Origin of the sequence: Actinomadura sp. 6N118 (assembly GCF_044326415.1) — a bacterium.
Taxonomy (GTDB): Bacteria; Actinomycetota; Actinomycetes; order Streptosporangiales; family Streptosporangiaceae; genus Spirillospora.
In genome coordinates, this window is record NZ_JBIRAZ010000025.1 from 1 (window position 1) to 56,665 (window position 56,665).

Annotated in this window: 52 protein-coding genes (1 of these 52 cut by a window edge); 17 read left to right on the plus strand and 35 right to left on the minus strand. The window is 70.4% G+C overall.

Annotated features, from left to right (window positions below; translation table 11 throughout):
* Window positions 1-714: 714 nt before the first annotated feature.
* Both ACH34W_RS44465 and ACH34W_RS44470 read right to left on the minus strand, forming a co-directional pair.
* Window positions 715-1,752: a DUF4037 domain-containing protein gene (locus ACH34W_RS44465; RefSeq protein WP_395967270.1), complete on the minus strand. Its 1,038-nt coding sequence runs from the start codon at window positions 1,750-1,752 to the stop codon at window positions 715-717.
* A gap of 184 nt (window positions 1,753-1,936) precedes the next feature.
* Window positions 1,937-2,473 carry an NIPSNAP family protein gene (locus tag ACH34W_RS44470; protein ID WP_395967271.1) on the minus strand — a complete coding sequence of 179 codons (537 nt, stop codon included), beginning with the start codon at window positions 2,471-2,473 and terminating at the stop codon, window positions 1,937-1,939.
* 72 nt (window positions 2,474-2,545) lie between these two features.
* Between ACH34W_RS44470 and ACH34W_RS44475 the strand changes: the two genes are divergently transcribed.
* Entirely contained in the window at window positions 2,546-3,505 is a 960-nt protein-coding gene (locus ACH34W_RS44475; RefSeq protein WP_395967272.1) for a helix-turn-helix domain-containing protein, read from the plus strand.
* An 813-nt stretch (window positions 3,506-4,318) separates the two neighbouring features.
* On the opposite strand, the gene ACH34W_RS44480 is transcribed toward ACH34W_RS44475, so the two are convergent.
* The 6 genes from ACH34W_RS44480 to ACH34W_RS44505 all read right to left on the minus strand — a co-directional run bounded on the left by ACH34W_RS44480 (window position 4,319) and on the right by ACH34W_RS44505 (window position 11,370).
* Window positions 4,319-5,779 (minus strand): MFS transporter, encoded by a 1,461-nt coding sequence (locus ACH34W_RS44480; protein ID WP_395967273.1) that lies wholly within the window; start codon window positions 5,777-5,779, stop codon window positions 4,319-4,321.
* A gap of 142 nt (window positions 5,780-5,921) precedes the next feature.
* On the minus strand, window positions 5,922-6,896 hold the full coding sequence (locus ACH34W_RS44485) for an NAD-dependent epimerase/dehydratase family protein (RefSeq protein ID WP_395967274.1): 975 nt from the start codon (window positions 6,894-6,896) through the stop codon (window positions 5,922-5,924).
* A complete protein-coding gene (locus tag ACH34W_RS44490) occupies window positions 6,893-8,413 on the minus strand; it encodes a class I adenylate-forming enzyme family protein (RefSeq protein ID WP_395967275.1) in 1,521 nt (506 codons plus the stop codon). The genes ACH34W_RS44485 and ACH34W_RS44490 overlap by 4 nt, the downstream gene beginning before the upstream one ends.
* Complete coding sequence (locus ACH34W_RS44495) at window positions 8,410-9,579, minus strand: cytochrome P450 (protein WP_395967276.1); 1,170 nt, start codon at window positions 9,577-9,579, stop codon at window positions 8,410-8,412. The genes ACH34W_RS44490 and ACH34W_RS44495 overlap by 4 nt, the downstream gene beginning before the upstream one ends.
* Before the next feature lie 16 nt (window positions 9,580-9,595).
* Window positions 9,596-10,348, minus strand: coding sequence for a glycosyltransferase family 2 protein (locus tag ACH34W_RS44500; protein ID WP_395967277.1), 753 nt, complete (start codon window positions 10,346-10,348; stop codon window positions 9,596-9,598).
* Window positions 10,349-10,362: 14 nt separating this feature from the next.
* Window positions 10,363-11,370 (minus strand): 3-oxoacyl-ACP synthase III family protein, encoded by a 1,008-nt coding sequence (locus ACH34W_RS44505; protein ID WP_395967278.1) that lies wholly within the window; start codon window positions 11,368-11,370, stop codon window positions 10,363-10,365.
* 234 nt (window positions 11,371-11,604) lie between these two features.
* On the opposite strand from ACH34W_RS44505, the gene ACH34W_RS44510 reads away from it, so the two are divergent.
* Window positions 11,605-12,873, plus strand: coding sequence for a cytochrome P450 (locus ACH34W_RS44510; protein ID WP_395967279.1), 1,269 nt, complete (start codon window positions 11,605-11,607; stop codon window positions 12,871-12,873).
* Here ACH34W_RS44510 and ACH34W_RS44515 read toward each other — a convergent pair.
* The gene (locus tag ACH34W_RS44515; protein WP_395967280.1) at window positions 12,870-13,967 is read right to left on the minus strand and encodes a hypothetical protein; all 1,098 of its coding nucleotides are present in this window, start codon (window positions 13,965-13,967) and stop codon (window positions 12,870-12,872) included. The genes ACH34W_RS44510 and ACH34W_RS44515 overlap by 4 nt on opposite strands.
* Before the next feature lie 119 nt (window positions 13,968-14,086).
* Here ACH34W_RS44515 and ACH34W_RS44520 point away from each other — a divergent pair, with 119 nt between their 5' ends.
* The 4 genes from ACH34W_RS44520 (at window position 14,087) to ACH34W_RS44535 (ending at window position 18,653) form a co-directional block, all read left to right on the plus strand.
* Window positions 14,087-15,247, plus strand: a complete 1,161-nt coding sequence (locus ACH34W_RS44520) for a steroid 3-ketoacyl-CoA thiolase (RefSeq protein ID WP_395967281.1) — start codon at window positions 14,087-14,089, stop codon at window positions 15,245-15,247.
* A complete protein-coding gene (locus tag ACH34W_RS44525) occupies window positions 15,244-16,239 on the plus strand; it encodes an MBL fold metallo-hydrolase (RefSeq protein WP_395967282.1) in 996 nt (331 codons plus the stop codon). Before ACH34W_RS44520 ends, ACH34W_RS44525 begins: the two co-directional genes overlap by 4 nt.
* 215 nt (window positions 16,240-16,454) lie before the next feature.
* Entirely contained in the window at window positions 16,455-17,345 is an 891-nt protein-coding gene (locus ACH34W_RS44530; protein ID WP_395967419.1) for an SDR family NAD(P)-dependent oxidoreductase, read from the plus strand.
* Window positions 17,346-17,417: 72 nt separating this feature from the next.
* The gene (locus ACH34W_RS44535; RefSeq protein WP_395967283.1) at window positions 17,418-18,653 is read left to right on the plus strand and encodes a cytochrome P450; all 1,236 of its coding nucleotides are present in this window, start codon (window positions 17,418-17,420) and stop codon (window positions 18,651-18,653) included.
* 86 nt (window positions 18,654-18,739) lie between these two features.
* Here ACH34W_RS44535 and ACH34W_RS44540 read toward each other — a convergent pair whose 3' ends face one another.
* The 3 genes from ACH34W_RS44540 to ACH34W_RS44550 form a co-directional block, all read right to left on the minus strand.
* On the minus strand, window positions 18,740-19,993 hold the full coding sequence (locus ACH34W_RS44540) for a cytochrome P450 (RefSeq protein ID WP_395967284.1): 1,254 nt from the start codon (window positions 19,991-19,993) through the stop codon (window positions 18,740-18,742).
* Between the two features lie 176 nt (window positions 19,994-20,169).
* Complete coding sequence (locus ACH34W_RS44545; protein WP_395967285.1) at window positions 20,170-21,261, minus strand: zinc-binding dehydrogenase; 1,092 nt, start codon at window positions 21,259-21,261, stop codon at window positions 20,170-20,172.
* 109 nt (window positions 21,262-21,370) lie between these two features.
* Window positions 21,371-21,838, minus strand: coding sequence for an SRPBCC family protein (locus ACH34W_RS44550; protein ID WP_395967286.1), 468 nt, complete (start codon window positions 21,836-21,838; stop codon window positions 21,371-21,373).
* Between the two features lie 154 nt (window positions 21,839-21,992).
* Here ACH34W_RS44550 and ACH34W_RS44555 point away from each other — a divergent pair, with 154 nt between their 5' ends.
* From ACH34W_RS44555 to ACH34W_RS44565, 3 genes are all read left to right on the plus strand, one after another.
* On the plus strand, window positions 21,993-23,285 hold the full coding sequence (locus ACH34W_RS44555; RefSeq protein ID WP_395967287.1) for a glycosyltransferase family 4 protein: 1,293 nt from the start codon (window positions 21,993-21,995) through the stop codon (window positions 23,283-23,285).
* 110 nt (window positions 23,286-23,395) lie between these two features.
* A complete protein-coding gene (locus tag ACH34W_RS44560; protein WP_395967420.1) occupies window positions 23,396-24,154 on the plus strand; it encodes a class I SAM-dependent methyltransferase in 759 nt (252 codons plus the stop codon).
* A complete protein-coding gene (locus ACH34W_RS44565; protein ID WP_395967288.1) occupies window positions 24,144-25,283 on the plus strand; it encodes a prenyltransferase in 1,140 nt (379 codons plus the stop codon). Before ACH34W_RS44560 ends, ACH34W_RS44565 begins: the two co-directional genes overlap by 11 nt.
* A 78-nt stretch (window positions 25,284-25,361) precedes the next feature.
* Here ACH34W_RS44565 and ACH34W_RS44570 read toward each other — a convergent pair whose 3' ends face one another.
* The gene (locus tag ACH34W_RS44570; protein WP_395967289.1) at window positions 25,362-26,066 is read right to left on the minus strand and encodes a class I SAM-dependent methyltransferase; all 705 of its coding nucleotides are present in this window, start codon (window positions 26,064-26,066) and stop codon (window positions 25,362-25,364) included.
* A 387-nt stretch (window positions 26,067-26,453) separates the two neighbouring features.
* Between ACH34W_RS44570 and ACH34W_RS44575 the strand changes: the two genes are divergently transcribed.
* The 4 genes from ACH34W_RS44575 (at window position 26,454) to ACH34W_RS44590 (ending at window position 30,147) form a co-directional block, all read left to right on the plus strand.
* The gene (locus ACH34W_RS44575; RefSeq protein ID WP_395967290.1) at window positions 26,454-26,648 is read left to right on the plus strand and encodes a ferredoxin; all 195 of its coding nucleotides are present in this window, start codon (window positions 26,454-26,456) and stop codon (window positions 26,646-26,648) included.
* A gap of 105 nt (window positions 26,649-26,753) precedes the next feature.
* Window positions 26,754-27,839, plus strand: coding sequence for a Zn-dependent alcohol dehydrogenase (locus ACH34W_RS44580; protein WP_395967291.1), 1,086 nt, complete (start codon window positions 26,754-26,756; stop codon window positions 27,837-27,839).
* A 98-nt stretch (window positions 27,840-27,937) separates the two neighbouring features.
* The gene (locus ACH34W_RS44585) at window positions 27,938-29,818 is read left to right on the plus strand and encodes an endonuclease/exonuclease/phosphatase family protein (protein ID WP_395967292.1); all 1,881 of its coding nucleotides are present in this window, start codon (window positions 27,938-27,940) and stop codon (window positions 29,816-29,818) included.
* 140 nt (window positions 29,819-29,958) lie between these two features.
* Complete coding sequence (locus ACH34W_RS44590; protein ID WP_395967293.1) at window positions 29,959-30,147, plus strand: hypothetical protein; 189 nt, start codon at window positions 29,959-29,961, stop codon at window positions 30,145-30,147.
* A 141-nt stretch (window positions 30,148-30,288) separates the two neighbouring features.
* On the opposite strand, the gene ACH34W_RS44595 is transcribed toward ACH34W_RS44590, so the two are convergent.
* From ACH34W_RS44595 to ACH34W_RS44605, 3 genes are all read right to left on the minus strand, one after another.
* Window positions 30,289-31,242 (minus strand): D-cysteine desulfhydrase family protein, encoded by a 954-nt coding sequence (locus ACH34W_RS44595; RefSeq protein WP_395967294.1) that lies wholly within the window; start codon window positions 31,240-31,242, stop codon window positions 30,289-30,291.
* Window positions 31,239-33,395 carry a hypothetical protein gene (locus ACH34W_RS44600; protein ID WP_395967295.1) on the minus strand — a complete coding sequence of 719 codons (2,157 nt, stop codon included), beginning with the start codon at window positions 33,393-33,395 and terminating at the stop codon, window positions 31,239-31,241. The genes ACH34W_RS44595 and ACH34W_RS44600 overlap by 4 nt, the downstream gene beginning before the upstream one ends.
* 938 nt (window positions 33,396-34,333) lie before the next feature.
* Window positions 34,334-34,897: a DUF1707 domain-containing protein gene (locus tag ACH34W_RS44605; RefSeq protein ID WP_395967296.1), complete on the minus strand. Its 564-nt coding sequence runs from the start codon at window positions 34,895-34,897 to the stop codon at window positions 34,334-34,336.
* A 195-nt stretch (window positions 34,898-35,092) separates the two neighbouring features.
* Between ACH34W_RS44605 and ACH34W_RS44610 the strand changes: the two genes are divergently transcribed.
* A complete protein-coding gene (locus tag ACH34W_RS44610; protein ID WP_395967297.1) occupies window positions 35,093-35,680 on the plus strand; it encodes a Uma2 family endonuclease in 588 nt (195 codons plus the stop codon).
* Here ACH34W_RS44610 and ACH34W_RS44615 read toward each other — a convergent pair.
* Window positions 35,581-36,171, minus strand: a complete 591-nt coding sequence (locus ACH34W_RS44615; RefSeq protein WP_395967298.1) for a hypothetical protein — start codon at window positions 36,169-36,171, stop codon at window positions 35,581-35,583. The two genes, ACH34W_RS44610 and ACH34W_RS44615, sit on opposite strands and share 100 nt — an antisense overlap.
* Window positions 36,172-36,373: 202 nt before the next feature.
* Here ACH34W_RS44615 and ACH34W_RS44620 point away from each other — a divergent pair, with 202 nt between their 5' ends.
* Complete coding sequence (locus ACH34W_RS44620; RefSeq protein WP_395967421.1) at window positions 36,374-37,321, plus strand: NADP-dependent oxidoreductase; 948 nt, start codon at window positions 36,374-36,376, stop codon at window positions 37,319-37,321.
* A gap of 10 nt (window positions 37,322-37,331) precedes the next feature.
* A complete protein-coding gene (locus ACH34W_RS44625) occupies window positions 37,332-38,006 on the plus strand; it encodes a cupin domain-containing protein (RefSeq protein ID WP_395967299.1) in 675 nt (224 codons plus the stop codon).
* Between the two features lie 17 nt (window positions 38,007-38,023).
* Here the strand turns inward: ACH34W_RS44625 and ACH34W_RS44630 are convergent, their stop codons facing one another.
* Window positions 38,024-38,857, minus strand: a complete 834-nt coding sequence (locus ACH34W_RS44630; RefSeq protein WP_395967300.1) for a TIGR03619 family F420-dependent LLM class oxidoreductase — start codon at window positions 38,855-38,857, stop codon at window positions 38,024-38,026.
* Window positions 38,858-38,939: 82 nt separating this feature from the next.
* Here ACH34W_RS44630 and ACH34W_RS44635 point away from each other — a divergent pair, with 82 nt between their 5' ends.
* Complete coding sequence (locus ACH34W_RS44635; RefSeq protein WP_395967301.1) at window positions 38,940-39,416, plus strand: MarR family winged helix-turn-helix transcriptional regulator; 477 nt, start codon at window positions 38,940-38,942, stop codon at window positions 39,414-39,416.
* Window positions 39,417-39,462: 46 nt separating this feature from the next.
* Here ACH34W_RS44635 and ACH34W_RS44640 read toward each other — a convergent pair whose 3' ends face one another.
* The 17 genes from ACH34W_RS44640 to ACH34W_RS44720 form a co-directional block, all read right to left on the minus strand.
* A complete protein-coding gene (locus tag ACH34W_RS44640; RefSeq protein WP_395967302.1) occupies window positions 39,463-40,488 on the minus strand; it encodes a sugar phosphate isomerase/epimerase family protein in 1,026 nt (341 codons plus the stop codon).
* Entirely contained in the window at window positions 40,485-41,633 is a 1,149-nt protein-coding gene (locus ACH34W_RS44645; protein ID WP_395967303.1) for a Gfo/Idh/MocA family protein, read from the minus strand. The genes ACH34W_RS44640 and ACH34W_RS44645 overlap by 4 nt, the downstream gene beginning before the upstream one ends.
* A gap of 61 nt (window positions 41,634-41,694) precedes the next feature.
* Window positions 41,695-42,750 (minus strand): ABC transporter substrate-binding protein, encoded by a 1,056-nt coding sequence (locus ACH34W_RS44650; protein ID WP_395967304.1) that lies wholly within the window; start codon window positions 42,748-42,750, stop codon window positions 41,695-41,697.
* A 66-nt stretch (window positions 42,751-42,816) separates the two neighbouring features.
* On the minus strand, window positions 42,817-43,821 hold the full coding sequence (locus ACH34W_RS44655; protein WP_395967305.1) for an ABC transporter permease: 1,005 nt from the start codon (window positions 43,819-43,821) through the stop codon (window positions 42,817-42,819).
* Window positions 43,818-45,335: a sugar ABC transporter ATP-binding protein gene (locus tag ACH34W_RS44660; protein WP_395967306.1), complete on the minus strand. Its 1,518-nt coding sequence runs from the start codon at window positions 45,333-45,335 to the stop codon at window positions 43,818-43,820. Before ACH34W_RS44660 ends, ACH34W_RS44655 begins: the two co-directional genes overlap by 4 nt.
* A 114-nt stretch (window positions 45,336-45,449) precedes the next feature.
* Entirely contained in the window at window positions 45,450-46,631 is a 1,182-nt protein-coding gene (locus tag ACH34W_RS44665) for an ROK family protein (RefSeq protein ID WP_395967307.1), read from the minus strand.
* Between the two features lie 199 nt (window positions 46,632-46,830).
* Window positions 46,831-47,445, minus strand: coding sequence for a GTP-binding protein (locus tag ACH34W_RS44670; protein WP_395967308.1), 615 nt, complete (start codon window positions 47,443-47,445; stop codon window positions 46,831-46,833).
* The gene (locus tag ACH34W_RS44675; protein ID WP_395967309.1) at window positions 47,426-47,935 is read right to left on the minus strand and encodes a DUF742 domain-containing protein; all 510 of its coding nucleotides are present in this window, start codon (window positions 47,933-47,935) and stop codon (window positions 47,426-47,428) included. The genes ACH34W_RS44670 and ACH34W_RS44675 overlap by 20 nt, the downstream gene beginning before the upstream one ends.
* A 13-nt stretch (window positions 47,936-47,948) precedes the next feature.
* The gene (locus ACH34W_RS44680) at window positions 47,949-48,392 is read right to left on the minus strand and encodes a roadblock/LC7 domain-containing protein (RefSeq protein ID WP_395967310.1); all 444 of its coding nucleotides are present in this window, start codon (window positions 48,390-48,392) and stop codon (window positions 47,949-47,951) included.
* Complete coding sequence (locus tag ACH34W_RS44685; RefSeq protein WP_395967311.1) at window positions 48,389-51,010, minus strand: nitrate- and nitrite sensing domain-containing protein; 2,622 nt, start codon at window positions 51,008-51,010, stop codon at window positions 48,389-48,391. The genes ACH34W_RS44680 and ACH34W_RS44685 overlap by 4 nt, the downstream gene beginning before the upstream one ends.
* Before the next feature lie 146 nt (window positions 51,011-51,156).
* Complete coding sequence (locus ACH34W_RS44690; protein WP_395967312.1) at window positions 51,157-51,771, minus strand: GTP-binding protein; 615 nt, start codon at window positions 51,769-51,771, stop codon at window positions 51,157-51,159.
* On the minus strand, window positions 51,752-52,132 hold the full coding sequence (locus tag ACH34W_RS44695) for a DUF742 domain-containing protein (protein ID WP_395967313.1): 381 nt from the start codon (window positions 52,130-52,132) through the stop codon (window positions 51,752-51,754). The genes ACH34W_RS44690 and ACH34W_RS44695 overlap by 20 nt, the downstream gene beginning before the upstream one ends.
* Before the next feature lie 6 nt (window positions 52,133-52,138).
* Window positions 52,139-52,594, minus strand: coding sequence for a roadblock/LC7 domain-containing protein (locus tag ACH34W_RS44700; RefSeq protein WP_395967314.1), 456 nt, complete (start codon window positions 52,592-52,594; stop codon window positions 52,139-52,141).
* Window positions 52,591-55,395 (minus strand): nitrate- and nitrite sensing domain-containing protein, encoded by a 2,805-nt coding sequence (locus tag ACH34W_RS44705; protein ID WP_395967315.1) that lies wholly within the window; start codon window positions 55,393-55,395, stop codon window positions 52,591-52,593. The genes ACH34W_RS44700 and ACH34W_RS44705 overlap by 4 nt, the downstream gene beginning before the upstream one ends.
* Before the next feature lie 131 nt (window positions 55,396-55,526).
* On the minus strand, window positions 55,527-55,904 hold the full coding sequence (locus ACH34W_RS44710; protein WP_395967316.1) for a DUF742 domain-containing protein: 378 nt from the start codon (window positions 55,902-55,904) through the stop codon (window positions 55,527-55,529).
* Window positions 55,904-56,290 carry a roadblock/LC7 domain-containing protein gene (locus ACH34W_RS44715; RefSeq protein ID WP_395967422.1) on the minus strand — a complete coding sequence of 129 codons (387 nt, stop codon included), beginning with the start codon at window positions 56,288-56,290 and terminating at the stop codon, window positions 55,904-55,906. Before ACH34W_RS44715 ends, ACH34W_RS44710 begins: the two co-directional genes overlap by 1 nt.
* Window positions 56,291-56,304: 14 nt before the next feature.
* Window positions 56,305-56,665: the 3' end of a nitrate- and nitrite sensing domain-containing protein gene (locus tag ACH34W_RS44720; RefSeq protein ID WP_395967317.1), read on the minus strand. It continues 2,147 nt past the right edge of the window; 361 of the gene's 2,508 nt are visible here — the last part of the coding sequence; its start codon lies off the right edge, out of view; the stop codon is at window positions 56,305-56,307.

Here is a 56,665-nt window from a genome sequence, read left to right on the forward strand (position 1 = left end):
TATCCACACCTCCAGTGATCTCACCTGCGCCATCACCATGCGATGTAATAGATGTCATCGTCGTCCTGTCTGCTTGACCGGCTCGGGACGGCACTCACCGGCCAGGCGACGGACAAGACATTGATGGGACCCTGGTGAGGTCAGGCTCCCATGAGGTCACCCCGCCTCCGCGGTGAACGCACCAAGTGACCCCCGCCCCGGGGCCGACAGATCAGCAACAAGACCCAAGGTCAGCCACGTTGAGGGTCAGACCCCGGAGCGGGAGCCACCCACACATACTCTCAATGTCACGTTGGTTGCGGTCGCCGATCAGGGAAGCTGAAAAGGTGAAGGCGGCGCGGTGGCTCGCCTCTCAATTCGCCTCGGCGACAGGAGAACCTCAGCTTGTCGCGACCTAGCCCTTAGCAGCTGGCCCCAGCGCCGCACCCACCCCGCTTCGCGACATTCTGTAAGCGCAACCAACGGGCGACCGGCCAGATTCGAGACCATGCCAAAGCCAGGGCTCAGCACACAGCTCGCCGAAACTCTCAGCGCGAAGCCCCTACCCCCGCTTCACATCGCTGACAAAAACCCCAGCCCGCAGCGACCGCAACTTAATCTGTGGCGCACATTTGTGACTGCTTAGGCGCGATTGAGAAAATTCTCAGTCCAGAACACCCAAGCCGAGCTTGTCTGAAGGTCGGGAAGAGCCCCGGCGGCCGTTGGTAGCGGCGGTCATGACGCTGTGACGGCATTGGCCATCAGGCGGTAGGCGGTCTGGAGGGCCGGTCGCCGGGCGGGGTCGATCAGGACGTCCATGTTGTCGACCCACTGCTCCAGGCAGCCCACTCCAGACGGAAGGCGGGCGACCTCCGGGTCGGTGATCTCGGCGAGAAGCTCCGACATCACGCGCTCGTCGATTGCGCGATAAGGGCGGTTCCAGAACGGGCCGGTCGCTGATGGCGGCGCGGAGAATCGTTCACGCTGCAAGTCAAGAAGGGCCTCGGCAGCGGCCACCAGGTGGTTCTCGCGGTCGCGCCAGTCGGACGCGGTGGCGGCCTCGGTCAGCGGGAGCTTGTCAGCGATCGGAAGTGTCTTGAAAACGGTCCCGCGCCACTTTGCGTACGGCGGCCAGCGTCGGGAGAGGGCGAACGCGAGCGACATGAGGTCGCCTGTCAGGCGCGCACTGATGAGACGTGAGCCCAACTCGTCGCCCCGCTCGGCGGTGCGACCGATCATCGGCATCCACCGGGATACACGACTCCATGCTGCGGCGAGTACGTAGCGTTCGATGTCAGGCGGATACCAGCGGAGCAACTCGCGGGCGGCGGCCAGGGCGCTCGTGTCGTCGTGGAAGACCGGGCCCGCAGTGACCTCCAGGATGCTCTGGCCTGGCATCACCAGCCAGTCGAGGACCGAGAGGCCGCACGTGGGATCGACGCCCAGGCGGCTTTCAGCGAAGTCGCCGACCGTGGCGACCTCGACCTTGTGCGTCCTCGTGTCGTCCCACGTCACCGGAAAGCGCACGGGGTGCTCGCCGTAGCGTTCGGGCAGCTCGCGTTCAAGGAGGTCACGGACTCCGGTGACCTCGTCGGCTTCTTCCACCAACAACGTCAGCCGGCAGCCCCAGTCGTGGTCGCGGCTCAGCGTGTCGTCCAGTCCCATCACGTCCGAACCGGACCCTAGCCGGGCCGCCGCGTGCCGGAGGCCAGGCGGCAGGAGCGGCTTCACAGCGTCGGTGTAGAACTTCTCGGCCAGATGTGCACCCTGCATGGCCTCAGCTGATCACGTACGCGGGGTACGTGAGAATGCATCGGCGCGGCCGAACCTCTCTACACCGGACGCGAGAAGCTGCCGTTCCGGCTCGATGCTCTCGCGACGGCGCGGTTGGTGTGGATGACCGCCGGGCGGATCAAGCCGGAGCCCTCACTGGTTCTGACCGCGAGCAACGGGCTTTCTAGCTGATCCGGGAACGGGCGGTCGGGGCCAAGCGGAGGATGTTGGGGGCCGGCTGCGGGTCGGGGTCGCGGCGCAGCACCACGGTGATCGGGTCGGTGCGCACGGGCAGCTGCGGGAAGTCGTTCTCGACGTCCAGGGGCGTCAGCACGGCCAGCGCTGTGTCGTCGGTTACCGGGCCGGCGGTCAGCTCGGCGGTCACGAAGCCGCTTGGGGCGTCGGGGACGGACCAGTGTGCGGGGTGGAGCAGGCGGGCGTTGGTGGAGTCGACCATGGTGGCGTTGGCCTGCGGGCCGTGCTCTGCCCAGACGGGGCCGAAGTAGAACGCCGTCAGGGCCTTCTTGCGGGTGGGCATGTCACGGAAGCCGCGCAGCCAGACGAAGCGGTCGGGGTCGTCGAGGTCCCGGAAGGTGCCGAGGATGGTCATGCCCGTCGCTTCCTGGGTTTCGACGAGCTCGCGTTCGAACAGCTCGATGAGCTCGTCGCGGCGGCCGGGGCGAAGGGTGTACTGGCGCAGCTCTATCACAGTGAGGTCCACGGGTTGAGGATCCCGCCGGGCAGGGACGTTCACGAGTGGCAGGATTGCCCATCTTCATGGAAAAGTTGCCACGTGGGGATCTCCGTGGCGCTGGCCGTGACCGACAACGTGCCTGACTTCGAGGTCGGCATCGCCTGCGAGGTGTTCGGGACCTACCGCGATGACCTCGCCGATCCTTGGTACGACTTCCGGCTGTGCGTCGCCGACGTCGGCAGAACGCGTACCCAGAACGGGATGCGGCCCGACACGCCGCACGACCTGTGTGCGCTCGCGGGCGCAGACACGGTCGTGGTCCCAGCTCTGTCGAACGGCTATCCGATCACGGGTCCTGGACCCGATCCTCGCCTGGTCGAGGCGCTCCGCCTCGTTGGGGCGGACGGCGCCCGGATCGTCTCGTTGTGCACGGGCGCGTTTGCCCTGGCGGAGGCCGGGTTGCTGGACGGGCGCGCGGCCACCACGCACTGGATGTACACGGATGTGCTGGCTGAACGGTTTCCACAGGTCCGCGTGGAGCCCAGCGTGTTGTACGTGGACGAGGGCGACATCCTCACCAGTGCCGGACGTAGCGCCGCTCTTGATCTGTGCCTGCATGTCGTACGGACGGACTTCGGCTCGCGGGCCGCGAACGAGCTGGCGCGGCGGATGGTCACGCCGCCGCACCGGTCGGGCGGCCAGGCGCAGTTCGTGGCGGCGCCGATGCCGACGGCGCCGGCGGACGGCCTGGCCGAGCTGCTCGACTGGGCGGCGGAACGGCTGGACCACCGGCTCACCATCGACGATCTGGCCCGGCAGGCGGGGGTGAGCACGCGTTCGCTGATCCGGCGTTTTCACGCGACGACCGGGATGACTCCGATGCGCTGGCTGCAAGGCCGGCGCCTCACGCTGGCGCGCGAGCTGCTCGAGACGACGGACCTGCCGGTCGAGGAGGTCGGGCGCCGCTCCGGCATGGGCGACGCGGCCAACCTGCGGCATCACTTCATCCGTGCCGTCGGCGTCACCCCGACCGCCTACCGGCGAACGTTCCGGGGGTGAGCCCAGGCGGAGACCGCCTGGGCTCACACGGGTCAGAAGTGCCGGACATCGGTGGGGTGCAACGACCCGCACACCCGGCCGTCGTCCAGGATGACCCAGGCGTTCGTGACGAGTCCTGAGTACCTGCCGCGCCCGGCGATGGCGTGTCGGCCGGTGAACTCCTTCTTGGCGCCGCCGTTGATGCGCCATTCCCAGTGTTGAAGTTCTCTCCCCTTGAAGAGGGGAGATTCCTACCTACCTTGCGGTGGCGGGTTTGACGCCACGTGGTGCGCGTCTGACGACTGCCCTCCCGGCAACCGGGACGAGCGCGTGGCCCGTCCGATACAAAGAAGTACCACACCCACGTACTCCGGTACCTGCGGACGGACAGTTCTGGTCCGGGTCCTGCTTCGCCGCCTCCTGCGGCGGGGCACCCCTCGCCGTGGCCCGCCAATACATCGAACAACAACGACCCACCTGACCCGCACCCGGCCAGGTGCGGGCACGCTCGCGCCCCGCTAAAAGGCGCTCCCGCGGGCCGTCACCCCTGGCCGAAGGCTGGAGCACTGGCCCGCACTTAGGTAGACGGCCACCAGCCTGACGTTGCAGCCGGTGCGGAAGGCGAAGGACGGCGTGCGTTGCGGGATCAGCCGGTAGCCGTTCTTCCGCCCCTCTCGCCTTGCCGGGCCCGACCATGCCCAGGCCGCCCAGCAGCGCGACGGTGGCCCCAGGGGACCCACCGGCAAGAGCCGATAGGCCTGGAACCCACCCACTGGCGAGCCCCAACGCACAGAGCCCGCCTCCCGGAGGAGACGGGCCCTGACGGAAGCGGGGTCAGTGATCCATGCGTGCCTGCTTGGGGAGGAAGAACCCGATCACGATGGCGAGCAGGGCCAGCCCGGCGGCGATCAGGGTGACCTGCTCGGCTCCGGCCAGCGCGTTGGCCGCGGGGTCGCCGGGGACGGTGAACCGGTTGAAGAAGACGGTGCCGAGGACGGCGACGCCCAGGGCGGCGGCCAGCTGCTGGATGGACTCCAGCGAGCCGGCGGCCGAGCCGACCTCGTGGTCGGCGATGTCGCCCATGATGATCCCGAACAGCGGGACGAAGATCATGCCCATCCCGATCCCGAAGACCAGCAGCGGCGCGGCCAGGTGCCACCCGCCGAGCTCGACGCCTGCCGTCCGGAAGACCAGGAGGACGCCGCCCATGCCCGCGGTCATCACGACGAGCCCGAGGTGCAGGATCTTGCGGCCCAGCGCGGGAGCCAGCATGCCGCCGCCGGCCGAGCCGATGAACGCGCCCACCGCCATGGTGGCCATCGCGACGCTGGCGCCGATCGGGCTGTAGTGCAGGCCGAGCTGCAGCAGGAAGCCGAGCGCCAAGCCGAAACCGATGATCGCGATGAAGAAGGCGATGACGAACACGACGCCGGAGGTGTACGAGCGGCGGGCGAAGACACTGAGCTGGACGAGCGGGGTCTTGCCCGCCGCGCCCCGGCGCAGCTGGTGGGCCACGAACCCGGCGAGGACGACGACCGAACCGGCGAGGATCGCCCAGATCCAAGTGGGCCAGCCCTGCTCGCGCCCCTGCACCAGCGGGTAGACCAGCAGCCCCATGCCGGTCGCACCGATCAGCGCCCCGGTCACGTCCAGCCCGCCGGACCGGTCACCGCGGGAGGAGGGCAGCGCCTTGAGGCCGGCGACGATGGCGAACGCGCCGAGCGGGAGGTTGATCGCGAAGATCATGCGCCAGTCGGTGCCGAACAGGTCGGCTTTGATCAGCAGGCCGGCCACGATCGGGCCGAGAATGCTGGCCAGGCCGATCGCCGGGCCCATCACACCCCACGCCTTGGCCTGGTCCGGCCCGGGGAACAGGTCCCGGATCAGCCCGAAGCTCTGCGGGATCATGACCGCGCCGAACAGCCCCTGGGCGACCCGCGCGGCGATCAGCGTCTCGGGTGAGAACGCCAGCGCGCACAGGAGGGACGCCGCCACGAACCCGATGGCCCCGATGATGAGCATCCGCTTCCGGCCGAACATGTCCCCCAGCCGCCCACCGGTCAGCAGCCCCGCCGCCAGCGCCAGCGTGTAGCTCGCCGCGATCCACTGGAGCGCCGCGTACGACCCGCCGATGTCGGCCTGGATCACCGGCAGCGCCACGTTCACGATGCTGGCGTCCAGCAGGTTCAGGAGCGTCGCGGTCAGGATCGCGAACAGTCCGAGCCAACGCCGGGGAACGGGACGCGCCTCGGCCGGCGCGGCGGTCGCCGCCGGGGCCTCGAGTGTGGTGGTCATCGCACTTCTCCCTCTTCCGTCAGGGGAACGGATCGCTTCGTTCTGCTTCTACTGTAGCAGAACGGAACGCTTCATTCCACAAACGTGGACAGGATTTCCCAGAGCTTCTCCAACACCAGCAAGAGGGGCCTGAGCAGGCCGGTCACCAGTCGGCGGCGCCAGCGAAGGACGTGGCCTTGGGGTCGTAGCCGAGGGCGTCGCGGGCAGCGGTGATGTCGAGCGTGCGCTCCACCGCGAGATGGCTGACGGCGTAGCGGGTGAGGCGTGGGGGGTTCGGGCGGCGGGCCACGAGGAAGGCGCCTTCGACGGCCGTGGCGATCGGGCGGACGGCTCGGGCGGGCAGGAAGATCGGACGTGCGTGGACGCCGCGTTCGGCGAGGATCTCGCGGAGCGCGTCGCGGAGGGTGATCGGCTCGGCGTCGGTCACGTTGTAGACGCCGGTGCCGGTCGGGCCGCAGGCGGCGAGGAGGCAGGCGTCGACGAGGTTGCCGATCGAGGTGAGGCTGACCAGGTTCCCGCCGCGGCCTGTGGCGGGCAGGACCGGGCCGCGTACGGAGGACAGGACGCGGGGCAGGAGTGTGGTGTCGCCAGGGCCGTAGACCGCGTGCGGGCGCAGGATGATCGCCTCGCGGCGGGGGCGGGCGCGCCGCCAGGGGGCCGGGCCGTGGCCGCGCATGACCGAGAGGACGGCCCGTTCCGCCGCCATCTTGGAGCCGCCGTACGCGTTGAGGTAACGGGAGACAGGTGCCTCGTCCTCGGTGGCCATCACGGTCGGGCGGTACGGGTCGTACACGCTGGCCGTGCTCACGTGCACGAAACGGGCGCCAGGGAAGGTCCGCAGGGCGTTGCGGGTGCCGTCGAGGTTGGTGGCGAAGAACCCGGCGGCCGGTCCCCAGTCGGTGACGGTCCCCGCGCAGTGGATGACCGCGTCGACCTCGGGCGCGTCCGCGAGCGGGCCGGAGGTGAGGTCCCAGGAACGGTAGGCGGCGCCGCCCAGGTGGCCGGGGGCGACCTCGGGGCGGCGGCCGAAGGCCAGCGTCTCGATGCCGTTGTCCGTCAGCGCCCTGCACACCGCGCCTCCGACGAAACCGGAGGCCCCCGTCACCGCGATCTTCATGCGTTCCCCCCTTGCGCCAGCTCCCGCAGCCGATCCCGGTCGAGCTTGCGTCCTCGGCCGGACCGTGGCAAATCGGGCAGCACGATGATCCGGTCCGGCAGCGCGTCGTGATCGATCACGTCCGGGAGCAGCCGGTGGAGGCGTTCGGCCAGGTGAGCGGGGGCATCCGGGGCGCCGACCACCGCGAGGACGACCTCCTCGTCGCCGGTCTCCGGATCGGGCAGGCCGACGATGGCCGCGTCGGCCACCCCGTCCAGCGCCGCGATGGCGGGCTCGTACAACCCTGGATAGAGATTGAACTTGCCGCGGATCAGCATGTCCTTCTTGCGTCCGACCAGCACGAGGCGGCCCTGCTCGTCGAGGCGCGCCAAGTCCCCTGTGGGCAGCTCCTTCAGCGGCTCGTCGCCCAGGTAGCCGCTACAGAGGTTGGGCCCCGACAGCAACAACTCTCCGTCATGAGCAATCGAGATCCCGACCCCGGGTAGCGGGTCGCCTAGAAGATCCCCGTCGGCGGCTGTCTCGATGTGCGTTAGCTTCTCCCCCGCCGACGCGATCGCGACCGGCAGGATCTCGGTCATCGCGTACACCGACAGGACCTCCGCAGCGGGTACTGCCGCGACCGCGCGGCGCAGCACTCCGGCGGGCGCGGGGGCGGCCCCCAGGAGCACGTACCGCAGCGACTCGGGGAGCTCGGGCTCCTCGTCCAGCACCTCCGCCAGGTGGACGGGGACGCAGAAGGTGTGCGTGGCGCCTCGTTCACGGAGCTGCCGGGCGAAGTCGGCGGGTGAGCAGAAGAGCGGCGGCATCGACCACCTCGCGCCTGAGATCAGCGTCGGCAGGCCGAGCATGAGCTGGTCGGTGTGGACCACGTCGCCCGGGCCCAGAGGCAGCCGGGCGCGGAAGAGGTCCAGCGCCGCGGCCAGCGAGGACTGCGTGTGCACGACCGCTCGCGGATTGGCGGTCGTGCCTGACGTGAAGATCACCGCCGCCGGGGCGTCCGGGTCGCCTGAGAGCTCGGCCGCGGGCGCGTCCCCTCGTACGAGTGCGTCGAACGAGAGCGCCCCGCGTGGCACGCCCGGTAGGCGGCGGCCCACGTAGAGGTGCCGCATCGGGAGGTCGGCAAGTTTCGGCAGGAGCAGCCCCCGCCTCTTCGCGTATGCCCGGACGACACGGAGCCTGCTCGCCGCGTATAGCAGGGACTCCGCCGCCGACCAGCGCGGACGCGCCAGCCTCAGCCTCGCCTCGAACATCTCGGAGCCCGCGCCCGGATCGGCGAAGACCACGACGCCTCCCGCCGCGACGACGCCGAGCGCCAGCACGAGCGACTCGGGTGACGGCCGCACCGAGAACAACATCCCGTCGCCCGGCTCCAGCCCGTTCGCCAGCAGCCCGTGCCGGACGGCGAGCACCTGCCGCCGCAGCTCGCCGTACGTGAGCTCCGCGCCGTTCCCCGCCACCAGCGCGACGGCCTGAGGCGTGCGATCCGCCTGGTCCAGCAGTTGCCGTACGAGCGTCACGCCGCCTCCCCTGACCGGGCTCCCGCAGAACGAACAACACAGCGGCGGTACGTCGGGATGAGCACGCCCCGCGCCGCCTCCCGCCGCGTGATCTCCAGCGGCGCGGCGGCCAGGATCGTCCGGGCCACCGCCCGTGTCTCGGCCATGGCCAGCGGATAGCCGAGGCAGAAATGCGGCCCGGCGCCGAACCACAGACGCCGCAGCTCGGGAGGATGCCGGCGGTCGAGGTCGAACGGGCCGTACGCGCGGCAGCAGTTGTGCGTGGCGATCAACACCCGGTCTCCGGGCTTCACTGCCACATCGCCGACCTGGACGGACGCGTGCACACTCCGCAACATCACCGGCGTCGGCGTGGTCACGCGCATGGCCTCGTCGATCGCCCGGTCGAGGAGCTCGGGATCGGCGGCGACGCGTGCCAGCGAGCCCGAGTCGTGCAGGAGCGCGATCAAGCGCGGCACGAGCGTGGCCACGGTCTCGGTGCCGGTGAGGAAGAACGCCCCGGCGGCTCCGCGCGCCTCGGACTCCGACAGGCCGAGCGTGCGCATCCGGCCCATCACCGTGCTCTCGTCCCCGGCCGCGAACGCCTTGGCGGCGATGTCCCCGAGCGGGTCGAGCACCGCCCGCGCCCGTTCGATCTGCGCAGGCGAGAAGCGCCGGGTCCGCAACGAGACCATGGAGACGATCTCTTCCCCCTGCTCGAAGAGATCCCGGTAGTCCTGCTCCGACTCCGCCTCCAGCCCGATGACGTCGCCGATGACCGTGCCCGCCATGACGCGCATGGTGTCGACGAGATCGACCGCGTCGCCCCGCGCGAGCCGTTCGGTCAGGCGCGCGAGCGGGTCGGCGAGGATCCGGGCGCACAGGCCGTCGACGTACGACGGCGTGAACAGCTCGGCGAGGCGCCGTCGCAGCGCCCGATGGCCCTCGCCCTCCATGTTGAGCAGGACGGACGGCCCGAGGATCGGCGTCCACAGGTCGCCCGGCGAGCCGGGCCCGTCCTTGCGGAACGTCTCGCCGTCCATGAGGACCTCGCGGGCAAGCCGCGCGTCGTTCACCACGACTCCCAGCCGCGGCACCCGGACGACCGGACCGCGCCGGGCCAGCCCGCGCAGCAGCGGGTAGGCGAACGGATGGGCGGTGAGGTAGAGCCTCCGCTCCCAGTTCATCGGGATGTCCGCCCCCTCATCGAATGTCCACGACGTCGGGCTTGTAACGGTGGTCGGCGTACCAGCCCAGCGTCCCGACCAGCCCGTACGCGCGCAGCCGCCGCACCGACCCGTACACCGTCATGTCCTTGCGCAGCCCGTAGGCCGTCGTCAGCTTGCGCACCTGGTTGACCAGTGCGCGGTCCTCGTGCACGTCCTCGATCCTGGTGCGCGGGAAGCCCCCGGCCCGCTCGTAGAGCTCGCCGCTGATCGCGACGTTGCAGCCGGGCATCATCACGTACGGCCCGAGGTAGAGCGGGTCCTGATTGCCGGGACGGAACCGCCCGAACGTCGCAGCCAGCCCGACCACCGCCGGAAGCAGCCGCCGCTCCCACAACTTCAACTCGAACTCGTCGGTGCGAGGCCGCAGCGGGCCGCTCACCATCTCCAGCCCTTCATCGAACGCGCGCTTCACCGCCGCGATCCAGCCGTGGTCGGGCAGGCAGTCGGCGTCGGTGCGGGCGACGTGCGTCGCACCGGCGGCGAGGGCGTGCCGGATGCCGGTGTCGGCCGCCGCGCCGGTCCCCTTCTGCTGCTCGTGGACGATCCGGAGGTCGAGCTTGGGGTGCTCGTCGCCGAACGCCCGGACGACCTCCACCGTGCCGTCCGTGCTGCCGTTGTCGACGACGACGAGGGTGAAGTCGGCGTCGGTCTGCTCGCCGAGGCGCCGCAGCGTGGCGCCGATCGAGCGTTCCTCGTCGTATGCGGGGATGACCACCCAGAGATCCATGACCACAGCTCCGATCACAGCTCTGCGAAGGTGACGCCGAGGCTGACGCCGCCTGCCAGCCCGACGAGCGCCACCCGGTCGCCCGGCCCGCACCGGCCCTCTTCTACTGCCGTGGCGAGCTGCAGCGGAAGCGTCACGGACGCGACGTTGCCGTGCTCCGGCAGCGTCACCACCAGCTTCTCCGCCGGGATCCCGAGGATGGTCCGGAGCACGTCCAGATAGGGCTGCGTCACCTGGTGCACGGCAACGACGGCGAAGTCGTCCCAGGTCAGGCCGGTCTTCTCCAGCGCCGTCATGAAGATCTCCGGGCCGTTGGCGATGAACGCGTCCTTGAGGCGCCGGCCGTCCCCGCTGAAGTAGGAGAACTCGGGGTCGCGCGGATGCATCGACCCGCCCCCCGGGAGCGTGCCGATGTCCCAGGCCGCGGAGACGGCGGCGAAGTCGCGGTAGAAGATCCCTCCGTCCGGCGCGGCCTCGACCAGCATCGCGGCGCCGCCGTCCGACAGCGTGTAACCCGCGAACGCGTCCACGAACTGTGCCCTGTCCCGTACCTTCCAGCGGATCGCCCGCGACGGCGTCTCCCCGCTGCAGACCAGCACCCGTTCGTGCTGGCCGGTACGGATGAGGGCCTCGGCGATCTGCAGCGCGTTCAGGAAGCTGTTGCAGGCGTTCTTCACATCGAAGACCGGGCAGGTCGCGCCGAGCTTGGCCGCGACGATGTGCGCCGTGGCGGGCTCGATCAGGTCCTGCGACGCCGAGCCGAAGATCAGCAGATCGAGGTCGCTCGGCGCCGTTCCCCGGTCGGCGAGCAGCTTGCGCGCGGCCTCGACCGCGAGATCGGACGCCTGCTGGTCGGCGCGCATCACGTGCCGGGTCCGGATCCCCGTCATCCGCTCGACGATCGTGGGCAGCGGCCGGAAGCCGTGGCCGGCGCTCTCCGCCGCGACGCGGGCCTCCACCTCGGCACTGGTGACGGTGCGTTCCGGCAGGTAGGCCGTGACGCCGGCGATACGGGCTCTCATGGGCTGATGTCCCCCAGTGTGAAGAGAGGCAGGTGTGAAGAAAGGCTGGTGTGAAGATAGGCATTTTCCGTGATGTCGGGATTCAGCCTCACCGATCACGCCCCCGCCGACGAGGGAGACCCTACGGAACCCGAGGGGGTATTGCGGCCCATTTGAGGGTGAGTACCACCACTCAGACCAATTGAGTGATACCTCCCATGCAGCCGCCCTCGCCACTACCTGCACAATCGTCCTGTGACCAGCACGAAGATCAACAAAAGGCCAGGGACCGGCAAGGCCGCCGACCGGTATGAAGCGCGCCTGTTGTGGACCGGCAACCGGGGGCTCTACGCACTCCTCCAGGCGGCCCGGCAGACGGGTCCGATCGCACGCGTGCCACGGCTCGGCTGGGTGGTGACCGATCCCGTCCTGGCCCGCCGCGTGCTGAACGACCATGCGCATTTCGGCATGGCGGGCGAGGGCGGCGTCGGCCACCTGTGGACCCAGTTGTTCGGCCCCGAGATGGCGCAGTTCTTCGGCGGGGCCCGGCACGCGGAGCTGCGGACCCGCGCCCGCGATCTCTTCACCGAGGACAGCGCCCGCACGCTGGTCGAACGTTCCCAGGGCGCCCACTACCGGGCGATGGGCGCCCGGCTCGCCGCAGGCGAGACCGTGGACGTCGCCGACGCGACCCGCGTCCTGGCCGGGCGGCTGGTCGCCGACCTGCTCGGGTTGCCAGGCGAGCGCCATGCAAACGGGTCCCATACGAACGGCTCCCATACGAACGGCTCCCATCCAAACGACGGCAGCACGGACGACTCGTACCGCCGGGTCTTCGCCGCCGGGGAACGCCTGGCCGGGCTGGCGATGGGCACGACCGCCTCCACGCACCTGCCGCCCGACGTGATCGACGAGGCTAGGACGGTCGTCGACGAGATCACCGTCGGTGTGGACGAGGCGTACCGCACCGCCGGGCCGGACACGATCCTGGGCCGCTGCCGCGAGATGGGCCTCGGGCTGCCGCTCACCCGCGGCCTGACCACCCTCCTGGCCATCGCGGGCACCGAGACGGGCGCGTCCGGGACGTCCCGTACGGTCGCACTGCTCCATGACACAGGCCAGCAGGAACTGCTGCTCGCCGACCCGGCGCTCATGGCGAACGCCGTCCGCGAGGGCCTCCGCGTCGCCACGCCGGCTCCGGTCATCGGACGCCACGTCAACCGGGACGTCACGGTCGGCGGACGCGATCTCCGCGAGGGCGACCGCATCCTCCTGCTCACCTACTTGGCCGACAACGGCGCAGGCCCGTTCGACATCCGGCGGGATTACGTTCCGGAGACCCGGCAACTGTGGTTTGGCGCGGGCCGACATCTGTGCCTGGGCGCCGCTGTCGCACGCACGCAGGTGACGAGGATGCTGGAGACGTTGCTACATGAGGGCCGCCCCTACCGCATCGTCTCCCGCCAGGCCGCCCGTCGCGTGCTCGTCCCCACGTACGCGAGCCTGGAAATCACCATCGGCTAGACCGGCTCCACCTGCTCGCAGCCCCGGCCATAGTCCGGCGCCCTGGACATGTCGTAGGGGTCGACAGGTTCGCCGCTCGGCTGGACACCCTCCCCGCCCCTGTCCTCCGGGTAGGACGGGTGGATGTAGCCGTCCTTGGAGTCGCATTCGGCCGGGGCCGGGCTGCGCCCTGACTCGTACTGCCAGAACGTGACTTTCCCATCCTCGCGATAGACGAAGATCTCATGGGTCCGGCGGACGACGACACGCATGAGGGTGTCCGGCTTACCTGGCTTCTGGACCGCATAGACGAAGTTGTGGTCCGACTTGACCAGCACGCCCTTGTTGCCCTGCCGCGTGGCCTTGTCGGCCTTGACGGCGCCGTGCACCTTGATGACCGGGCCGACCTGCTCCGCGGTGCCGGGCGCGAACATGCTCATCCAGCTGCGCAGATTGCCGTCGCCCTTGCGCTTCAAGCTCGTGCGGACGTCGTCGCGCTGGCCGGGCTGGAGGAACTTCGTGAACGGGTCCGTCTCGTTCTTGAACACGACCCGCGGTTCGAGGTTCGCGGCGGCGATCGTCTGCCTGAGGAAACCGTACGCGGACTTCAGGTCGTCCGCCGACAGGCCGTTCATCGCCGTGGGGACGGGCATCGTGATGCCCTCCTCGCCGTCGGCGTAGCTCGCGGCGGGCGACCCGGCGAACGGATCGGCCGGGCTGAGGGAGGGCTCGGTGGAAGGCGCGCCGCCCGGCGAGCGTTCCAGGTCGGTGATCGAGATTGGCGGCTCGCTCCCGGCTCCGTCGTCCTTCAGGGTCTGCTCCCAGACCGCCCCGCCGACCACCGCCACCAGCACCGCGCCGATCAGCACGTACGCGGCGGTCTTCGTACGGCCGGTCGCGCGGTAGCCGGATCCCGCCGAGTAGCCGGCCCCTGACGACGACCCACCGTAGAGAGACTTCCCGGCCTTGTGCTCGGATCGTCGCGTCCGCCGCCGGGCACGCTTCTGCTCCAGGCTGCCCGGCTCGCGGCCGCGCTCCTGGGCGGAGGGCTCGGTGAAGGCCGCACCCTTGACGAAGTCCTCGTCGAACACCGGCTGGTCAGGATCGGGGGCCATGTCACGTATGACGCGTGAGCCCCCCGAACGGATCACAGGATGGATCACAGCCCAAGGCTTCTCCACAAAACTAGAACTCGTTATAGTTGCGAGTGAATCACGTTCTAGAAGGAGACCGCATGGGCACCCCGGTGATCGTCGAGGCGGTACGCACTCCCCTCGGCAAACGAAATGGCTGGCTGGCGGGACTCAAGGCGCAGGCCGTCCTCGCGCACGCGATGAGCTCCCTGCTGGACCGTGCCGGCACCGACCCCGCCGAAGTGGAACAGGTTTTCGCCGGGTGCGTCACGCAGGCGGGTGAACAGGGCGGCCATGTCGGGCGGTACGCGTGGCTGTACGCGGGTCTCCCCTGGCAGACCGGAGTCACCACCATCGACGCCCAGTGCGGCTCCGCCCAGCAGGCCGTGCACCTGGCTGCGGCCCAGATCGCCGCCGGCGCGGTGGACGTCGCGATCGGCTGCGGCGTCGAGGTGATGAGCCGGTCGCCGCTGGGCAGCAACGTTCTCCCCGCCAAGCCCCGGCCGGACGACTGGTCGATCGACATGCCCAACCAGTTCGAGGCCGCCGAACGGATCGCGCAGCGCCGCGGCCTCACCCGGGACGACCTCGACGCGTTCGGCGCCCGGTCCCAGCAGCTGGCCGCCAAGGCCTGGGCCGACGGCCGCTTCGAACGCGAGATCGCCCCCATCGACGCACCCGTGCTGGACGCGGAGGGCACGCCCACCGGCGAGACCCGGACCGTCACCCGCGACCAGGGCCTGCGCGAGACCACCACGGAGGGCCTCGCCAAGCTCAAGGCCGTGATGGGCGAGAACGGCCTGCACACGGCGGGCACCTCGTCGCAGATCTCCGACGGCGCGGCAGCCGTACTCGTGATGTCCGAGGAGAAGGCCGCCGAGCTCGGCCTGCGCCCCCGCGCCCGCATCCGCGCCCAGGCCCTCGTCGGCTCCGAGCCGTACTACCACCTGGACGGCCCGATCCAGTCCACCGAACGCGTGCTGGCCCGGGCCGGGATGACCATGAACGACATCGACATCACCGAGATCAACGAGGCGTTCGCGTCCGTCGTCCTCTCCTGGGCGTCCATCCACAAGCCGGACATGGACCGGGTGAACGTCAACGGCGGCGCCATCGCGCTCGGCCACCCCGTCGGCGCCACCGGCGCCCGCCTGATCACCACGGCCCTGCACGAGCTCGAACGCCGCGACGCCGGCACCGCGCTCGTCACCATGTGCTGCGGCGGCGCCCTCTCCACTGCCACCATTCTCGAACGCGCGTGAGCTATCCCAAGCCGGAGGATCTCGGCGGGGGGATCTGGAGCGTTCCGGTCCCGATCCCCGGAAACCCGCTCGCGTACACGCTGGTCTACGCGCTGGAAGGCCCGCGCGGGCCGGTGCTGGTGGACGCGGGCTGGGAGCACGAGGACGCCTGGTCGGCGCTGCGCGACGGCCTCGCCTCGTTCGGCATGAACGTGGCGGACGTGTCCGGGGTGGTGGTCACGCACTACCACCCCGATCACGCCGGGCTCGCGGGCCGTGTGCGCGAGGCGTCCGGCGCGTGGATCGCCATGCACCAGGCCGACGCCGAGGTCATCCGGCTCTTCCGCGGCATGGTCGAGCAGGACGCCGAACGTACCTGGGTCCGCGGGACGCTCGCCCGCGCCGGGGCCGAGGAGGACGAGCTCGCCTCCCATTCGGCGCGCGAGCACATCGACCCGCCCGCCCAGCCGGACCGTGAGCTGGCGGACGGCGAGCTGGTGGACCTGCCGGGGCGCAGGCTGCGGGTGGTGTGGACGCCGGGGCATTCGCCCGGCCACATCTGCCTGCATCTGGAGGACGGCGACCGCATCTTCACCGGCGACCACGTCCTGCCGCGGATCACCCCGCACATCGGGCTCTACCCGTACGACCTGCCGGACGTGGATCCGCTGGGCGACTTCCTCGGCTCGCTCGGCCGGGTCGCCGGTCTCACGGCGGGCGAGGTGCTGCCCGCCCACCAGCACCGTTTCCACGGCCTCGCCGAACGCGCGCACGCCATCATCGGGCACCACGAGGACCGGCTCACCGAGGTCACCGAGCTGCTCTCCCGCGAGCCCGCCACGCTCTGGCAGCTCGCCTCGGGCATGCACTGGCGCCATGGCTGGGACGCGATGAACATCACCGCCCGCCAGATGGCCGCGGGCGAAGCGGCGGCACACCTGCGCGTCCTGGAACGCCGGGGCGTGGCCCGCCGCGACGGCGCCGGGGATCCCATCCGCTTCGTTCTCAACTGAGCCTCGGCCGAGGCCGGAACGGACCGCGGCAAACCCCGCGCCGTCGTACTGCGACGCATCTCACTCTCACGTCTAGACCCTTGATGAGACTGGAGTCTCATGTTAGAACTCGTTCTATACGAGATTGACCAAGCAAGCGCTCAATTCATGATCTGACCACCGGTTATCCGGCGGCACGAGGCGCGACGTGCCGTCCCGCAGAGGAGAGGCCAGTGATCGATGAAGAGGTGAGCCTGGCGGGGCGGGTGGCGATCGTCACCGGTGCCGGCGCCGGGCTCGGGCGGGCCGAGGCCCTCGCGCTGGCCGCGGCCGGGGCCCGCGTGGTGCTGAACGATCTGCACGCCGACGCCGTCCAGGCCGTCGCCGCGGAGATCGGCGCCACGGGCGGTGAGGCCGTCGCGCATCCCGGCGACATCGCCGACTGGGCCACGGGCGAGGGACTGCTCAAGACCGCGCTCACCGAATACGGCTCGCTGGACATCGTCGTCAACAACGCCGGTTTCACGCGCGACCGGATGCTCTTCAACATGTCCGAAGAGGAGTGGGACGCGGTCGTCCGCGTTCACCTCAAGGGGCACTTCGTCACGTCGCAGCACGCCGCCGCGTACTGGCGAAGCAGATCCAAGGAGACGGGTGGGCCGGTCTACGCCCGCGTCATCAACACCGCCTCTGAGGCGTTCCTGCTGGGAGCTCCCGGCCAGCCGAACTATGCCGCCGCCAAGGGCGGCATCGCCGCGCTGACGCTCTCCACGGCACAGGCCTGCGGCCGGTACGGGGTGCGCGCCAACGCCATCTGCCCGCGCGCTCGCACGGACATGACCGCGAACGTGTTCGGCCCGCCGCCCGCGGACGGACCCGACCCGCTCTCGGTCGACCATGTGGCGCCGCTGGTCGCCTACCTGGCCTCACCCGCCGCCGAGCAGGTCACCGGCCAGGTGTTCGTCGCGTACGGCGGCCGGGTCGCGGTCATGGCACCGCCCTCGGTGGCGCACCAGGTGACCACCGACGGCGTGTGGACCGCCGCCGCGCTGGCCGAGGCGCTCGGCCCGAAGATCTCGACCGGCTCGGCGGGCTTCAGCGCCGCCGCGGCCCTCACGTTCGACTGACCCCCGCCCTGTATGACCCTCGCCCCGTCTGACCCTCGCCCGTCCCCCTTCCCACCCTTGGATGGATCTCTCATGGCCCTTGAGATCGACATCATCGACCCGAGCATCTACGAGCAGGGCGGCATCCCGCACGAGCAGTTCACCTGGCTGCGGGACAACGACCCGGTCCACTGGCACCGCGACCTGAACGACGGCGTGCCCGGCTTCTGGGCGGTCACCCGCCACGAGGACGTGGTCACGGTCTCCCGGAACTCCCAGCTGTTCTCCAGCCATGTGCGCACCTCGATGTACGAGGAGTTCACCGATGACGAGGTCCTGCTCTACGGCATGATGATGTTGTTCCAGGACCCGCCTGACCACACCCGGAACCGGTCCAAGGTCAACCGCGGCTTCACCCCCCGGATGATCAAGCAGCTCGAGGGCCATATCCGCGACATCTGCAACGAGCTGATCGACGAAGTGGTGGCGAAGGGCGAGGCCGACTTCGTCGAGGACATCGCCGCGCACCTCCCCGCGTACGTCATCTGCGAGATGCTGGGCGCCTCGGTGGACGATCGGCAGAAGATCTGCGACTGGTCCAACTACATCATCGGGTTCGCCGACCCCGAACTCGCCGGGGCGAAGGAGAAGGCCAAGGCCTTCGCGGGCGAGCTCATGGACTACGCCGGCAAGCTGGCCGAGGCGCGCCTCGCCGAGCCGCGCGACGACATCGCCACCACCCTGCTGCAGCCGGACGAGACCGGCGAGCGGCTCAGCATCGAGGAGTTCCAGCTCTTCCTGCTGATGCTGATCATCGCGGGCCACGAGACCACCCGGAACGGCTCGGTGGGCGGCATGCTCGCCTTCTTCGACCACCCGGAGCAGTGGGAGCGGCTCAAGGCCGACCGGTCGCTCCTCCGGACCGCCCCCGACGAGATCGTGCGCTGGACCAGCCCCATCAACCAGTTCCGCCGCACCGCCACCGCCGACACCGAGCTGGGCGGCAAACAGATCAAGAAGGGCGACAAGGTCGTCATCTTCTACGGCTCCGCCAACCGCGACGACCGCGTGATCGAGGACCCGTTCACGTTCGACATCGGCCGCAACCCCAACCCGCATGTGGGCTTCGGTGGCGGCGGCGCACACTTCTGCCTCGGCACGCACCTCGCCCGGCTGGAGCTGAGCGTGCTCTTCGAGGCCATCCTCGACCGCATGCCCGACATCGCGCCGGCCGGTGAGCCCCGCCGCCTGCGTTCCAACTTCGTGAACGGCGTCAAGGAGTTGCAGGTCCGCTTCACGCCGTCCGCGCCGCAAGGCGAGCGCAGCTAGGAGCAAAGGCAAAGGAGCAAGACAAAAGGAGGGGCGGTGAGCCCGCCCCTCCTTCTCTCACTGACTCTCACTGAATCAACACGGCATCAGCGTGGAGCGCTGGGTGTGAACTCCACCCGCATCTCCTTGATGCCGTTGAGGAAGTTGGAGCGGAGACGCCGCGGCTCCGCGGCGAGGCGGATGTCGGGCATCCGGTCCAGGAGCGCCTCGAAGAGCACGCTCAGCTCCAGGCGGGCCAGGTGGGTGCCGAGGCAGAAGTGGGGGCCTCCCCCGCCGAACCCGATGTGCGGGTTGGGATCGCGGCCGATGTCGAAGGTGAACGGGTCGTCGATCGCCCGTTCGTCGCGGTTGGCCGAGCCGTAGAAGACGACGACCTTGTCACCCTTCTTGATGTGCTTGCCGCCCAGCACGGTGTCCGCCATCGCGGTGCGCCGGAACTGGTTGACCGGGGTGGCCCAGCGGACGATCTCGTCCGGCGCGGTCCGGAGCAGCGCGCGGTCGTCCAGCAGCCGCCGCCACTGCTCGGGGTGCTGGAAGAGCGCGTGCATGCCGCCCGACGACGCGTTCCGGGTCGTCTCGTTCCCGGCGATGACCAGGATCAGCACGAAGAGCTGGAACTCCTCGTCGGTGAGGGCGTGCCCGGAGGCGTCCGCCTGCAGCAGCTTGGTCGCGATGTCGTCGCGCGGCTCGGCCCGGCGCAGCGCCGCCAGCTCGCCCGCGTACGCGAAGATCTCGGCGGCCGTCTGCTTGCCTATCTCGCGCGAGCCGGAGAACTCGGGATCGTCGAAGCCGATCATCTGGTTGGACCAGTGGTAGATGCGGTCGCGGTCCTCGACGGGCGCGCCGAGCAGCTCGCAGATGACGTACGCGGGCAGCGGCGCGGAGATGTCCTTGACGAAGTCAGCCTCGCCCTTGGCCGCCACCGCGTCGATCAGCTGGTGGGCGATGTCGCGGACATGGTCCTCCAACTGATTGATCATGCGGGGCGTGAAGCCCTTGTTGACCATGCTCCGGCGCTGGGTGTGGTCCGGCGGATCCATGTAGAGGATCATCAGCCGGTAGAGCTCGAGATCCTCGGGCTCGTTCTCGGCGAACATGGCGCCCCGTTCGGCCGACGAGAACAGGTCCGCGCGCCGCGACACCTCCACCACGTCCGAGTGCCGGGTGATCGCCCAGAATCCCGGCACGCTCTCGTTCGGGTCGGCGTGCCAGTGCACCGGATCGTTGTCCCGCAGCCACGTGAACTGGTTGTGCGGGATGCCTCCGCGCTCGTAGAGGTCGGGGTCGATGATGTCGATCGGCGGGCGGGACGGACCGGACCGGCCGTACTGGGGGGCCATGCGAGCTCCTCTCGGAACGGCGGGGCAGGTGTGCTCACCGCGTCACTGCCCCACCGATCGCTTGCTCGGCTCTTTACCTAGAACGGGTTCTAGCATGAGACTCCAGTCTCATCAAGGGGTCCCGCTCCGTTTCCCCAGGCCCGGCCCGTCACCGCACCCGTTCTCACGCGCCGTTCTCACCCCTCGTCGAACATCACGACCTGGCGCAGGGCCGTGCCGGCGCGGAGCGCGTCGACCGCGTCGTTGAGGTCCTCGAAGCGGATCCGGTCGGAGATGACACCGTCCAGGTCGAGACGGCCGCGGCGCCACAGGTCGGTCCAGCGGCGGGTGTCGCGTTCGATGTCGGCCGTCCCGTACATCGAGCTGAGCACGTTCTTGCCGAGGAAGAGCAGCGAGAACATGTCGACCTGCCACTGGTCGTCGACCGCGCCGGCGCCGACCAGCACCACGTCGCCGCCACGCCGGGTCGCGTCCCAGGCCGCGGTCAGCGTCGAGGAGCGGCCGACCGCCTCGAAGGCGTAGTCGAAGCCGCGGCCCGCGGTCAGCTCGGCCTGGAGCGCGGCGAGCCCGTCGGGCGTCGTCACGTGCGTGGCGCCGAAGCGCACAGCGGTCTCGTGCTTGGCCTCCAGCGGATCGACCGCGACGATGGTGGCGGCTCCGGCGATCTTCGCTCCCTGGACGACCGACAGGCCGACGCCGCCCGCGCCGATCACCACGACGCTGGAGCCGGGCTCCACCTTCGCGGTGTTGAGCGCCGCGCCCACCCCGGTGGTGATGCCGCAGCTCATCATGGCGGCGAGGTCGAACGGCACGTCCGGGTCGACCTTGATGGCGGCGGTCGCGGGCACCACCGTCTCGTCGGCCCACGCACCGCAGCCCGCCATCCGGAAGACGTCGGTCTCGCCATACCGGAACGGCGCCTTGGCGAACGCGTCGCCGATACCGGACATGCACAGGTAGGGCTGGCCGCCCAGGCAGTCCGGGCAGTGCCGGCAGGCCGGGACGAAGCTGATGATGACATGGTCGCCGGGCACGACCGTGGTCACGCCCTCCCCGACCTCGACGACCTCGCCCGCCGCCTCATGCCCGAGCACGGCGGGCACGGACGTCGGCAGGATGCCCGCTATCGCCGACACGTCGGAATGGCAGACGCCGGCGGCCCGGATCCGGATCCGGACCTCACCCGCGTCCGGCCCGGCGAGCGACAGGTCGTCGCGCAGGTCGAGCTTGGCGTCGTCGCCGGCGGTGTGCAGTACTGCGCCTCGCATCAGAGTGTTTCTCGCTCTCTCGAATCAAACCCGTTTGTTCGGAACACGTGGTGGTCGGATGCCCGGCGGTGGTCGGAACACGTGGTGGTCGGACACCGCAGGACTCCGTTCATCCCGTGACGGGGGCGTTCTCGGCGGCGTTCTTCAGCTGTTCGAGCGTGCGGGTCATGTTCGCGCGGTTGTGGCCGGCGCGGTCGCCGACGCCGGAGAAGACCGGCCCGAGGATCCGCTTGAAGAGGAAGCCCCGCAGGTCCCACCAGTTCTCGGTGACCCGGCAGCCGTCCGGGGTGGGCTCGATCCGGTACTCCCAGCGGGCCCCGCCGAGCACGCGCCAGGTGAGACGGCGACCGGGCTCGGCGACCTCGATCTCGCCGACGGTGACCCAGCGGAAGAACCCGTTGCGGTTGCTGCCGAAGAACCGCACCCCCGGTTCGGGCCCGGTCGCGCCCTTGGCCCAGCGGACCTTCGTGGTCTCGACGGCCCACGCCGGGAGACGCGGAAGGTCGCTGACGATGGCGTAGACGGAGTCGGGCGGTGCGGCGATCTCGATCGCACAGCTGACGTCGGGCTCGGGCACGGAGGCTCCTCCCAAGCGCTTGCTCGGCAGCGGAATGTAACATGTTCTAGCAGAATCTCGCCGGTATGGACAGTGGGACAAGGGCGGCCATCTCCGCATTCCAACCGTCCGGTAACATCGACGGGCCTAGCACCGGGTCCTGAAGAGGTGGTTCGTGAGCAGGTCCGAGGACGACGCACACCGTGATCGCTTGCGGATCGCTCTGCTCTCCTACCGGAGCAAACCGCACTGTGGCGGCCAGGGGGTCTACCTGCGGCATCTGAGCCGCGAACTGGTCGACCTCGGGCACACGGTCGAGGTGCTCTCCGGGCAGCCCTATCCGGAGCTCGACCGGGACGAGATCCCCCTCACCAAGATCCCGAGCCTGGACCTGTACCGCGACGAGGACCCCTTCCGGACCCCCGGGCTGCGCGAGTTCCGCGACTGGATCGACGTGCTGGAGTTCGCCCACATGAAGACCGGCGGCTTCCCCGAGCCGCTGACGTTCTCCATCCGGGTGCTCCGCGAGCTCCGGCGCCGCCGCCGCGACTTCGACGTGGCGCACGACAACCAGGTGCTGGGCCTCGGCAACCTGGGCATCGCCCGCCTCGGCCTGCCGCTGGTGACGAGCATCCACCATCCCATCAGCGTCGACCGGCGGATCGAGCTGGAGGCCGCCGAGGGCATCAAGCAGCGCCTCGGCAAGCGCCGCTGGTACGGCTTCGTGACCATGCAGTCCCAGGTCGCGCGGCGGATCGGCCCGGTGCTCACGGTCTCCTCGTCCTCCAAGGTCGACATCGTCAAGGACTTCAAGGTCGATCCGCGGGACATCGACATCCTGCCGCTGGGCGTCGATACCCAGATCTTCCACCCGCGCGGCACCCACGCTGAGCGGGTCCCCGGCCGCATCGTGGCGATGGCCAGCGCCGACGCGCCCATCAAGGGTGTGGACGTGCTGCTGCGCGCCGTCGCCAAGGTCGCCACCGAACGCGACGTCCACGTGATCGTGGTGAGCCGCCCCCAGAAGGACGGGCCCACCGCGCGCCTCATCCGCGAGCTGGCCCTCGGCGAGCGGGTGCGGTTCGTCAACGGCATCAGCGACGACGAGCTGGGCGAGCTCATGGCCTCCGCCGAGATCGCCGTCGTGCCGTCCCGCTACGAGGGGTTCTCGCTGCCGGCCGTCGAGCACATGGCCTCGGGCACACCGCTGGTCGCCAGCCGCGCGGGCGCGCTGCCCGAGGTGGTCGGCGACGGGGCGGTGCTCGTCAAGCCCGGCGACGTCGAAGAGCTGGCCGCCACGCTGCGCCGCCTGCACGACTCCTCCGAGGAGCGGGCCCGGCTCGGTGCGGCGGGTCTGGCCAGGGTGCAGGAACGGTACGCCTGGCCTGCCGTCGCGCAGGCCACGGTGAAGCACTACCGTGCCGCGATCACCCAGCACCAGTACCTGCGGCGCGCCGCAAGGCCGTAGGCCCGGGGCTGGGTGGTCCGGAAGACGGTGGCAGCGAAACAGGCCACTGCGAAACAGACCACTGCGGAGGCGTCCGGCGCGACGGTCTCCCGTACGGAAGGAGCACGACCCTGCTGACCGTGGATTTCCAGCGGTTCCGCGTCACCCCCGGTGAGCGCGTCCTCGACATGGGGTGCGGTGCCGGACGGCATGCCTTCGAGCTGTACCGGCGGGGTGCGAACGTCGTGGCCTTCGACCTGGACCCCGACGAGCTGGCCGGCGTGGAGACGATGTTCGGGGCCATGCGCCTGGAGGGCGAGGTCCCCGAGGCCGCGGCCGCCGAGACGGTCCAGGGCGACGCGCTCGACCTGCCGTTCCCCGACGGCCACTTCGACAAGATCATCGCCTCCGAGGTGCTCGAGCACATCCCCGACGACATGAAGGCCATGACCGAGCTGCTGCGGGTGCTCAAGCCCGGCGGGCGGCTGGCCGTGACCGTGCCGTCCTGGCTGCCCGAACGGGTCTGCTGGGCGCTGTCGGAGGACTACCACACCGCTCCGGGCGGCCACGTGCGCATCTACACCCGCGCCGAGCTGGAGGCCAAGCTCAAGGCGACCGGCTTCCAGGTGAACGGTCACCACCACGCGCACGGGCTGCACGCCCCGTACTGGTGGATCAAGTGCGCGGTCGGCGTGAACAACGACGGCCACCCGCTCGCCAAGGCCTACCACCAGATCCTCGTCTGGGACATCATGAAGCGCCCGCTCGCCACCCGGCTGGCCGAGCGCGTGATGAACCCGGTCATCGGCAAGAGCGTGGTCGTCTACTTCACCAAGCCCGCCAAACCCGGCAAGCCGGTAGGCGAGCGGGAGACGGCCGATGCGGTCTGACGGCCCGGTACGCTCCCGGCCGCCGGCGGTCCCGGGTGTGGTGACCTCGGACGACGTCATGGCCACAGCGCAGAGCATCGTGGTGCAGCAGGAGGAATCCGGGGCCATCCCGTGGTTCGCGCCGGTCGAGGGCGTGCCCGGCCACGTCGACGCCTGGAACCACGTCGAGGCGGCCATGGCGCTCACCATCGCCGGGCTGAACGCCCCGGCCCGCCGCGCCTATGAGTGGCTGCGCTCCGTCCAGCGCCCGGACGGCTCGTGGCCCGCCAAGTGGATCCTCGGCGAGGTGACCGAGCCCGGCGGCGAGTCCAACCACGCCGCGTACATCGCGGTGGGCGTGTGGCACGAGCTGCTGATGACCGGCGACGAGGCGTTCGCCCGCGCGATGTGGCCGGCCGTCCGCCGCGCCGTCGACTACGTGCTCAGCCTCCAGACGCGGCGCGGCGAGATCCTCTGGATCCGGCACGAGAACGGCGAGGACGCCGACCACGCGCTCCTCACCGGCTGCTCGTCCATCTACCAGTCGTTGCGCTGTGCCGTCGCGCTGGCCGAGCACCTGGGCGAGCCACAGCCGGACTGGGAGCTGGCGGCCGACCAGTTGGGCCACGTGGTGGCCGCCCACCCGGAGGCCTTCGCCGACAAGAGCCGCTGGTCGATGGACTGGTACTACCCGGTCCTCGCCGGGCCCGTCCGCGGCGAGGCCGCCGCCCGCCGGCTGGCCGCCGAATGGGACACGTTCGTGGTCGAGGGGCTGGGTTGCCGTTGCGTCAGCGACCAGCCCTGGGTCACCGCCGCCGAGAGCTGCGAGCTGGTGATGGCCCTGGACGCCGCCGGCGACCGTGACCGCGCGCTGGAGCTCTTCCGCACGATCCAGCACCTGCGCCACGACGACGGCTCGTACTGGACCGGCTGGCAGTTCGAGAACGAGCGGCACTTCCCGGGCGACCGCTCCACCTACACCGCCGCGGCCGTCATCCTGGCCGCCGACGCGCTGGAGGGCGCCTCCCCCGGCGCGCACCTCTTCAAGGAGATCGCCGGGCGCCCACTCGGCCCGTCCGAGGCCTCCGACCCGGTCGCCTGCGGCTGCGCCCTGGTGAGCGTGGCCAATCCCATCCGCACCCGTCTATAGGCCGCACCCGCCTCTGAGACCGCACCCGTCTTCAGACCGCACCGGGCAACGGCGCTCGGCGCGGCCGACGGGACCCGGTCAGGCCCGGGCCAGTGGGTCGTGGTCGTTGACCCGTTCCAGCACTCGCAGCGAGCCCTCCACCCGGCGTTCCTCGAACGCGCCGCACGCCAGGGCGCGCAGGTAGAGGTGGTACGGCGCCTGCCCGCCGTCGGCGGGGTCGGGGAACACGTCGTGGATCACGAGCGCGCCGCCGACCGCCACCCAGGGCGTCCAGCCCCGGTAGTCGGCCTGGGCGTGCTCCTCGGCGTGGCCGCCGTCGATGAAGAGCAGGGCGAGGGGCGTCCGCCAGAAGCGGGCCACGGTGCGTGACTGGCCCACGATGGCGACGACGACGTCCTCCAGGCCCGCGGCGCCGATGTTCTTCCGGAAGGTGGGGAGCGTGTCCATCCGGCCCGTGCAGGGGTCGACCAGGGACGGGTCGTGGTGCTCCCAGCCCGACTGGTTCTCCTCGGAGCCGTGGTGGTGGTCGACGGTGACGACGGTCGCGCCGGTGTGGCGGGCCGCCGCCCCGAGATAGATCGCCGATTTGCCGCAGTAGGTGCCGATCTCGAGGAATGTGCCTGCCTCACCCAGGCGCGACCCGTAGTCCACGGCCGTCTCGTACAGGGCCTGGCCCTCGGTCAGCGGCATGAAGCCCTTGGCGGACTTCGCGTACCGCAGCAGATCAGCGGGCATGGGGGGAATGGTCGTCCCCGCGGGGGTGGACGCCATGGTCTCGGTCATTGATCGCCTCCGCCGCGCACTTTATCCGGACTTGCCGTCTATGCACGCGTCCCCCCTCCGGGTTCCGCGCACGCTCACCTGCCCGTGTCATCTAGATCACTCGGGTGCGAGGTGAGCCTTGCCGGAGCATACTGGAACGTGTTCTACTTTTTCGATGAGCGAGCGCAGGCGGATGACGCCGGCCGGGGACGAGATGACCGCTCCGGTGGGCAGCCAGCGCAAACCGGTGGTGACCCAGCCGAACCGGGTTCGGTATGTTGGCACCGAGGTGGTCCGGCACGCCCTGCCTTTCTCGTAGAACCTGTTCGCGTCGCATCGTGGGACCCACGGACCACCGGAGCACCGGACCACCGAAAGCTCGCCGGAAACTGAACGGAGGCAACGACGATGCCGAGAGTCCAAGTCGACCCGCTCGTGTGCGAGGCCAACGCGGTCTGCGTGGGGCTGGCGCCGGAGGTCTTCGACCTCGACGACGACGACGAGCTCACCATCCTCCTTCCGGAGCCACCGGCGGATCAGCTCGACCGCGTACGGCACGCGGTGCGCTCCTGCCCCAAGGCCGCGCTCACGCTCGACGAATAGCGGGCTTCCCGCCGGGCCGCTCGTCCTCACCCGCGAACCCACCCCACCCCTTCAGGACGTCGCGCCGCCGGCGCCGGCGTCCGACCCCTCAATGAGGAGGCAGCCATGGCACGCGCCGCGGTCATGCATGCGGTCGGCGACAAGGAACTCGACCTGCGCGACGACGTCACCACCGTCGATCCGGGTCCCGACCACGTCAAGGTGAAGATCAAGGCGACCGGGGTCTGCCATTCCGACCTGTCGGTCATGACCGGGGTCCTGCCGATGCCGATCCCGGTGGTGATCGGCCATGAGGGCGCCGGTGTCGTGACCGAGGTCGGCGACCACGTCACCAACGTCCAGCCGGGCGACCACGTGGTGATCAACTGGAGTCCGGACTGCGGCACGTGCCCGGAGTGCCTGCGCGGCGAGCCGTTCCTCTGCATGACGTTCATCGGCGCGACGTTCACCGAGCCCCGGTTCCAGAACGAGGCGGGTCCGGTCTTCGGCATGGCGGGCTGCGGCACCTGGGCCGAGGAGGTCGTGGTGCCCTTCCAGGGGGCCGTCAAGATCGCCGAGGATGTGCCGTTCGAGTACGCGGCGCTGCTGGGCTGCGGCATCCCCACCGGCGTCGGCGCCGTGATCAACACCGCGCGCGTCCGGCCGGGGTCCAAGGTCGCCGTCGTGGGCGCCGGCGGGGTGGGCCTGTCGGTCATCCAGGGCGCCAAGATCGCCGGAGCGTCCACCATCCTGGCGATCGACCCGAACGTGGCCAAGCACCCGATCGCCAAGCAGTTCGGCGCCACGCACACCGCGACGCTGGAGAACCTCGACGATACGAAGGGACTGCTGACCGCCGGGCAGGGCTTCGACTACGTCTTCGAGGTGGTCGGCAAGGCGACCGCGATCCAGACGGCGTGGGCGGCGACCCGGCGCGGCGGCGACGTCATCGTGGTCGGCGCGGGCGCGGCCGACGACAACTGGCAGCAGAGCGCGTTCTCGCTGCTGTTCGAGGGCAAGAGCCTCAAGGCGTCGTTGTACGGCGGCTGCGACCTCAAGCGCGACATCCCGCTCTTCGTCGACCTGTGGCGCGCCGGCAAGCTCGACATCGACAGCCTCATCACGCGCCGCATCCGTTTCGAGGACCTCAACGACGCCGTGCAGGCGCTCAACAGCGGTGACGTGATCCGCCAGGTCGTACTGTTCGACTGAGCCGTGCTGTTCGAATGGACAGTCCGGTGCCCCGCGTCCGGCCGAAATAGGCCGGGGGCGTGGCGCCGGGCGACCGCCCGGCATGGGATCCTGCTGCGGTGTTCAATGGGACTCTGACGTTCCGGGCATTCACCGCCGGAATGGTGCTCGCCTTGCCGCTCGCCGTCCTTCCCGCGCACTCCGCCCTAGCCGGGCAAGCCACGGCGGCGGGGCAGCGCATCCGGGACGTCCAGGGCACCGGTCACGAGTCTCCGATCAGCGGGCGGAAGGTGTCCGGGGTGCCGGGGGTCGTCACCGCGGTGACCGGCAACGGCTTCTGGATGCAGGACCCGCGTCCCGACGGCAAGGAGACGACGTCGGAGGGCGTCTTCGTCTTCACGCGCACACGTCCCACCGCCGTGGTCGGCGACTCCGTCCGGGTCGACGGCAAGGTGAGCGAGTTCCGCCCAGGCGGCTCGTCCTCGGCCAACCTCAGCCGCACCGAGATCGACGCCACGCGGACCACGGTGGACGGGCGCGGCGGCACGCTGCCAGCGCCGGTGCTGCTCGGCCCGAAGGGACGCAGGGCGCCCGGCGTGATCAAGAGCGCCACCGACACGTTCGACCCCCGCGGCGACGCACTCGACTTCTACGAGGCGCTCGAAGGCATGCGCGTCCGCGTTGAGAACGCGGTGGCGGTCGGCCCCTCCGGCGACGGGGAGCTGCCCGTGCTGCCCGGCGGCGGCGAGGGTGCGGGCCCGCGCACCAAGCGCGGCGGCATCGTGCTGCGGGCGGGCGACACCAATCCCGAACGGGTGATCCTCGGCGACGCGCTCGCAGCCCTCCCCGCCATGAACGTCGGCGACCGGCTGCCGGGCGCGAACGACGGCGTGCTCGACTACGGCTACGGCGACTTCAAGCTGCTGCTCACCGCCGCCCCGCGCGCCGAGAGCGGCGGTCTCGCGCGCGAGACCACCCGCGTGGCACGTCCCGGCGAACTGTCGGTCGCCACCGCGTCGATGGAGGGCCTCAGCCCCGACACGTCCCCAGCCCGGGTCGCGGCGCTGGCGACGGACATCGTCGAGGGTCTCCGGTCCCCCGACCTCGTCGCCGTGTCCGGGATCCAGGACAACAGCGGCACCAAAGACGACGACATCGTGGTCGCCGACCAGACCCTCGCCGAGCTCATCGCGGCGATCAGCGCCGCGGGCGGACCCGCGTACGACTGGCGCGCGATCTCGCCGCGCGACAACGCCGACGGCGGTGAGACCGGCGGCAACAACCGCGTCGTGTTCCTGTTCCGCGCCGACCGCGGGCTGGCGTTCGTGGACCGGCCCGCGCTCAGCTCAGATCCGGAAAGCACAGCGCCAGAGCATGGTGCGGAGACCGCCGCCGCGGACGGCCCGGACCTGACCACCACCGCCACCCGGGTGCTCGCCGAGAACGGCCGGGCCCGGCTGTCGCTCAGCCCTGGCCGGATCGTGCCCGCCGACCCGGCGTGGAGCGGGACGCGCAAGCCGCTCGCCGCCGAGGTGACCTGGCAGGGCAGGCGCCTCATCGTCATCGCCAACCACTGGTCGGCTCTGGTCAGCGACGACCAGCCGCTGTTCGGCCGCCGGCAACCGCCGATGCGGCCCAGCGAATGGCGGCGGGAGGCGCAGGCGCGCGTCGTGGCGCGCTTCGTCAGGTCGGTGCGCGCGGTCGACAAGAACGCTGGCGTCATCGTGGCGGGCAACCTCAACGAACGTGACTTCGCCTCCCCGCCCAAGATCCTCACCCAGGACACCGGGCTGACCGACCTGCCCGCCGGGCTGCCGCAGAACGAGCGCTACACCGCGATCGTCGGCGGCAACGCGGAGGCACTCGACCACATCCTGCTGAGCCCGTCGCTCCGGCGAGGCAAGCACGAGTTCGACATCGTGCACCGGGCCGCGGAGTTCGCCGACCGCGCGGGCGACCACGACCCCGCCGTCGTACGGCTCGAACTGCCCGCCAAATAGCCGTCTCCCCGAAACCTGTCCCGTATTTGGGCGGGACCCATAGATCGACACGGAACCGCACCGAAAAACGCCGGTGTTTCCTTCCCGCGACCCCGGGCACCGCTCGGGCGTCAGTCAGCACCTTGGAAGGAGACGCCCACATGGCGTACCGATTTCGCGGCCGGGGCATCGGCCTGATCGGCCTCATCTACATCATCATCGGCATCTTCGTGGCGTGGGACCGCGGCTACATCTACCCCGACCTCCTGCGCCGCGTGCTCAGCGCACTGCTGGCCATATTCCTGTGGATCCTCATCCTGCTGGGCATCGACCTGCACATCCGCACGTGAGCGTAACGTCGCGTGACAGCCATAGTCCCGACACCGACCCGGAGGTACGTTCCGTCCATGGCACAAGGTGGATGCAGTTGCGGACATGGCGGTGGTTGCTCTTGCCCGAAAGGCTGCTCCTGCGGCTGCAACGGCTGACGGCTACCGCTCGGTGAAGACGTCCGGATAGACGAAGAGCCCGGGCGAGCCGCCCGTATGCCAGAACACAACGGTCTCGTCCGGGCCTATCTCTCCTGAACGCACCATGCCGACGAGCGCCGCGGCCGCCTTACCCGAATAAACAGGGTCCAGCAGCACACCTTCGGTGCGGGCGAACAGCCGTACCGCCTCGGCCATCTCCGGGGTGGGCATCCCGTACCCGGGGCCGAACCAGTCGTCCCGCACATGGCGCCCACCCGTGCGCGGGACGACACCCACGAGTCCGGACGTCTCGCCGACCAGCTTGTCCAGCTCGGCCTCCGTCTCGTCCGCCGGCCGGTATACGCAGATCGCCTCGACGACGGTCTGGAGATCCGCCTGCTCCAACCCCACCAGCAGGCCCGCAACTGTGCCGGTGGTGCTGCTCGCGACCACGATCCGATCGGCCTCGCGCATCTGCTCGGCGAACTCCAGCGCCGCGTTCACATAGCCCAGGGCACCGACCGCGTTGGAGCCGCCCGCCGGGATGACGTACGCGGGACCGATCTCCTCCAGTGCCGCCACCGTCTCGTCCAAACCGTCGACGAAACGCACCCGCGCGCCCAGCAGCCCGTCGAGGAACACGTTGCCGGACGTCTCGTACAGCGCGTCCGTCCGCGGCACCGAACGGCTCAGCAGCAGCTCGCACCGCAACCCCAGCCGCGCGCAGGCGGCAGCCGTCTGCCGCGCGTGGTTGGACTGCACCGCGCCGAACGTGACGACGGTCGTGTGCCCCTCCGCCTGCGCCTGCCCGAGCAGGTACTCCAGCTTGCGCGTCTTGTTCCCGCCGATCGCCAGCCCGGTGCAGTCGTCGCGCTTGATCCAGATCTGCGGGCCGCCCAGCGCGGCGGTCAGCCGCGGCGCGTGCTCCAGCGGCGTCGGCCAGTGCCCGAGGACGGTACGGGGATGATCGATCATGGGGCCATTGTGCGCCACAGCGTCGGCGACTCGCCACGATGGTCGGCCGTGACCCCCACCGCGACCAGCTCGGACCCGAGCGCGGTCATCCCGGTGAGCCGCTGGTCGCCCGGCCCGTCCAGGCCCGTGCCCCGCGCGGGCGACCGCTGCCAGGCCACCCCGTCCGGAGACGTCCACAACGCGACGTCCCGTTGGGAGACGCCCGCCAGCACGAACCCCTTCGCCGTGGCGGTGACGGCCGTGAGCGTCGTGGCCCCGGCCGGAACGGCCATGCGCCACGTACGCCCGCCGTCGGCCGATTCGCCGACGAAGCCCTGCCCGGAGGCGCCACCGGACCCCATCGCGACCAACCGGTCACCCCGGACGGCCACCTGCGCCAGCACACCCGCCGTCAGACCGGACGGCAGCGTCGGCGCCGGAGCAGCGGTCCACTTCACCCCGTCAGCCGAGGTCCAGACAGCAGGCCGGCTGCCCCCGGCGCTCTGGCGTCCGCCGACAGCCACATAACCCGTGGACGTGGCCACCACGTCCCGCATCCACGTCCCCTTGTCCAGATTGGCGGAACGCGTCCACTTCTTGAGATCGGCCGACCGCCACGTCCTCGCGGCGCCTTCCGCCACGCCGACCACCACGTATCCCTTGGCACCCGAGGTGACGGCCCCGAGCGCCCCTTCTCCGCTCACGGTCACCGGGGCCCACGCCTTGCCGTCCGGCGAGGTCACCGCCAGCGCCTTCTCCCGGTCGTCGCGGCCGATCGCGACCCAGCCCTTGGGCCCGTACGCGACGTCGGTCAACCGCCCCTTGCCGAGGCCATAACGCGTCCACCCGCCGCCAGACCACACCGTGGCCTCACGGTTGGAGCTGCCAACGGCCACCATGCCGCTGCCCGCCGCAATGGCCGCCACCGTGCGTTCCGGCTGTACGACACCCGGGACCTTCTTCAGATCAACGGCCTGCCCGGAGACCGCCAGGTAGGGATCCTCGGCCCGCCGCCCCACGACGACGGGAACACCACCCTCCCCAACGGACATCCCGTTCACGGTCCCCTGAGTCTCGCCCGCAGGCTGCCACGCCTTGCCGTCCTTGCTCCGGAACAACCGCGCACCGGCAAGGGCGGTCAACCCCGCCCCAGAACCCCCAAGCCGAACGACCCGACCGTTGACACGTCCGTAGGGAGACCACGTCGTCCCATCTGCCGACCCGAAGACGACACTGAAGCGCTCGGTCTTACGCCGCTTCTTGGGCCCGGTGACCCGCTTGCCTTCCCGGTAGACAAAGAACGCGCCCGGCCCACCCGCAAGCCCCCACGCGTTCCCAAAGGAGCCCTCGCCCTGCCGGATGGTGACCGGCGCCCACGTACGGCCACCGTCGGCCGACCGCCAGTACCCCTGCGTGTGCACGGTCGTGGTGACCTTGCGCTTCTTCTTTTTCTTGGTGACCTTCTTGCTGGACGTGCCGCGCGCGACAACGACATCGCCCACCGAGGCCACCCGGTCGAAGGTCGCACCAACCCGATCGTTCCGCTCCCAGCTCCGCCCATCGGCCGAGATCCAGACGGCCGCACGCCCATTCGCCTTGCCCACGGCCACAAGCCCCGAAGCCGTCCTGGCAAGCCCGTCGACCTGCTCAAGCGGCGCTGCCTGCCGAGTCCAAGTCCGCGCGTCCGTGCTGGTCCACACCACGCCCCGCCCGAGCGCGACCCAGGCGCCCTGCCCACCCGCGACTACCCGCGGCCGATCCCCCAGCGTGGGCTCACCCCCATCCGCACCTCGCACCCGGGCAAGCCGCCACGTGCGCCCGGCATCCCCAGACACAAGGAACTCAGCCCGAGAAGCGCTCTCCTCCCCCTCGGTACCGATCGCCACAACGGTCGCCCCCACCGCAGCCACAGCGGCGACGTCCTGCACCAGCCCATCCGGCCTCGCCTGATTGGCGACGAAGACCTGATCGGCCATCTCCGCCCCAGGAGCCGCCGATGCCCGCCCCTCGCCCTCACCCTTGCTCAGCGCGTAAACACCCCCGCCCGCAACAACCACGACCGCAGCAGCCATCGCCACCGCCCGCAACAACCCACCCCGCCGCCCACCGGCACCCGCACTCAAGACCTGTTGCGGCACATCCGCCGCAGCAGCAGGCGTGGCAGCCTCAGACATGTCCGCAGAGGCGACAGCGGACTCAGTCGCAGCGGCAGCCTCGGACTCGGCGGCAGCTCCATTGGCACTAGCAGGCGCGGAAACAGATCCGGCCGCAGCCGCGACGACGGACTCGGACACACCGGCAGGCTCCGCGACCGTGGCAGCTCCGTTGGCGGCAACAGACTCGGAAACAACTGCGGGCTCAGATGCGGCCACAGCCGCCGACGCGACGGTCCCAGATGCGGCCGCAGGCGCCGGTGTGGCGGCAGTTGCGGACTCTGCGACGGGTTTGGACGTAGCGGTAGCCGCAGACGCGGCAGCGGGCTTAGGCGCAGCCTCAGCGTCGGACGCGGCGGGCGCGGAGGAGCCGTTTGCGGAGGAGCCGTTTGCGGCGGCGGGCGCGGAGGCATCGGCAGGCTCAGCGGCGGCCGCAGCTATGGGTTCGGCGGCAAGCGCAGAGTCAGACGTGGCCGCAACCATGGGTACGGCGGCAGACGCGGCTGCGGGCTCACGGATGGCCACAGGGTCAGGCGTGATGGCCTTGGATGCGGTCGCGGGCTTGGATGCGGTCGCGGGCTTGGGAGCGGTCGCGGGCTTGGGAGCGGCGGCAGGCGCGGGTGCGGCGGCGGGCTTGGTTTTGGGTTTGGCGGCGCGCGACTTGGACTTGCGGGCGGGTTTGCGGAGCTTGGTGGGGCCGGAGTCGCCGGACCAGGCCAGGTCGGCCGTGCGCCAGGCTTCGTATGCCAGCTGCCAGGGTGAGCCGTCGCCTGTCACCCGTTGGGGGTCGGTCGTCAGCCGCCGCCGGATCTCCCGGGACGTACCCGAAAGGTCGCTCGCCGTCACTCGCGCTCCTTAGCCATTTACGATGACTCACCATCAAACCGCGCCGCATCCGTCTTCGGGCGCACATCGGTTTGATCGGCAGCCGATCAGGCTGCGGGAGCGTTCATATCACCTCATGAACGTTCATGGCGGTAGAGGTGATCTTTTGCCTCGATGTGTCCTTTGTAGGCGAGGCCCCGGACGTGGATGACCGGGGCGGCGGGGCCGGCCGGTTCGCGGAGTTCGGTGGAGATGCCGATGCCGGAGATCTCCACACGGGCGCCGGGCGGGACGATGATCTCGATGGTGGACTTGTAGGCGATCACGTGGAGGGTGGTCAGCCCGCACAGGTCCGCGTCGCGCAGGTCCAGGAGGCAGCCGCCCTTGTAGGCGATGGCCGTGCACTGGTCGGGGACGCGCCAGCGGCCGGCACGCCTCATGCTGCTCTTGTAGGCCAGCTGGAAGCGTCCGCCGATGCGCGGCGCGGAGGTGGCGGCGGCCTTCTCCGGGACCGGCCACGTGGGCAGGTCGGTGGCCAGCCGGTCCAGCTCACCGTGCGTGCGCGCCGACAGGACCAGGTCGATGCGCTCGTCCAGCTCCGCGTCCGTGAGCCTGCCTTCGGCGTACGCGGTGTGCAGCCGGACGAGCACCTCGTCCCTTTCCTGGTCCGAGGCGCGCAGGGTGGGGTTGAGACCCATACGTCCCTCCTTTGTCCGCCTCCGAGCCTGCACCCTGCCGCTAGGGGAAGGTCAAGGCATGAACGAGATGTATCTTAACCCGACCTCCCTCGCTTATCGAGAGAAATCCAGAGAAAGGGCACATCTCGGCCAGCTCGCCGACTCGCCATTCACGCCTACCGCCCTGACCAGGCCTTTTCCACTAGATTCGACCTCGTGACCAGCACCGTCGGCCACCCGCACGGCCCGTACACGCTCTATGACCTGGACGCCATGCCGGAGGACGGCAGGCGCTACGAGCTCGCCGACGGCTGGCTCACCGAACTGCCCGGCGACCTTTGGCACGACCATGCCGCCGAGCGGCTCAAGGAGATCCTCAAGGCGGCGGCGCGGCACGCGGACGCGGACATGCACGTCGCGGGCATCCCACAGGACGTCACCACGCCCGCCGGGGTCCGCAAGCCCGATGTCTTCGTGGTCAGCCGGGACGTGGCGCGGACCGCGCTGGAGAGCCGCACCCGCCGCACCTACTACGGACCGGACCTGCTGCTGGTCAGCGAGATCGTCTCGCCCCGTACGGGCAGCGAGGTGAACGACCGGGTGACCAAGGTGAACGAGTACGCGGCGATCGGCATCCCGCACTACTGGCTCGTCGACCTGGAGCCCCGCCCCAAGCTGACGGTTCTGGAGCTCACCGAGTCCGGCTACCGAATGGTCCGAAAGGTGAAGGCTGGCGAGTCGTTCTCCATGGAGGTGCCGTTTCCGGTCGGCTTCGACCCCGCCCGGCTCTCCGAGATGGAGTAAGTTCCGCGCGTACGGCGCAGCAGGTAGTGCACGGTCACGACCGCCAGCAGCGGCCCCCAAGCGACGAACGGCACGTAGCAAAGGATCATCACCCACGCCGCGACTCCCTCCGGGGCACCAGGCTGAGCTAAGGCCTCGGACCATCCCAGCGCCCCCACGACGCCGAGGATCGTGACCGCGACGGCGCCGAGCGACCCGGCGCTGGCCGCGAAGAGCGTCGGCACGTTGCGGCCGCCGACGAACGGGATCCAGCGCGGGAACACCTCACCCCACGGCCGCACCAGCCCCAGCGCGAGAAACGCGAAGAACTCGATGACGAGGCTGAACGTCAGGACGGACGGCGTCAACCTCCACGACGGCCCGTCCGCGACCTCCCCGCTGAACCCCAGCGGCACGCCGACGCCGATGGCGATCAACCAGAGTCCGAACGGCAGCACGGTCAGCGGTACGAGATGGGCCGCCACGTTGGCCCAGCGAGGTACGGCGTCCATGGTCTTTCTCCTGTCCACACCGCCATGCTCGCGCCGGGCCCGCGCTGCCACTTCCCGCGCGGGTATCTCCCGGCTCCCCCGGACGGGTGAAGCCGGCCCCGATATGTGAAGCCAACGGCTGGCCAGATCCTTGCAGTAATTGGCAATCCGGCCACTGTCCGCCGCCGCGACGCCACGGCAGGCTGGCCACATGACCACTCGTATGCGCGCCATCAGCCAGGACATTCTCGGAGGTCCGGAGGTCCTCAAGGAGATAGAAGCCGACCGCCCCGAGCCCGGCCCCACCGAGGTGCTCGTGCGCGTCCACGCGGCCGGGGTCAACCCGGCGGACTGGAAGATCCGCGCGACCGGCGCCATGCTGGGCGAGCCGCCTTTCGTCCTCGGCTGGGATGTCTCCGGCGTGGTGGAGAAGGTCGGCCTCGGCGTGGCGCTCCTCAAACCGGGCGACGAGGTCTTCGGCATGCTCAAGTACCCGTTCGGCAACGGTGCCTATGCCGAGTACGTGGCCGCACCCTCGCGCTACTTCGCCCGTAAGCCGTCGAACATCGACCACGTTCAGGCGGGCGCCATTCCGCTCGCCGCGCTGACCGCCTGGCAGTCCCTGGTCGACGTCGCCGACGTGCAGCCCGGTCAGCGTGTCCTCATCCACGCGGCGGCAGGCGGCGTGGGCCACCTGGCGGTCCAGATCGCCAAGGCGCGCGGCGCGTACGTCATCGGCACCGCCAGCGCGCCCAAGCACGACTTCCTGCGCGGCCTGGGCATCGACGAGGCGATCGACTACCGCACCACCGACTTCGCCGAGGCCGTCAGCGACATCGATGTCGTCTTCGACGCCATCGGCGGCGACTACGGCCCCCGTTCCGTCCGGACGCTCCGGCCGGGCGGACTGCTCGTCTCCCTTGTGCTGAGCAGGCTGGAGGAGTTCGACGCGCCAGGCATCCGTACGGAGACGCTGCTCGTCCAGCCCGATCACCACAACATGCGTGAGATAGCCGCGCTGGCCGAGGCCGGGCGGCTGCGCGCCGAGATCGACACGGCCGTTCCGCTCGCCGAGGCGGCCAAGGCCCATGAACGCGGCGAGACCAACCGCGCCACGGGCAAGATCGTGCTCACCGTGCACCCGGACCAGACCGTGCACCCGGACCAATAGGCTCGTTCTTGTGCTGTTGCTGACAACGCTGGAAGCCTGGCAAGCCGACGATGGCCCCCGCTTCGTCCTGGACGAGGCGGGTGCCTGCTGGGCACCGGACGATCCCAAGGCCGCACTCGCCGTCGCCGACGAAGTCTTCAGCGAAAGCCAGATCATCGCGGTGGCCATGGATTCCCCACCGCGCGGCACGGTCGACCGTACGGCCGCGTCCGGTCTCCGCTACCTCCGCCGGGCACCCAATGGCCACCACACGGCCCTGCTGGAACGTCCGGCGACCGCCGAGGCCCTGGACCTCCTCCCCCATCCTGAGGGCGGGTGGTTCCGCGAGACCTGGAAGACGGCGCCGAGCTTCACGCCTGACGGCTACCCGGGTGAACGTGCCAGCGCCACCGGCATCTACTTCCTCCTCCCGCCCGGCGAGGAATCCATGTGGCACGCCGTACGTTCGGACGAGGTCTGGCTGTGGCATCGCGGTGGTCCACTGACGCTCCTCTTGGGCGGCGACGGGGACCGTCCCGGCGAGGAGACCGCCATCACTCTCGGCGCAGGCCTGGAGTCCGGCGAGGTCCCGCAGGCCGTCATACCCGGCGGGGTCTGGCAGGCCGCCCGGCCCGCCACGGCCGAAGAGGTCCTGGTCAGCTGCATCGTTTCGCCGGGCTTCGACTTCGCCGACTTCCGCGTCTGAGGCGATCCCGCCCCCGGTCAGACTGCCCGGGCCTCCAACCGTTCGGGCGCGTGGTCCGTGACGAACTGGATCAGTTCCTCGGGCCGCAGCCCCAAGGGCGGGATCGCGATGAGCCGGTCGACGCCGAGCTCTCCGTACGCCCGCACCACGTCGGGGTCCAACCGCCGCTGAGGCACCACCGACACATGCACGGTCGCTTCCGTAGCACGCAGCGCCGCCAACTGCTCCGCGGTGGCACGCAGCCCCAGGAGCCACCCCATCCAGGCTCCATGCCGCGCAGCCCGGCGATGGGCCGCCGGGCTGTGCCCTCCGACCACCACCGGAACGGGATGCTGGACGGGACGCGGATAGGCGTCCACGCCCTCGAAGTCCACGTACTCTCCATGGAATTCCGGCTTCTCGTCGTACCAAAGCGAGCTCATGGCCTGCAGGTACTCGTCGGCGCGCGCGCCGCGCCCTTCCATTGGAATGCCGATCGCACGCATTTCCGCCTCCAGGTATCCGACCGCCACGCCGAAGACGAGCCGTCCCCGGCTCAGCACATCGATGCCGGCCAGCTGCTTGGCGAGGATCACAGGGTTGCGTTGCGGCAGCACCACGCACCCCGTCCCTAGCAGGATGCGCTCGGTGTGCGCGGCCAGGTGGGCGAGTGCCACCACGGGCTCCAGCAACGGCTCGTCCGGCTCCATCGGCGACTGCTCCGTCCGAGGGCTCGGCAGGGCCGGGTGGTCGGCGACCCAGAGCGAGTCATAGCCGAGTTCCTCGGCGAGGGCGGCGACGCGAGCCGCGCCGAACGGCTCGGCGCACGCGTGCAGGTTCGCTCCGAACAGCCCGATCGTAGGTGTTGTCATGACCTAGATAATCGAAAAGTTCTACGATCGTGTCAATAGACAGTCGAGGCGAGCGATGCTCGGATCGATATACCCTTGGCCCGTGGCCGACTCCGCCCTTCCCGAGGGACTAGCGAACGTGCTGGGTTTCCAGCTGTCCAAGTGCGGCTGGTGGCTGGAGCAACGCCTGGAGGAGGCCCTGCAGCCCCTGGAGATCCGCGTCCGCCACTATCTCGTCCTGGCGATGCTGAGCTCCCGCGAGACGCTCTCCCAGCAGGAGATGGCGACCTACCTCCTGCTCGACCCGACCCTGATGGTCGGACTGGTCGACGATCTGGAGGCTCTCGGCCTATGCGAACGCGCCCGCGACCCGAAGGATCGCAGGCGCTATTCGGTCCGCATCACGGCGGAGGGGCGCGCGCTGCACGAACGAGCGCGTGCCCTCGCCGACCAGGTACGCGCAGAGGTGTTCGGGCCGCTGAGTCCAGAAGAGCTCCGCACCGTCGCCAAGGCGATCGGCCGGGTCATGGAGCCCTTCTGGACCGAGCAGACCGAACGACCACGCCGCAAGACCGGCTAGCCGTCACGACCGGCTAGCCGTCACCGCTAATGAGCGTCACCGCCGATTAGCTGTCACCGCCGAAGGCCGCGTCGAACGACGTAGTCGGAGGTGTGATGGAGTTGAGGGCACGCACGTACGCCAGGGACTCAGGTGCGCCCTGGAGCCGGTCCATGCCGGCGTCCTCCCACTCGATGGAGATCGGGCCGTCGTAGCCGATGGCGTTGAGCGCGCGGAAGCAGTCCTCCCAGGGGACGTCGCCGCGCCCGGTGGAGACGAAGTCCCAGGAACGGCGAAGGTCTCCCCACGGCAGATGCGAGGACAGACGCCCCCGATGGCCGTCGCGGATGCGCAGCTTGGTGTCCTTGCAGTCCACGTGGTAGATGCGGTCGCTGAAGTCCAGCAGGAAGTTCACCGGGTCGATGTCCTGCCACACCATGTGGGAGGGGTCCCAGTTGAGGCCGAACGCGGGACGGTGCCCGATGGCCTCCAGCGTGCGGACGGTCGTGTGGTGGTCGTAGGCGATCTCGCTGGGGTGCACCTCGTGGGCGAAGCGGACGCCCTCCGCGTCGAAGACGTCGAGGATCGGGTTCCACCGCTCCGCGAAGTCCTCGTACCCGCGTTCGACCATGCCCGGCGTGACCGGCGGGAACATCGCCACCAGATGCCAGATCGACGACCCGGTGAAGCCGACGACCGTGCGCACCCCGAGCCGCGCGGCGGCCCGGGCGGTGTCCTTCATCTCGTCCGCGGCCCGCTGCCGGACGCCCTCCGGCTCCCCGTCCCCCCAGATGCGGGCGGGCAGGATCGCCTGGTGCCGTTCGTCGATGGGCTGGTCGCAGACCGCCTGGCCGACGAGGTGGTTGGAGATCGTCCAGACGCTCAGGTCGTGCTTGCGCAGCATCTCCAGCTTGCGCGGCACGTACGAGTCGTCCGCGAGGGCCTTGTCGACCTCGAAGTGGTCGCCCCAGCAGGCGATCTCCAGCCCGTCGTAGCCCCAGTCGGCGGCGAGCCGGCAGACCTCCTCGAACGGCAGGTCCGCCCACTGACCGGTGAAGAGGGTGACCGGCCTTCCCGTCGTAGGTTCAGTCATGATGCGCTCCCTTCAACAGACGTCCAGCCGCTGCCGCGCGCGGCGCTCTCCTCGACCGCCGCCAGCACCCGCTGTACCTGCAGCCCGTCGGCGAACGAGGGGCGCGGGTCGGTGCCCTCGCCGATCGCGGCCAGCAGGTCGGCCAGCTCATGGGTGAACGAGTGCTCGTAGCCGAGCACGTGACCGGGCGGCCACCAGGCGCCGATGTACGGATGGTCCGGCTCGGTGACGACGATCCGGCGGAAGCCCGCCTCGACCGAGTCGGCGGTCCCGTCGTGGAACCAGAGCTCGTTCATGGACTCCAAGTCGAAGGCCAGGCTGCCCTTCGAGCCGTTGATCTCGAAGCGCAGCGAGTTCTTCCTCCCCGCCGCGACCCGGGTGGCCTCGAACGACGCGGTGGCGCCACGGCTCGTCCGCCCGATGAACAACGCCGCGTCGTCGACCGTCACCCGGCCGCGGCCCGTGCCGTCCGGGTAGGGCCGCTCCGCGACGAAGGTCTCGGTCAGCGCCGTCACCCCGACGAGCGAGTCACCGGTGATGAACTGCGTGGTGTCGATGATGTGCGCGCCGATGTCGCCGAGCGCGCCCGACCCGGACCGGTCGCGGTCCACGCGCCACGACCACGGCGCTTCCGGGTCGTTCAGCCAGTCCTGCAGATACTGCGCCCGGATATGGCGCACCGTGCCGATCCGCCCCTCGACCACCAGCTTGTGGGCGAGGGTGACGGCGGGCACGCGCCGGTAGTTGAATCCGACCATCGAGCGAACCCCGCGTGCCTGGGCCCGCTCGGCCGCCGCCACCATGGCCTCCGCCTCCGCGACGCTGTTGGCGAGGGGTTTCTCGCACAGCACGTGCTTGCCCGCGTCCAGCGCCGCCACCGCGATCTCGGCGTGGCCGTCACCCGGCGTGCAGATGTCGATCAGGCCGATGTCGTCGCGGCGGAGCAGCTCCTTCCAGTCCGTCTCGACCGACGCCCAGCCGAGCTCCGCCGCCGCGGCGCGCACCTTCTCCTCCGTCCGGCCCGCCAGCGCGGCCATCACGGGCCGCACCGGCGGGTCGAAGAACGGCCCGACGCTTCGCCACGCCTGGGAGTGTGCGCGCCCCATGAACGCGTACCCCACCATCCCGACCCCGACCGTGGTCATACGTCTCCCTTCTCCGTTTCCGCTTCGGTTCCGCTTGTCGGTTCGCTTCTCGGTTCGCTGCTTAGGACTCGAAGCCGAGCGGCAGATAGCGGTCCACGTTCGCCTTGGTGATCGTCTCGGACGCCAGGGTGATCGACTGCGGCACCTGGAGCTCGACGAGATCACCCATGCCCCGGCCCTGCGCGAGCAACCGGGCGACCTTGATGGCCGAGCCGGCCATCGTCGGGCTGTAGGTCACGGTCGCCTCCAGCAGCCCACCGGCCTTGATCTCGCGCATCGCGTTGGCGGAGCCGGCGCCGCCGACCATGAAGAACTCCTTGCGGCCGGCCTGCTTGATGGCCGCGAGCACGCCCACGCCCTGGTCGTCGTCGTGGTTCCAGAGCGCGTCGATCTTCTTGTGCGCCTGGAGCAGGTTGCTGGCGACCTGGTTGCCGCTCTCCACCGTGAACTTGGCGTCCTGCTTGGCGGTCACGGTGAAGCCGTAGGTCTTGAGCGCGTCGGCGAAGCCCTTGCTGCGGTCCTGGGTGAGGGGCAGCGTGGCGATGCCCTGGATCTCGAGGATGACCGGCTTGGCCACGCCCTTGTCCTTGAGCTTCTTGCCGACGTAGTGCCCGGCGGCCACGCCCATGCCGTAGTTGTCGCCGCCGATCCAGGTCCGGTACGACAGCTTGTCGGGAAAGACGCGGTCGAGGTTGACCACCGGGATGCCCGCGTCCGTCGCCTTGCGCGCCACCTGGTTGAGCTGCTCGCCGTCGTTGGGCAGCAGCACCAGCACGCTGACCTTCGCCGAGATCAGCGACTCGACCGCGGAGATCTGCTGGTTGATGTCGTTGGTGGGCTCGACGGGCTTGAACGTGACGTCGGAGTACTGCTTGGCCGTCGCCTGCGCGTTCTTGGCGATGGCCCCGATCCAGCCGTGGTCGGCCGCCGGCGCGGAGAATCCAATGGTCACGGCCTTGCCGGGCTTGTCGTTGTCCCCGCCGCCGGCGCCGGTCTGCGCGACCGGCGCGGGGTCCTTCTCCTCGTTGCTGGTGCAGGCGGTCGCGAGGGCGCCCGCTCCGATCATCGCGCCGCCGAACAACACTCCGCGGCGGCTTGGACGGCTGTGCTCAGTCATGACGTGCTCCCAGGGGGGTGGAAAAAGCGGGGGGTTAATGCGGGGTCATCTGCGGGGGCTACGGGGCTACGTGGGAGTGCGCAAGCCGCGGCGCTGCAGCAGCACGGCGATGACGATGATCACGCCCTTGGCGATGAGCTGGTCACTGGTCTGCAGGCCGTTCAGGATGAACAAGTTGGTGATGAGGGTGAAGACGAGGACACCGAGGATCGAGCCCAGCAGCGTGCCGCGCCCCCCGGTGAGCAGCGTGCCGCCGATGATGACGGCGGCGATCGCGTCCAGCTCGTACAGGTCTCCGTGGGTGCTGGAGCCGGTGGTGGTGCGGGCCATGATGATGATCGCGGCGATGCCGCAGCACAGCCCCGACAGCGCGTAGAGCGCCAGGGTGTGCCGCCGGATGTTGATGCCCGCCAGCCGGGCGGCCTCGGGGTTGCCGCCGACCGCGAACGTGCGGCGGCCGAACGTGGTGCGGTTGAGCAGCACCCAGCCCGCCACGGCGACCGCCGCGAAGATGAACACCACCAGGGGCAGGCCGAGGACCTTGGTGGTCGACAGCGCCTCGATGGCGTCGTTCTCCGGGCGGATCAGCTGGGTCTTGCGGTCGGACATCCGCTGTGCGAGTCCGCGCGCGGCGACGAGCATGGCGAGGGTGGCGATGAACGGGACCAGCCGCCCGTACGAGACGAGGAGGCCGTTGACCAGCCCGGCGCCGGCGCCGACCAGGATCGCGCAGAGCGCCATCACCCACGGCCCGTACGACTGGGTGGCGACCGTGGTCGCCCATACCGAGGCCAGCGCCATGAGGGCGCCGACCGACAGGTCGATGCCGCCGCCGATGATGACGAACGTCATCCCGACCGTGATGACGCCGATCGTGGACGCCAGCGCCAGGATGCCGACCATGTTGCCGGACGTCGCGAAGTTGTCGGGTTCGGTGATCAGGCCGACGATCGCGAGCAGCACGAGCGCCGCGACCAGGCCGACATGCCGCACCTCGCCCATTCCCTGCCAGACGCGGCGGTTGCCGTTGGCCGGGGCGGGCGCCTTCTTGAGGGAGGTGGCGTCGCTCAAAGTGCACTGCCCTCCATGATCATGTTGAGAACACGGGATTCGTCGAGTTCGGAGGCGGGCGCCTCGTGGATGAGGTGGCCCTCACGGATGACCAGGACCCGGTCGGCGAGGCCGAGGACCTCGGGGACCTCGCTGGAGACGAGCAGCACCGCGATGCCCTCGTCGGCCAGCCGCCGGACGACGCCGTAGAGCTCGGCCCGGGCGCCGACGTCCACGCCGCGAGTGGGCTCATCGAGGATGAGCAGCTTGCGGCCGTTCAGCAGCCAGCGGGCGAGGATGACCTTCTGCTGGTTGCCGCCCGACAGGGTCTTCACCTGCCGGCGCGGGTCGTTCGGCCGGATGTCGAGCGCCTTGATCTGTGCGTGCGCGTCGGCCTGCTCGCGGCGCCGGTCCAGCCAGCCCGCCTTCGCGTACCGGCCGAGGCCGGCGAGGCTGATGTTGGCGGCGACGGTCTCGTTCAGCAGCAGCGCCTGGCTCTTGCGCTCCTCGGGCGCCAGGCCCATGCCGCGGCGCACGGCCGCGCCGGTGTCGCCGGGCCGGACCGGCCGCCCCTCCATCAGCACCCGGCCGGACGTGGGACGGCGCGCGCCGTAGATGGTCTCCAGGATCTCCGAGCGTCCCGCGCCGACCAGTCCCGCAAGCCCGACGATCTCGCCGCCGCGGATGCTGAACGAGACGTTCTCGAACGCCCCCTTCAGCGAGAGGTTCTCGACCCGCAGCACCTCGGGCTGGTCGTCGGCGGGCTCGCCCGGGTCCGGGAACGCGTACTCCACGTCCCGTCCGGTCATGAGGGCGACGACCTGGCTGGTCGGGGTGGTGCGCGCAGGAAGGTTGCCGGCCACCGAACGGCCGTCCTTGAGCACGGTGACGCGGTCGCCGATCTCGCGGATCTCGGCCAGCCGGTGCGAGATGTAGACGACGGCCACGCCGGTGGCGGTCAGCTCGCGGATGATGCGGAAGAGGTTCTCCACCTCGTCGTGGGCCAGCGCGGCGGACGGCTCGTCCATCACGATGAGGCGCGCGTCGTGGGACAGTGCCCGCGCCATGCTCACGACCTGCTGCCCGGCGGCCGGGAGGCGGCCCACCTCGCGGCGCGGCGGGATCTCCGGGTGGCCGAGCCGGCCCATCAGCTCGCGGGCCGCCTTCTCCCCCTCGCCCCGGCGGGTGAAGCCCCATCGGGCCCGCTCGTGGCCGAGGAAGATGTTGTCGGCCACCGAGAGCCCGGCGACCAGGTCCAGCTCCTGGTAGATGGTCGCGATCCCGGCCCGCATCGCGGCCGTCGGGTCGGCGAAGCGCTGCGGCACGCCGTCCAGCTCGATCTCGCCCTGGTCGGGCCGGTGCGCTCCGGCCAGCACCTTGATGAGGGTCGACTTGCCGGCGCCGTTCTGCCCGAGCAGGCAGTGGACCTCGCCGGCGCGCACTTCGAGGTCGACGCCGTCCAGCGCGCGAACGCCGGGGAACTCCTTGACGATCCCGCGCATCCGCAGCAGCGGCGGCGAGGTGGCTTGGCCCATAGGGGGGCTCCTCGATCGAACGGGTGGGGAACGAGGGTCAGGCTGTGGATCTGAGGGTCAGGCTGTGGATCTGAGGGTCAGGCTGTAGGTACGAGGGTCAAGCTGTGGAGGGGGTCAAGCTGTAGAGAAGACGTGGTCGCTGATGAGTCGGGTGGCGCCGATGACCCCGGCGGTGCCGGGGATCTCGGACAGAACGATCGGGAGGTTGCCGGTCGCAAGTGGCAGCGACCGGCGGTAGACGACACTGCGGATCTCGGCGAGCAGCGTGTGGCCGAGACCGGCGACGCCGCCCGCGATGATGACCAGGCCCGGGTTGAAGAAGCTGACCAGCGAGGCGAGGACCTGCCCGACGTGGCGGCCGCCCTCGCGCACGAGCCGGACCGCCTCGGGGTCGCCCGCGGCTGCCGCCTCGGCGACGTCGCGGGCGGTGATCTCGGCGCCACTCTCCAGGAGCTGCGTGAGGTAGGGCGAGCGGCCGGAACGGGCGGCGGCGAGGGCGTCCCGGGTGAGCGCGGCGCCGCCGAAGTAGGCCTCCAGGCAGCCCGCGTTGCCGCAGGCGCACACGGGGCCGCCGTCGTTGATCCGGATGTGCCCGATGTCGCCGGCGCTGCCGGAGACACCGCGGTAGATGGTGCCGTCCACGACGATGCCGCAGCCGATACCGGTGCCGATCTTGACGAGCAGGAAGTCGTCCACCGAACGGGCCAGCCCGGCGTGCAGCTCGCCGAGGGCCATGATGTTCACGTCGTTGTCGACCAGCACCGGGCAGCCGAGCTCCTGGCCGATCGCGTCCCGGACCGGGAAGCGGTCCCAGCCGGTCATGATCGGCGGTACCACCGGCATGCCCTCGCGGAAGCTCACCGGGCCGGGCACCCCGATGCCGGTGCCGTGCACCTGCGGGATCAGCCCCTCGTCGCGCAGCTTGCCGAGCAGGTCGAGCGCCCGGTCCAGCACGACGGTGGCGCCCTGGCGGACGTCGCACGACTCGGTGACGTGACCGAGGATCTCCAGCTCGCCGTTGGTGACGGCGACGTCGATCGAGGTGGCTCCTATGTCGAACGCGACGAACCGCAGGTTCGGCGAGAGCCGGACGATGCCCGAGCGCCGCCCGCCACGCGAGGCCGCCAGGCCCGCCGTCTCGACGAGTCCCGACTCGACCAGCCTATCCAGTTCCTGGGCCAGCTTCGACCGCGACAGCTGGACGACGTCACCCAGTTCGGCGCGGGAGCGCGGGCCCTCGTCGCGCAGGAGCCGCAACAGGCGTGCCTGATGCGCGTTCTCTGGCCGAGCCGTCATGCGCATCACGCCGTCCTCTCACAGTTCCCTCCACGGGGCTGTGGCGAGAACGTAACGCGCTTTCGCCGGATTGAGAAGACCTTTCCGTCAATATCGTCAAACTTTCTCCACTCACAGAACAAAGCCGGGCATGACAACGCCGACACGAGAAACGCCGACCCCGTGGAACACGGGGTCGGCGGAAGAGAGCTCTCGAAGGTTAGTAGCTGACGGCGCTCGGGTCGCGCCGGCCGCTCATCGTTCGCATGATGTGCTCGACGAGCGCGATGAGCACCTGCTTGGCCGACTCGCGGTCACGCACGTCGCAGTTGATGACCGGGATGTCGGCGGGCAGGTCGAGCGCGTCGCGGACCTGGTCGGGCGAGTGCATCCCGGCACCGTCGAACCGGTTGACCGCGATGATGAACGGCAGCCCGCGGCGTTCGAAGTAGTCCACCGACTGGAAGCAGTCGGCCAGCCGGCGGGTGTCGACCAGCACGACCGCGCCCAGCGCACCCTTGGCCAGTTCGTCCCACATGAACCAGAACCGGTCCTGCCCGGGCGTGCCGAACACGAACAGCACCAGACCGTTCGGCAGGGTGATCCGGCCGAAGTCCATCGCCACCGTCGTGGTCGTCTTGTTCGCCACGGCGCTGGTGTCGTCGATGCCGATGCTCTTCTCGGTGAGAGCCTCTTCGGTGCGCAGCGGCCGGATCTCGCTGACCGCGCTCACCAGAGTGGTCTTCCCGACGCCGAAGCCGCCGGCCACCAGAATCTTGACGGTCAGCGCGGACTCGCCCTGCTGGGCGCCCGCGTCAGAGCGCACGTATTCCATCGATCACTTCCTTGAGTACGCGCTCGCTGGGGAACTGTGCCACCGGCGCGGGACGTCGAACGAGGATGAGCGAGCGGTCGAGCAGATCGCCGAGCAGGACCCGGACGACCCCGAGGGGGAGCTCGAGCTCCGACGCGACCTCCACCACCGAGAGCGGACTGCGACAGAGCTCCAAGATCATCTCATGTTCGGGGTCGGGTGCCCACCGGTTCGGCCCTGTACTGAACGATCCTGAGCCGAACGGACCTGTGCCGAACGGTCCTGAGCCGAGCGGCCCTGCGCCGAGCGGCCCGGGCCGTTCAGGCTTGTCGGCTTCGGCGGTGTCCCGCGTGACGATCAGCGCCACCAGGTCGAAATCACCGCCGTCGTAGTGCGTGCGTCCACCCGTCAGAGCATACGGCCGGACCACCGGGCCCGCGTCGTCGTCGAACCAGGCCGAGCCGCCGGCCCCGGGCAGGTCCCCGGGCTCCGGGCCTTCCGTCGGAGACATCTCTGGGGGCACCTCAGACGCCACCCGGCTCCGCCGCGCCGACCCTCGGATTGGCGGACAGATGTTGCCCGACACGGGTCACCAGCATGGCCATCTCGTACGCGATGACGCCGAGGTCGGCCTCCGCGTCCGCCAGCACCGCCAGGCATGCGCCGCGGCCGGCCGCCGTCACGAACAGGAAGGCGTTCTCCATCTCGACGATGGTCTGCCGGACCGCTCCACCGCCGAACGACTCGCCCGCGCCGCGTGCCAGGCTCTGGAAGCTGGCCGCCACGGCGGAGAGGTGGTCGGACTCCTCCCGGCCCAGTCCCTGCGAGGCCGCGATGCGCAGCCCGTCGCTGGACAGCACCGCCGCGTTCTGCACCTGCGCCACCCGCTGGACCAGGCTGTCGAGGAGCCAGTTCAGCTCCCCATTGGGCGCTGCGGTCTCCAGACCGATTTCCTGGGCTTCCGTCATGGCCTCTCGTCCTCCTGCTCGGCTTGGGTCCGGTCGGTGGAGTCAGCCTGTGCGGCCTCGTCCCGGCCGCGCTGCCAGCCTCGCTGCATGGCAGTCATCATCGATCGCATGGCTTCGGGGGATCGCGCCGGATCCTCGGGGGGTGGATGCCCGTTGGCGGGGGGCACCGGCGCCGCCAGCGGCATAGACGCGGCGGGCACGCCATTCGCCTGTATTTCATCGGCGGCTTGTCTTTCGGCAGCGAGATCGGCGTCCACCCGTTCCTTCAACTGCGGCGCCAGGTGCGACTGCCGCCGTCGCCGGGGCAGCTCTCCCTCCTCCTGCGGCACTGCCGGTGCTCGTGGCGCTTGCTCCGGCTCAGGTGCCCGTAGTGCGGACTCCGGCTCAGGTGCCGGTGCGGATACCGGTGCCGAGGAAGCGGGCTCCGGCTCAGGCGCGGACTGCGGAACCGTGCGCACGGCCGGCCAGTCTCGCACGGGCGAAGACTGTGGCAGTTCCGCGACCAACCGCACGACGCCGTTCGTGGGCTCTGCCCCGGTCGGCTCGTCGACGTTCTGGGGCAGGGCGCGCATCGGGCCCGTCGTGGTGACGGACGGCGGGGGCGGCTCGGGTTCGTCGATCGGGACGATGAGCGCGGTGGGGATGAGGGCGATCGCGGTGGTGCCGCCGTAGGGCGACGGGCGGAGCGTCACCATGATGTCGTGGCGGCGGGCCAGCCGTGCGACCACGAAGAGGCCCAGCTGCGCACTGTCGGCCGGGTCGAACTCCGGCGGCTCCGCCAGCCGCGCGTTGGCGGCCTCGACCTGTTCGGCTGACATGCCCAGGCCGCGGTCCTCGACCTCGATGACGAAACCGCTCGCGACCTGGTGACCCGCGATCTGCACCGGCGCCGTCGGCGGGGAGTAGCTGGTCGCGTTCTCGACGATCTCGGCGAGCAGGTGGATGACGTCGGCCACCGCCGCGCCACGGAGGGCGAGGCGGGGCATCGGCTCGACCCGTACCCGGGTGTAGTCCTCGACCTCGGCGACCGCGCCACGGATCACGTCGACCAGCGGCACCGGCCGCCGCCAGGACCGTCCGGCGGACTTGCCCGCCAGGATGACGAGGCCCTCGGCGTGCCGCCGCATGCGGGTGGCGAGGTGGTCGAGGCTGAACAGGTCGCCCAGCTCCGACGGGTCCTCGGTGCGGCGTTCCATCGTGTCGAGCAGGCTGAGCTGGCGGTGCAGCAGCGCCTGGTTGCGCCGGGCCAGGTTGACGAAGACCTCGCTGATGCCCTCGCGGGCGGCGACCTCTCCGGCGGCGGCGACGAGCACGGCGTCACGAGCCCGGGTGAACGACTCGGCGATCTGCCGGATCTCGTTGATGCGGTAGTCGTAGTCGGGCAGGTCTGCGTCCAGCTGCGGGGAGCCCGGCTCGGCGGGCTGCCCGTCCCGTACCTGCCGGGCCAGGTCCGGCAGCCGCAGCTGGGTGAAGTCGACGACGCGGGACGCGAGCGTGCGGCATTCGCGCAGCAGCCGACGGGCGATGCGGAACGCGATGTAGGTCGAGACGACGATCGCGATCAGACCGAGCCCGCCCGCGATCAGCAGCCGCAGGAGCACGCCGATCGCGATGTCGGTGGCGCGCTTGGTGACGCTGTCGAGCTGCGCGTTCTCGAACTCGAACAACTTGGCCATGACGGCGTCGGCTGTGGTGCGCCAGGCGACGGCGTCGACCGGAGCGGGCGTGCGCGCCGGGCTTTCGGCCCCGCCGTTAGGGCGGCCGTTCGTACCCGTGCCGTTACGCGTGCCGCCGTTGCTGCCGTTGTTGGCCCCATTGCTGCCGTTTTGTCCGCCGCCCGCCTGTTCGGCCGGGTCGGAGCTGCGGATCGCCTGGTCTTCCAGCGAACGCAACTGGGCGAACTGCGGCGACTCGACGGCCGCCCGGTAGCGGACGAGGTCGGCGCCCGCGAGCTGGGGCGTGCTGTCGAAGTACAGGTACCGCTGCGCGCCGACCATCTGTGCGAACGTGGCACGTTCCGTCGCGGTGAACCGGCCCGCCGCGAGCGCGCCCGTGAGCAGCGCGTCCTCCCGCGACAGGACCTCCCGTGCCCGGCCGATCGTGGTGAGGGTACGCGCGTCCATCGCGATGTCGGCATTGCCCGGCGCCACCGCGGAGTAGATCGCGAAACCCGCGTCGATCATCCCCGCGAACTCTTCCAGCGTGCGCGTGCGTTCCGCGACGTCGGCGTCGATCGTCCGCCGCACCGCGTCGAGCGCGCCCATCCGCAGCACGAACGCGTCCATGCGCCGCACGACGGGAGCCTGGAGCTCACCGCGCAGCCCGCCGTCCTTGGTGTTCCGCTGGATCTTCTCCCGCGCCCGGTCGGTCACCCGCCGCTGCGCCTCCAGCGCCGCACGGTCGGACGTCTGGGCACCGCCGGTGCCGATCTGCCACAACGACAGGCGCCGCTCCTTCTGCAGGGCGGCGATGAGGTCCTGCGTGGGCAGCACGGTCTTGTCCTGGAACTCCTTGCCGGCAAGAAGCTGGCGAGCGTCCGTGAACGTGATGCCGGTGACGAACGACCAGAGCCCGACGAGGGCGAGCAGCGGAACGAGGACGAGGAGGGTGATCCTCATCCGGATCGATGAAGCGATGCGCCGGAACATCACCGCTCGCTCACCGGACGCGCGAGCGCGGTCGTGGGCGGTCGGTGGAACGCCATGCGGGGAAACCTCCCGATAACGGGGGAAACGACGGAGGTCTACGGATCTGCCGGAGCCTACTACCCTGCGGGGGCTGCCGCGCCCGCGGGACCCGGCTCGGTCTCCGACCAGGACAGCACGTGTTCGACGAGCGAGATCAGCACCTCCTTCGAGGATTCGCGTTGCCGGACGTCGCACAGCAGGACCGGCACACCGGGGTCGAGGTCGAGCGCGATCGCGATGTCCTCGGACCGGTGCCGGTCGGCGCCGTCGAAGCAGTTCACCGCCACGACGAACGGCGTACCGCGCCGCTCGAAGTAGTCGATGGACGGGAACGAGTCGGTGAGACGCCGGGTGTCGGCGATCACGACGGCGCCGAGCGCGCCGAGCGCCAGCTCGTCCCACATGAACCAGAACCGCTCCTGCCCGGGCGTGCCGAACAAATAGAGCACGAGCCGGTCGGTCAGCGTGATCCGGCCGAAGTCCATCGCCACCGTGGTCGTGGACTTGCGTTCCACGCCCGACACGTCGTCGACGCCGACGCCGCGGTCGGTCAGCGGCTCCTCGGTCCGCAACGGCCGGATCTCGCTGATCGACCCGACCATGGTGGTCTTCCCGACGCCGAAACCTCCGGCGATGAGGATCTTCGTGGTGACCAGCGGCGGTTCACCTGGCTCAGAGTGCCCGAAGACCATTGAGCACCTCCCTCAGCACGCCCCTGTTGGGCCGGTCGCCCACGGGCTGGATCGTGGCGACCTCCGCGACCAGTCCCTGGTCGCGCAGGTCACCGAGCAGCACGCGCACCACGCCGAGCGGCAGCGCGATCTCCGAGGCCAGATCGACCACCGAGACCGGGTTCGCGCAGCGGCGCAGGATCCGCACGTGTTCCGGGCTGTAGCGCAGCCGGTCGCCCGGCCGCTCCCCGGTGGCCGCGACCACGGCGATGAGATCGAAGTTCTCACCGCGCGGGCGGGTGCGCCCGCGGACCATGGCGTACGGCCGTACCACCGGACCGGCCTCCCGGTCCAGCCACCGATCACCCCGCGAGGAGTTCATGACGGGTCAGTTTCCGCCGAACCCCGCGCCACCGGGCTGCGGGGCACCCCCGCCCGCCCCGGGCGCGAAGCGCGGATGTGCCTGCAGGTGCTGGCCGACCCGCTTGACCAGCACCGCCATCTCGTACGCGACGAGTCCCGCGTCGGCGTCCGCCTCGCTCAGCACGGCGAGGCAGGTGCCGTCGCCGGCCGCCGTCACGAACAACAACACCGCATCCATCTCGATGATGGTCTGCCGCACGTTACCGCCGTTGAAATGCCGTCCGGCACCACGCGCAAGACTCTGCACGCCAGCGGCCAACGCCGACAAATGCTCGGCATCCTCCCGCCCCAGCTCCTGCGACGCCGCGATCGCCAGGCCGTCCCGGGAGAGGATCACGGCCTGGCGCACCGCTGGGATGCGCCCGGCGAAGTCGTTGAGCAGCCAGTTCAGTTCGCCGGTGGCGGTGCTGTTGTGCATCATCGGGCTTCCTCCCCGTTCAAGTCCGAGTCAGTCTCTGCGTCCGGTTTGCTCTCTGCGTCCGGTTCGCTCGAATCGGTGTCCCGTCCGCGCCGCCATCCCTTCTGGATCGACGACATCAGCGAGCGCGCCTCCTCAGGCGAGCGTGCGACCACACCGTGCGCGCTGTCACCGACCGGAGGATGCTTTGGCCGGTTCTCCTTACGAAGCTGGGGCGCCAGGTTCTGCTGGCGCCGCCGGCGCGGGAGTCCGGCGTGGGTTTCGGCCGGTTCCGCGCCCTTGTCAGGCGGCTGCGGAGTTCCGTTGCCGTTGCCGTTGCCGTTGGTGGCGGGGGGCTGTGGTGGTACTGCGGCCAAGCGGTCCGGCCCTTTCATTTCGTCGAACTTCACTTCGTCGAACCAGGGGTTGCCGGCGCTGGTCTCGCCGGTCCCCGCCGTCGTCGCGTTGCCCTCCGGCGTCCCCCACGGGCTGTCGGAAGGTTCGGGTGCGTCCATGGGAGCTTGGGCGGCCGTGGCGGCCGCGGGTGCGGCCGGCGGTCGCTCGAACGTCACCTCGAGTGGCGCCGGGGGTGTGGGCGGCGCTGGGGGTGCCGGCGGCGCCGGATCCGGCACGGGAGCCGCCGGGGTGGCCGGAGGTGCCGGTGTCGCCGAGGGAACGGAGTCGACTTGTTGCTGTGGAGCGGTCACCGTCTCCCAGGGCGCGTCGTACAGGCCACCGCCGGCGTGTGGCGCGGGCTCGGGAGCGATAGCAGGAGGGAGAACGGGCGCAGGGGGGAGAACGGTCTCGCCCTCGGGCGCCGGGCTGGCCCGCCGAAGAGCACCGACATCGCGCAGTGCCACGACGCCCGCGTCCGGCCGGGCGTCGATCTGGGGCTCGGACGGCTCTTCGACCGGCGGCTCCTTGTCGAAGTCCTCCACCGGCACGACGACCTCATGCGGAAGCAGGACGATCGCCGTGGTGCCGCCGTACGGCGAGGGCCGCAGTGAGACCTTGATGTTGTGACGGGCGGCCAGCCGGGCGACCACGAACAGCCCGAGCTGGTCGGTGTCGACGAGGTCGAATTCCGGCGGCGTGGCGAGCCGCTGGTTGATCCGGTCGAGCGCCTCGGGCCGGATGCCGAGCCCGCGGTCCTCGACCTCGACCACGAAGCCGGTGCCGACACGTTCGGCCATGACCCGGACCTCGGTCTCGGGCGGCGAGAACGAACAGGCGTTCTCCACGAGCTCGGCGAGCAGGTGGATCACGTCCGTGACGGCCGCGCCGAGCAGGCCGTCCTCGGACTCGGTCATCACCGCGACGCGGGTGTAGTCCTCGACCTCGGCGACGGCGCCGCGCAGCACGTCCACGATGCGCACCGGCTGGCGCCAGCCGCGGCCCGGGACCGCGCCGGACAGGATGATGAGGCTCTCCGCGTGCCGCCGCATGCGGGTCGTGAGGTGGTCGAGCCGGAACAGGTCATCGAGGTCGTCGGCCTCCGCCCGGCTCTCCAGGGAGTCGAGCATCGCGAGCTGGCGGTGCAGCAGCGACTGGTTGCGGCGCGCGATGTTGAGGAAGATCCGGCTGACGCCCTCGCGCAGGTCGGCCTGGCCGACCGAGGCCTGGATCGCGGTGCTCTGCACGGTGCCGAACGCCTCGGCGACCGCGGCGATCTCCGCTGTGCGGCCGGCCGGGATCGGCGGCGCCTCCGCCGCGACGTCGATGCGTTCGCCGCGGACGAGCCGCGCGACCACGTCCGGCAGCCGCCGCCCGGCCAGGTCCTGTGCGGCGGCGCGCAGGCCGACCAGCTCGCGCACCAGCCCGCGGCCGAACCGCACCGACAGCAGGATCGACCCGATCACCGCGACCAGCCCGAGGCCGCCGGCGACGATGAGCCGGATCAGGATGCCCTGGCTCACCGAGTCCTGGTCGGCGGCGAGCGCCTTGCTGTCCTGGAGCGCGGCCTGGGTGAACGCGGCCAGCAGCGCCTTGGAGTTGGCGTCCCACTGCTCGGTGTTGATGTCGATCTTGCCGGTCGCCTCGGCGACGTCCTGCTCCATCGTCTTGAAGCCGGTGTACGGGGCGGACGAGAAGAGCGGCGCCCAGGACCGGGCGTAGATCTTGGGGTCGAGGCTGGCGCGCTGCTCGGCCCAGTAGGCCTGCTGCTGCGCGACGAGCCCGGCGAAGTGCCGGTTCTCTGCCGCGTTCATGCGGCCGCCGGTGATGGCGGCCCCGGCCACCAGCGCGCTCTCGCGCATGACCATGTCCATGGCGCGCGAGCCCGCGACGAGGCTGGACGCCCAGAAGTGCAGGCGCGCGTCGTCGGTCGGCGTCTGCTTGGCGGAGAAGTCCATCAGCGCGTCGATCATGGTGCTGTACGACTCGAGCGCGCGGAGGCGGGTCACCGAGTGCGTCTCGACCGAGGTCCGCGTCGCGGGCAGCGTCTCAAGCTGTTTGAGGGCCTCGCGCAGCAGCCTGATCCGCTGGGAGTCGGGGTCGCTGGCCTCGTCCATCTCCTTCTTGGCCAGCTTCTGCAGGTCGCCCAGCGCGCTGTCGGTACGCCCCTTCAGGGCGTCGAACGGCTGGGGCGGCGCCGACTTGCCCGCGCTCAGCAGCGAGACCGCCGCGTGCCGCTCCATCTCCAGCAGGTAGGTGGCGGCCTGCAGCGGCTTGGTCAGGCGGGACGTCGACGACTCACCCCGGCGGTGCTCCAATGCGTCGCCAAGGGTGAGGCTGGCGGCGAACGCCCACAGTGCGACCAGCGACAGCAGCGGAACCAGCAGCAATACGACGGTTCTCGACCGGATCGATCGCGTGCGAGGACTCATGACACCTCGTGGCAGTACGACCCCCCGTACGGCATATGTCCGCCGATCATAGGGCCTTCATCACACTTCAACCGCAAGTTCCGACAATTCAGGCGCACCCGTCTCCCGGCACCGTACCGGCCCGCCACCCGTCAGAGGGCGCGGAGGCCATCGAGGACCTCCCGCAGCACACCCAGGTTGGGCCGGTCGCTCGATCGGTCGATGGTCGCGACCACCTGGATCAGGCCCTCGTCGCGCAGGTCGCCGAGCACCACGCGCACCACCCCGAGCGGCAGCCCGACGTCCGAGGCCAGGTCGACCACGGACACCGGCGTACCGCACCGCCGCAGGATCCACTGGTGCTCGGGGCTGAAGCGCAGCCGCTCCCCCGGCCGCTCGCCGGTGGCCGCGATGACCGCGATCAGGTCGAACGGCTCGCCGCTCGGCCGCGTCCGCCCCTGGGTCATGGCGTACGGGCGGACGAGCGGCCCGGCCTCGCGGTCGAACCACTGGTCCCCTGAGCGGCTCATCACGGCAGGGACCTCGGGTTCGCCTGCAGGTGCCTGCCGACGCGCTTGACCAGCACCGCCATCTCGTACGCGACGAGCCCGGCGTCCGCACCGGCCGAGGCGAGGACGGCGAGGCAGGTGCCGTCGCCGGCCGCTGTCACGAACAACAACACCGCATCCATCTCGATGATGGTCTGCCGCACGTTACCGCCGTTGAAATGCCGTCCCGCACCACGCGCAAGACTCTGCACGCCAGCGGCCAACGCCGACAAATGCTCAGCGTCCTCCCGCCCCAGTTCCTGCGACGCCGCGATCGCCAGCCCGTCCCGGGAGAGGATCACCGCCTGCCGGACGTCGGCCAGGCGGCCGGCGAAGTCGTTCAGGAGCCAGTTCAGCTCACCGGTCATCGTGTTGTGCGTCGTCACTGCTCGTCCTCACCGTCGACGTCCGACGCGCGGCCGCGTCGCCACCCTTGCTGCATGGAGGCCATCAGCGAGCGCGCTTCCTCGGGAGACCGCGCGACCGGGCCGGTGGCGAGGTCGGGCGCCGCTGGGCGCTCCTTGCGCAACTGCGGGGCGAGGTTCTCCTGGCGGACGCGGCGCGGCAGTCCCGCGTGCGTGTTCGGGGCCTCGCCGTTCGCGGGCGCGTCCCCGTTCTCCGGGGCAGGGTCAGGCGCTGGACCTTGAGAATGTTGCGGAAGCTCTGGCGCGTCGTCGAACCAGGGATTGCCCAGCCGCCTCGAAGGCGTGGGCGGCGGAAGTGGAGGCTCCGCTGGAGCGGGC

Excerpts from the sequence above, each read along its gene's own strand:
- ACH34W_RS44615 (WP_395967298.1), bottom strand. The coding sequence starts at position 36,171 with ATGGACGCCGTACCTCGCTGGGCCAACGTGGCGGCCCATCTCGTACCG.
- ACH34W_RS44540 (WP_395967284.1), bottom strand. The coding sequence starts at position 19,993 with ATGGCCCCCCAGTACGGCCGGTCCGGTCCGTCCCGCCCGCCGATCGAC.
- ACH34W_RS44565 (WP_395967288.1), top strand. The coding sequence starts at position 24,144 with ATGCGGTCTGACGGCCCGGTACGCTCCCGGCCGCCGGCGGTCCCGGGT.
- ACH34W_RS44545 (WP_395967285.1), bottom strand. The coding sequence starts at position 21,261 with ATGCGAGGCGCAGTACTGCACACCGCCGGCGACGACGCCAAGCTCGAC.
- ACH34W_RS44620 (WP_395967421.1), top strand. The coding sequence starts at position 36,374 with ATGCGCGCCATCAGCCAGGACATTCTCGGAGGTCCGGAGGTCCTCAAG.
- ACH34W_RS44670 (WP_395967308.1), bottom strand. The coding sequence starts at position 47,445 with ATGGAATACGTGCGCTCTGACGCGGGCGCCCAGCAGGGCGAGTCCGCG.
- ACH34W_RS44710 (WP_395967316.1), bottom strand. The coding sequence starts at position 55,904 with ATGAGCCGCTCAGGGGACCAGTGGTTCGACCGCGAGGCCGGGCCGCTC.
- ACH34W_RS44680 (WP_395967310.1), bottom strand. The coding sequence starts at position 48,392 with ATGACGGAAGCCCAGGAAATCGGTCTGGAGACCGCAGCGCCCAATGGG.
- ACH34W_RS44700 (WP_395967314.1), bottom strand. The coding sequence starts at position 52,594 with ATGATGCACAACAGCACCGCCACCGGCGAACTGAACTGGCTGCTCAAC.
- ACH34W_RS44580 (WP_395967291.1), top strand. The coding sequence starts at position 26,754 with ATGGCACGCGCCGCGGTCATGCATGCGGTCGGCGACAAGGAACTCGAC.
- ACH34W_RS44520 (WP_395967281.1), top strand. The coding sequence starts at position 14,087 with ATGGGCACCCCGGTGATCGTCGAGGCGGTACGCACTCCCCTCGGCAAA.
- ACH34W_RS44590 (WP_395967293.1), top strand. The coding sequence starts at position 29,959 with ATGGCGTACCGATTTCGCGGCCGGGGCATCGGCCTGATCGGCCTCATC.
- ACH34W_RS44705 (WP_395967315.1), bottom strand. The coding sequence starts at position 55,395 with ATGAGTCCTCGCACGCGATCGATCCGGTCGAGAACCGTCGTATTGCTG.
- ACH34W_RS44515 (WP_395967280.1), bottom strand. The coding sequence starts at position 13,967 with ATGGCCCCCGATCCTGACCAGCCGGTGTTCGACGAGGACTTCGTCAAG.
- ACH34W_RS44605 (WP_395967296.1), bottom strand. The coding sequence starts at position 34,897 with ATGGGTCTCAACCCCACCCTGCGCGCCTCGGACCAGGAAAGGGACGAG.
- ACH34W_RS44660 (WP_395967306.1), bottom strand. The coding sequence starts at position 45,335 with ATGGGCCAAGCCACCTCGCCGCCGCTGCTGCGGATGCGCGGGATCGTC.
- ACH34W_RS44675 (WP_395967309.1), bottom strand. The coding sequence starts at position 47,935 with ATGTCTCCGACGGAAGGCCCGGAGCCCGGGGACCTGCCCGGGGCCGGC.
- ACH34W_RS44640 (WP_395967302.1), bottom strand. The coding sequence starts at position 40,488 with ATGACTGAACCTACGACGGGAAGGCCGGTCACCCTCTTCACCGGTCAG.
- ACH34W_RS44570 (WP_395967289.1), bottom strand. The coding sequence starts at position 26,066 with ATGACCGAGACCATGGCGTCCACCCCCGCGGGGACGACCATTCCCCCC.
- ACH34W_RS44495 (WP_395967276.1), bottom strand. The coding sequence starts at position 9,579 with ATGAACTGGGAGCGGAGGCTCTACCTCACCGCCCATCCGTTCGCCTAC.
- ACH34W_RS44480 (WP_395967273.1), bottom strand. The coding sequence starts at position 5,779 with ATGACCACCACACTCGAGGCCCCGGCGGCGACCGCCGCGCCGGCCGAG.
- ACH34W_RS44535 (WP_395967283.1), top strand. The coding sequence starts at position 17,418 with ATGGCCCTTGAGATCGACATCATCGACCCGAGCATCTACGAGCAGGGC.
- ACH34W_RS44685 (WP_395967311.1), bottom strand. The coding sequence starts at position 51,010 with ATGAGGATCACCCTCCTCGTCCTCGTTCCGCTGCTCGCCCTCGTCGGG.
- ACH34W_RS44500 (WP_395967277.1), bottom strand. The coding sequence starts at position 10,348 with ATGGATCTCTGGGTGGTCATCCCCGCATACGACGAGGAACGCTCGATC.
- ACH34W_RS44630 (WP_395967300.1), bottom strand. The coding sequence starts at position 38,857 with ATGACAACACCTACGATCGGGCTGTTCGGAGCGAACCTGCACGCGTGC.
- ACH34W_RS44575 (WP_395967290.1), top strand. The coding sequence starts at position 26,454 with ATGCCGAGAGTCCAAGTCGACCCGCTCGTGTGCGAGGCCAACGCGGTC.
- ACH34W_RS44465 (WP_395967270.1), bottom strand. The coding sequence starts at position 1,752 with ATGCAGGGTGCACATCTGGCCGAGAAGTTCTACACCGACGCTGTGAAG.
- ACH34W_RS44665 (WP_395967307.1), bottom strand. The coding sequence starts at position 46,631 with ATGACGGCTCGGCCAGAGAACGCGCATCAGGCACGCCTGTTGCGGCTC.
- ACH34W_RS44650 (WP_395967304.1), bottom strand. The coding sequence starts at position 42,750 with ATGACTGAGCACAGCCGTCCAAGCCGCCGCGGAGTGTTGTTCGGCGGC.
- ACH34W_RS44645 (WP_395967303.1), bottom strand. The coding sequence starts at position 41,633 with ATGACCACGGTCGGGGTCGGGATGGTGGGGTACGCGTTCATGGGGCGC.
- ACH34W_RS44690 (WP_395967312.1), bottom strand. The coding sequence starts at position 51,771 with ATGGTCTTCGGGCACTCTGAGCCAGGTGAACCGCCGCTGGTCACCACG.
- ACH34W_RS44505 (WP_395967278.1), bottom strand. The coding sequence starts at position 11,370 with ATGAGAGCCCGTATCGCCGGCGTCACGGCCTACCTGCCGGAACGCACC.
- ACH34W_RS44595 (WP_395967294.1), bottom strand. The coding sequence starts at position 31,242 with ATGATCGATCATCCCCGTACCGTCCTCGGGCACTGGCCGACGCCGCTG.
- ACH34W_RS44600 (WP_395967295.1), bottom strand. The coding sequence starts at position 33,395 with ATGTCTGAGGCTGCCACGCCTGCTGCTGCGGCGGATGTGCCGCAACAG.
- ACH34W_RS44715 (WP_395967422.1), bottom strand. The coding sequence starts at position 56,290 with ATGACCGGTGAGCTGAACTGGCTCCTGAACGACTTCGCCGGCCGCCTG.
- ACH34W_RS44695 (WP_395967313.1), bottom strand. The coding sequence starts at position 52,132 with ATGAACTCCTCGCGGGGTGATCGGTGGCTGGACCGGGAGGCCGGTCCG.
- ACH34W_RS44485 (WP_395967274.1), bottom strand. The coding sequence starts at position 6,896 with ATGAAGATCGCGGTGACGGGGGCCTCCGGTTTCGTCGGAGGCGCGGTG.